This is a genomic window from Nitrosomonas sp. Nm166, assembly GCF_900112825.1.
Lineage (GTDB): Bacteria > Pseudomonadota > Gammaproteobacteria > Burkholderiales > Nitrosomonadaceae > Nitrosomonas.
The window spans coordinates 1-52,200 of record NZ_FONE01000020.1; the positions used below are offsets into that span (position 1 = coordinate 1).

Genomic DNA, 52,200 nt, shown 5'->3' on the forward strand with positions numbered 1-52,200 from the left:
GATGTCATTTCCGGCAAGCCTGATGTCCAGAACACCCTCAAAACCCTGCGCTACAAGCTCTTTGCCAAAGCAGGTTACATCACTCATGAAGGCCGAAAAAAAATTATTAACCTGGCTGTTGCCATGCAACAACGTGAATGGATGGATGGTCTTTGGGACAAATCCAAAACGTTTGATCTTCCCCGTTAAATTTAGCCCAATATTCACACCCTGATCGGTTCTAATGGAAAATCTGGGTTTTTTAGCCCAATATTCACACCCTGATCGGTTCTAATGGAAAATCTGGGTTTAAAGGAATATTATGAAATTCTCAATTTTGAAACATTCAGTGGTCACAGTTTTCAGTGCGCTGATGATGAGTCAGGCGGGGGTTGCTTCAGCAGATAATCAGGGAGGCAGTTTCACTACTGGTCTGGCCGCTGCTGTGGATTTTTATCAAGTTACCTGCTTTGATGATGGCAACGGAGCACCTTCGTATCTCGAAGAGCAGGTTAAAGATATGTCGGCTAATACGCCTAAGACCAGCATTTTAATATATAAAGGAACCAGTTGTACTACCAACAAATGTGCGCAACCGAGTACAGATACTACGGATAACAATACGACATACAGTCCTCTGGTTAGAGTCACCCAGGGAGCCGGCAGTTACGATGTGTTAGTCCATTGCAAGGCTTCTGGTAATGTACATACCGGTACGAGTATTACGTCCAGATAACAACAATAACTCATACTATTGAATTCCCTCTTCGCTTTTGAAAGAAGGTGCGGGGTTTTTCAGCTTATAAGCCGCATAAATAATAGGTGCGACAATTTGCCGCATTGATATTTTTATAACGCGACCAGATAATCCAATGCAAGTAGATTAATAAAAAGTATTTAATCTATGGTTAAGGATTCTGATAGAAACTTGAATCATTATTGTTGGTACTTTGCATCAAGTGTTTTTTGCTGAGATCTCCTGAACCTATCCACTGAATTCATGAGGTGCAAGTTGGGAACCAAAAGAAATTCTATATAGAAACTCATAAATTGACGGGAAAAAAGAGTGTAAAGATGAATACAGGTTACAAATTAAAATTTATCACGGCTTCTATGATTGCAGCGGCGACAACAGTGGTTGGACATAGTGCATTTGCCCATACCCGACTGGAAGTGCCAATCATTAATGAAGCCACCAGAGCGAGTAATAATGTGGTTGTTGGCCATGGTTGCGGAAGTGAGAATGGAGAATCGCGTAATGTAATAGGTACTAGTGTGGTGTTCCCTGATGGTGTGGATTCAACTATTCTTGTTGACGGTCAACCACATGCAGGTGCTCTGACTGATTTTGTGCAAAATTGGGGTAATCAGAATCAGAAGGTTTATAGCAAGGCTGTTTTCACCTTTCAAGGTGAGAAACTGGATGCCAATGGAAACGTCGTAGGTTTCTGGGCTGGTGGTGGAGATACTTTACCGCATGATTTGGCGGGTTATATTCCATTTAGAACCGGTGCAGTGATCATTGAGCCAACATCTTGTGCAGCCACTGTGAAATTTTACGTATCGATTGCAGATATTTGCGAAATTACACCTACTTCTGGTTTTAATGAAAACACAGTCAATTTTTGGACGCATAATAATTTAGGTACACCGTATGACCGTGTCAGCACGACAGATGATGGTCCAGCTTCATTGACAATTACTCGCACGAGTGCTCTGCCAGAATCGTGCGGCGGAACCGGACTGGCCGTTGAGGTGAAGCCATCAGCCGCGCAAATCAATCGTGATATGCCGATTAAGATTGATGGTGCCCAAATCTGGCCACAGTAACGACCGAATACTTAAGCAGGTTGGTGTCATGGGAACCTTGCTCTTTCCCCTCCTTCGGAGCAAGGTTTTCCTAAAAGCAGAAAGAAGTGTTTACATTAATATAAATAAAATAGCGATGGAGGTTATAAAATGTGGAACGTGAAAATACAAAGGTTTTTGCAAGTGATTTTTATTATGATTACAACTAGTTATGCTGGATTAAGTAGTGCGCATAGTGCCGGAGCAGTAATGGATCCCAATGGTACTGTTGCAAGTTTTACCGGCTATGCGCTGATTACTTGTACCAGCGATGAAAGTGGTACTATCCCAACTGATTATTTGGAAGCTAGCATTAAAGATACTTCTGCACCGGTAGAAAATTTATTAACTAATTTACAGTTGATTAAAGGAGATCGTGCAATCAGTATTTCGGACCCAATTGCTGGGGATGCAAATCCAAGTCCTATTGTTATTCTGCAAGGTGGCAATGGGGTTTACTTGATACTAGTAAATAAAACTGGGGCTGGGGTAAGGTCATTTGAAGTTGATTATCACTGCAAAGCTGCAAATGGCGTTCATACTGGAACGGATATTAGAGTTAATCAATTTCAGTAATTATTGATGACTTACATTACACAAGACAATCTGGTTTGATTTTTCTATGATTAAACTAAAAAAGCGATAATATCAATCGGTAAGAGAATCAAGTAGTAAGAAAATTGAGGTATTAGTGCAATGATAAAGAAAATGAAATTATTATCTTTGATGATGTTAAGTTTGTTTGCGGCATCATCATTCGCCGAGCATCTGGATCAAATGTCACCTTCCTGTGCATTGACGACATTGGATGGTAAGCCTGCACATGATTTGCAGGAATTGAAAGGAAAAGTTGTTTACGTGGATTTCTGGGCGTCCTGGTGCCCGCCTTGTGTCAAATCTTTCCCGTTTTTAAACGAACTCAATCATGATTTAAAAGATAAAGGGCTGCAGGTAATCGGGGTCAATTTGGATGAGAAATTAAGTGATGCGCAGGAATTTATTGCTAAACATCCCGTGGATTTTTCGATTGTTGCGGATGCAAGTAAGCAATGTGCCAAGGGTTTTGAGGTGATGGCAATGCCTACTTCTTATTTAATTGACCGGAAAGGAAATATTCGCCATATTCATCAGGGGTTCCGTCCTGGTGAATCTGAAGAATTACGCGCTTTAGTTACCCAACTGGTGATGGAGCATCCTTAAAGAGTAAACAATGCTGGCGCTTATTACCCCGCTCATCAAAAAAAATCGGTATGCCTTTATCAAACTGATACTCGCACTCAGTATGGTACTATCCGGCTGCGTAAATATAGCGCCATGGGAACGGGGTAATCTGGCGAAACCTCAGATGGAATTAGATCCGCACCCGCTGCAAAGCGAATTACAATCTCATAATTACAGCAGTCGTGAAGCGGCTCCAAGTCATAAATCATCGTCGGGCGGTGGTGGTTGTGGCTGTTATTAGTCTATTTTCATTTAGGTGCTTTTTAAGGTAAATGAAATTTGCAGCAAAGTAGTACATCCCAGTGCCAGAATAACCGTCATGAGTTGGATAATCTTGAAGCGCCGTCCTCTGTAAAAGCAAGGAGCGCGCTCCAGGCACTGACATCCGCCGCTCTGGTATTGCCTGGTTTACTAATGTCCTCAGGGCATGCGGCAGGTACCGATCGAATCAATTTTCAATATAGCCGTTATCAGGAAGGGGAGCGTAACCTGTTTGGCGTGCCCCAAAGTTTAAAGCCTATCACTGCCGATGTCTTATATGGCAGCGGTAATTTTTCCCTGACAGATCGTACTAAATTTTCTTTTGGTTATACGCAGGATACCTGGTCGGGGGCAACACCCATTGCGATTTCTCCGTTGGTTGCCAATGGTAATCGTCCTATTCTAAGCAATACCGAATCGGGAGTAGTGATAGTAGGTGCTTCTCCTATTATCAATAGCCAAATATTGCTAGATCGCGAGTTAAATCCGATCAGACGAGATCCGCAAAGTGGTCAATTGTCAGGAACAGATAGCCGATCAGTGATGGTCATGTCTTCGGCATCGCCAGAAACCCGCCGTCAGGCCAATTTTGGCTTGAGTCATGAGTGGAATGAAGCGGCTATTAATATAGGCGGTGGATTTTCAAGAGAAAGAGACTACAAGTCAAGCTATGGCAATATTGGTGGTCGGCTGGATTTTAATCAGAAGTTAACAACTGTTAAATTTGGTGGCGGCTATACGCATAGTGATATCGGCGCCATTCTGGACCATGATGCATCCCCTTATATCACCAAGACTGCATTTTCCCAGCAAATCATAAGCCGTGGGGGTTCTGAGATATTGCAAGGTAACCGGCAAGACTGGGCAGCCAATGTCGGTCTGACCCAGGTTCTGACCAAGAGTGCATTGATTGATGCCAATATTGGTTATACCCATAGCAGCGGCTTTATGGAAAACCCTTATAAAGTGGTGTCAGTGATTTTTATTGATCCGACTGCTTTAAACACTAACCAAACGACACCGATTGCCGGCGATTTGCGTGCGCTTATTGAACAGCGACCGGATATCCGCAATCAAGTAGCGATCAATACAAAATACATTCAGCATATCAGTGCATTTGATGCAGCATTGCATCTAGGTTACCGATTATCGGTGGATGACTGGGGTATCAATACTCACACATTTGATGCCAGCTGGGTGCAACCGCTGGGCAATGACTGGACTGTTACTCCCCGCATCCGCTATTACTCTCAGGATGCTGCCAGTTTTTATCGGCCTTATTTGTTTTCCCAACAAACTTACCGGAGGAATGAATTTGACAGCTTGGGGCGCCAAATCTGGGTCGATGTAAACAATCCAAATATTCAATACTTCCGCGATTCCAACTTTAATTTGTTTGACCAGAGTGGCAATTTGGTGAACGAAGCTTTTTTGAACATACAACCCAAAATCACTTCATTTGATGCCGGAAAATTACCTGATAATTTTTCCAGTGACCATCGTTTAGCAGGATTTGGGGCACTGAGTGGTGGAGTAGTGTTGAGTAAGATACTTGGAAAAGGTGTCGCTCTAGAAGCAGGTTTTGAATACTACACACGAGCCAGTTCCATGCAACTGGGCAGCGGTGGCGGCAATAGTTTTGCTGATTTTGATTATTATGTTGCGAATGCAGCGCTGAAACTTGACATGGAATCAACCAATCCATCTCTCCCTACCGGTAATTCTTCTCATACTCACCAGGATTCAATCAGGCACTATCAACACCAATTTCCACCAGCTGGGGTGATGTTTGGCCATATGCTCAATAAACCGGGTGATTTCATGGTGGGTTATCGGTTTATGTTGGGTCGATCGGACGGAAGCATGATGCACGGTGCCCATAAAGTAAGTGATCAAACGGTAGTGGATCAAGGCTGCAGCGAGGCAATACCCTGCCGGTTCACGCCAGCCTATATGAATATGCGTATGCATATGCTGGACATTATGTATGCACCTACCAAGTGGCTCAATGTCATGTTGATGCCAACATTCATGGATATGGACATGAATTTGCGCAGACTGGCCGGAGCCCCGCCTGCCGCACCGGGCGTGCACGAGCATCGAGGAATTGCTGGACATGAAACAGGCGCGGTCAGCGATACTTATATTTCATCATTAATTAAGCTGATTGATATTCCAGGTCATCGCGTGCATATGAATCTGGGACTCAGCGCTCCGACCGGAAAGGTGGATATAGAATTGCGTCGCATAGCTCAGGTTGATGGCGGATTGATTCATTTTGGAATGCAATTGGGAAGCGGTACCTGGGACTTTTTGCCGAGTTTGACTTATCTGGGTGGAAGGAGTCGCTGGTCATGGGGTGCACAACTGAGCGGTGTCAAACGCATGGAAGAGAAAAATAAATCCGGCTATCGTCTGGGTGATATTTTTCAGGCGACAACTTGGGGCGGTTTTGATCTGACGCGGTGGCTAGCAGCATCGGTGCGCGGTGCCTATACTATACAAGGAGCCATACACCGGGATTTCGATTCATTTAATGCACATATCGGTCCGATGGATTTTCCTGCTAATTATGGCGGACAATTTTGGGATATTGGATTGGGATTAAATGCTGTCATTCCGAGCGGGCGGTTTGCCGGTAATCGTTTCGGTTTTGAATGGATACAACCGCTCAGGAATGACTTTAATGGATTCCAGCTTGACCGTAAGGGTGCATTATCAGCAACCTGGAGTTATCAGTTTTAACAAGAAGCACACTTATTTTTAAAATATTTAAGATAAGTTGCAATGAATTTTCAATAGTCCTTCGCTTGCGAAATATCGTGGCCAGCTTAAATTATTATCACTATGATTTCAAGGCAATGGGTTCGCCTTGCTCGATCCAGCTTTACGCCAGCAATTCGAAGACAGGCAAACAGGTAGCCAGGATTGCCATGGATGATGTTTACCGGCTGGAAGCACGCTACTCCCGCTATCGCGCAGATAGTTTTTTATCCGAGATAAATCGTACTGCTGCACAGGGAGGGCATATCACTGTGGATGATGAAACGGCTGGATTGCTGGATTATGCAGCCACTTGTTACCAGCAAAGCGATGGCTTATTTGATATTACTTCTGGCATTTTACGGCGGGTCTGGGATTTTAAATCTGGCATTATACCTACTCATGAAGCGATTCAGTCTGTGCTCGAAATGATTGGCTGGCATCAATTAAGTTGGCAGCGGCCCATACTGACATTTACTGTTCCTGGGATGGAAATCGATTTTGGCGGTGTCGTTAAAGAATATGCCGTTGATCGTGCTGCCTCGCTCTGTTGGAATGCAGGAATTCGACATGGCATCATTAATCTCGGGGGGGACATTAAAATCATTGGCCCGCATAATGATGGTAGCCCCTGGCGGATAGCGATACGTCATCCACGTCAGCCTGGGGGTATAGTAACCACATTATTGCTTTATTCCGGGGCACTTGCGAGTAGCGGAGATTATGAGCGTTGCATCATACTGAATGGTGTGCGTTATGGGCATGTGCTTAACCCTAAAACCGGCTGGCCGGTCAGTTATATGGCGGCGGTGAGTGTGATTGGTGAGTTTTGTGTAGTGGCAGGCAGTGCATCCACCATCGGCCTGCTTAAGGAAGAACAAGGATCTGACTGGTTGAATGAACTTGGCCTGCCCCATTTATGGATGAATGTGTATGGAGAGGTGGGGGGATCTCTTGGAATTGGGTAATTTTTTTTTATGAATAAATAAATAGGCAATAAATAGAGATTTCTGTATGGATCTGCTGAATTTTTAAATTCCCTACTTTATTTTTTAATGCTATCCTTAATACGAATGAGTGCTTTCGCTTATTCTTAATTACTTCAAAGATCAAATGTTGTAATTGATAGGTGTTATGTGAAGTTGCTTAAGTTTCAACAATAATGTTTGATATTTATTATTAATAAGGAGATTATTAATGAAGTATTCACTTTTTGCTGTTGTACTTATAACTCTGATATTAACCGCATGTGGAGGTGAAGGAAAACCAGGCCAATATCCTCCAAGTCTCTATAAAGAGCGAGAAGGTCAATTGACCGATAGCGAACTTGAAAAAACCAAAAGGGAGGGCGCAGAACAGCAAAGTAACTAAAGTACTCTTGCTGTTGGTTCCTCAACATCATGGTGAGGACCAGATAGTCAAGTTCTAACAAGAGCTAATAAAAAAACAAGCACTTGATATTCCTTTCTCCAATATGAAATTTATATGGGTAATGAGATGTAGAGCTTGTTTTTTTAAGCGACCCTGGTGTAAATACTAGGGTCGTAATCCCAAATCCAGCATTTAAGGATATAATCCTCTCAGCCATAACTAATTAGCATTAGCTGTAGGTAATTTCTTTAATAATTGCTGAATCCAGTCAACTTCTTCCGATTTTCAATCAGAGCATATCGCTCATCAGAGCGGTCTTTCACCGGTAAGTCGGCATTATTCGATATCCAAATTGGAGTATTTTGTCATCTACTGGTATACTCTGAGCACTGAGCACTTTCGACTGTGCTAGTTTTTTAAGTGATAGTTTTAATCTTAAATTGAGTGAACTTTGTGATCAACGAGTTTGTTTGCCAATGAGCAGTTACATCGCATCGAAGTTTAGCAGGGTTTAGATAGATTTATAAGTTTTATGGCGGGCCTCCCCGCATTGCAAGGTAGTGAACCTGGTCAGGTCCGGAAGGAAGCAGCCACAGCTATTTATTGCGAGTGCCGGGGGTCTGGCTCGCCACCCAACATGATAGCATGCGATAATATGAAGTAAGATCTGTATTTTAGATTTTGCATCAGTTTAATAGTATCCAATTCAAAAACGTGTCTCAAACACAAGTCCTTGCGCGTAAATGGCGCCCAAGAAATTTTTCAGAATTAACCGGGCAAGAGCATGTAGTCAGAGCGCTGACGAATGCGATTGAACAAAATAGACTGCATCATGCCTATTTATTAACTGGAACGCGCGGTGTAGGTAAAACCACCATTGCTCGTATCCTGGCCAAATCACTCAACTGTGAAACAGGAATAACCGCAACACCATGTGGTGCTTGTTCAGCATGCCTGCAAGTTGATACCGGAAGCTTTATTGATCTCATTGAATTAGATGCGGCTTCAAATACGCAAGTCGATCACATGCGTGATCTGCTGGAAAATACGCTTTATGCTCCTACCAGTGCGCGCTACAAGATTTATATCATTGATGAAGTCCACATGCTTTCCAAGTCAGCCTTCAACGCGATGCTGAAGACTTTGGAAGAACCGCCGGCGCATGTCAAATTTGTACTAGCTACAACAGATCCACAGAAAATTCCAGTTACAGTACTATCACGCTGTTTGCAATTTAATCTGAAACAAATTCCACAAGCTCAGATTGCCGAGCATCTCAAAAGGATATTGTCGCAAGAAAAGATTTTATATGATACGTCATCGGTACAGCTAATTACCCGTGCTGCGCAAGGTAGTATGCGCGATGCCTTGAGCCTGCTGGATCAGGCTATTGCTTTCGGAGAGGGCAAGATTGAGGAAGCAGCTGTACGGGATATGTTGGGTATCATTGACCAGAGCTATCTCTTTGATCTACTGGAGACCATGGCACAGAAAAACGGTGCCAGATTATTATCGTTAGCGGATGAAATGGAAGCGCAATGCTTCTCATTTGATTCCGCTTTGCAGGAGCTGGCGGTTTTATTGCACCGTATCGCGCTGGCACAAACCGTTCCGCAGGTGATCAGCGCGGATACGCCCGAATATGCACGTATTTTCACCTTAGCAAAAGTATTTACGCCTGATGACATTCAGTTGTTCTATCAAATTTCTTTGCACGGACGCAGTGATCTGAATCTAGCACCCGATGAATATGCTGGCTTTACCATGACACTGATGCGTATGCTGACGTTCATGCCGGATGATTTATCGGCGAATAATCATTTGCTGCAGGCTCCATCAGCTCATAACAAACAGCCTACGGCAACAAATATTATACAGTCTGCGATATCCGAGCAACCTCTACAGCATATATCGCCTGTATCAGAAGGTGTGGGTGCTGATTCATCCAGTTTTGATTGGCCGCAATTGATCCCGCAACTCAAGCTAACAGGAATGGCCAAAATGCTAGCGCAACATAGTGAAGCCAGGGTTCTCTCAGCTGAAAAAATCGAACTGTGTATACCGGATGTGCATAAGCACCTGCTGGAAAAAAAATATCAAGATAAAATCCAGGCAGCGCTGGACACTTTTTTCGGCAAACCTGTTGTACTTAATTTTTCTATAGGCAGTATTACTGGATTAATACCTGTTGTATTACAGCAGCGTGCAGAAGCAGAAAAGCAAGCAGAGGCTATTGCAGCAATTGAAAAAGATCCGATTGTGCAAGAAGTGATTGAGCAGTTTGATGCAAAATTAATCGTTTCTTCCATTAAACCATTTCAAGAAGATAAAGGAGGTAATACAAATGAGAGGTAACCTAGGCAATATGATGAAACAAGCCCAGATGGTGCAGGAAAACATGCGGCAAATGCAAGAAAAACTGGCAGCTATCGAAGTAGAAGGTCAATCAGGAGCAGGTATGGTTAAGGTAATAATGACTTGTCGGCATGATGTCAAAAGGGTCATTATTGATGACAGTCTTGTAGGCGATGACAAGGAGATGCTGGAGGATCTTGTGGCAGCGGCTTTCAATGACGCTGTGCGTCATGTGGAATCTACTACTCAGGCAAAAATGGCGGAACTTACTAGTGGTTTAGGCTTGCCAGCAGGATTTAAATTGCCTTTCTAGAAAGATATTTCAAAATCAAATAGTTATAGAAATGGATATTATTTCACATAGAAAATTGTACCCAGCAGATCTAACTAAACCTCAATGGGAGCGGCTTCGGATGCTGTTGCGATAAGCTAATAACCTGCTAGGCTTCTATATAGTTTTGTTTGTGTAACGCTAATGCTATTGTTTATTCTAGAAATATTTAATTTAAGGTAACGAAATCAAATGGGTATTTAGATGGTAGCATGGAACGCGTACGTCATCTGAAGGCTGAAAGTAGGTATTTGAAGACCTGAAACAACGTGGTCTCAAGCAAGTTGGACTGGTACTCTGCGATGAGTTTTCCGGCGTCGAATTTTAGAGGAGGGGATTCGCAAGAATGGTTGCCATCCATTTAGTGCCTGTAAGTGATGTGTTAGCGATCAGCAGCTCGAACAGTAACTGAATAGAACTTCGATAAGAGGCCCAGAATGGGCGGCCAGAAATATTTGTTTCAAGGCTCGTGGTCGTGTAAAAGCGCAGTCTCGCGGATAGGATTAACAGAATCTGCAATCACAAAACAGCAACGATCCCCCTTTTTGACAATGCATTCTTTATGTTCAATATCAGTTTTTAAAAGGGAAGCCAAGAAACTCAAATCTAGCGCACAAAAGCCTTGGTACTCTTCAGCAAGTTTATAAAAAATACAGTTATGAGCAGTAATCTCAGCGCGATGTGCTGAGATTTGTTGCATACTTGCATCGTAGCCAAGCTCACACATGATAGCCGTCACTTCGCGAAGCTTATCAATAGGAGAAAGCTGTTTTATCATACGATTCTCAAATTCTCCGGCCATTTGCTCTCCAAGGGTTTGCAAGCAGACCTTTAAATCCTCTTCACCTAAATTTTTACCAACCCAGGCAAGAAGAAGCTTCGCGATAAATGAGTAGCGCCTTTGAAAAAGTTCTAAACCACGCGGTGACAATGCGTAAATTTTGCTTGGTCGGCCTCCGGTACTCTCTAGCATTGAGCTCTGGATAAAACCGTTGTTTCCCAAGCTGGAAAGATGTTGATTCACAGCATTGCGCGAAATAGACAATAATCGTGATAATTCATCCACTGTCAGCCCTTTACGGTGACGGAGCAAAGCTGTGACTAATAATTGCTGACTCTGACCTAAAAATGAGAGAGCAGACATTCTGAATTAGAAGACGGAATTAATTTCAACAGTTTTGACATATTTATATTGCAAAAGTTCTAGAATATGCAGTATAGTAAAATTCTTTAAATCAAAAAAGAGGAGGAAGCAATGCTTACATATACACTCATAGTTTTAGCAATCGCTGCTGTTGGTGGGGTAGTATTAGCCATGAAGATATTCTCTGGACAGTTGGCGCCATGGTCTATATCCCTTGTTCACGCTTTGCTGGGTGCAACGGGTTTGGTCATGCTGATCATGTTAGTTCTGGAAGGTTCTGGAGATGCGCGTTTAACTGCCGCACTTGGTTTGCTTGTTGTTGCTGCATTAGGTGGATTCTATCTTGCTTCGATACATATGAAAAATAATGTTGCTCCCAGAAATATAGTGATCCTACATGCTGGTCTGGCGGTAGCAGGTTTCCTTACACTATTGAGTTTGTTATTCTAGAAAGAGAAATAAATTACATGAAACACCCTATACACCCCATATTGGTTCATTTTCCAATAGCAACCTGGTTTCTTGCAACAATAGCGGATGTCACTAGCTTATTCACAAATGAACAAGTAGGCTGGGTAGCTGGGGTGTTGCTTGTCATCGGAATAACTACTGCATTGCTTGCAATGGTGACTGGTTTAATAGAACTCGGGAAAATTGATCAGCAGAGTCCGGCAATAAAAATAGCAAACCAACATATGATACTTATAATGGTTAGCTGGTCTTTTTATGCGGTGAGCCTATTTATGCGCCTGGATGGTACGCGTCTTGAACAACCAGATCTAATAGCCATCGCATTATCGATTGTAGGGCTTATTTTTCTTTGCATAGCAGGATGGATGGGAGGAAAGTTAGTATATGAATATGGCATTGGTGTACATTCCGATAAGTCATAAGCCAAGTGAAGTTAAGGTAACATGCCGTCTACGTATTCCTGCTTCTTTACTGATCGGAATATGATTGAGGTACAGTCTATCATCAGAATCTCTCTTTCTCTTTCAGAGACTTTCTAAATTTCACGAAATAAAGATCCTTTTAGCTGATCATCATATTTTATTAAAACCAGATAAATCTCAAGGGTCTCTCGTCGATCAGTGCAAGGATAATATGTAATCCGAAATGCTGAACCTTATAACTTACACGTGAAATGCTCAAAGAAATTTTCTAGACTTCGAGACGAGGCATTAGCAGTAGCTCAAGAGTAACTCAAATAAATTCTTAGGCTAAACTGTGTTTTTAGAGTTTTTCTGTGCATGTATGGCTTATAAAATCAATCACTTAAAAATACTAAATTGCCCAGAAAGCCAGTTATGTAGAGGTCTCGATAGTTTTCTATGCGTGGATCGTACAAGACCTGTTGCCCAGATTTTTCCAGTTTCATCATTGTGATGGATGATGCTACGCATCACAGGCGACAAAATATGCAAGATATTATTGTCAAGGCTAGGCACACGCTTGGATATCTGTCCACTTACTTCCAAACCTCAGCCCCATCAAACATAAATAAGCACAATCAAAAGCCCTACGCAGAAAATTTCAGTGCTCCATAGAGAGCTTCTTTAATACTCTTTGAATCATTCTTAACTGGCTGGACCTTAGCCGGAATGAATTGTGCGAGTTTCTGGCGCAGCTCAAACCGGGCAAAGTCATGTCTACTACCAATTGATTCACAAATACGTCGATCGTTACCGAAAACAAAAACATGCGCAGTGTTCAGCGATTATAGGCATTTACGATATTCACGATGACCCGATAATGGCGCCATTGAGCCGATTTATTTCGGGAACCGCTTAGCCAAGCTGAACATCAATCCGACCGAGATCGAGCAATTAACCAGTCTTCATTGATGACGAATAGATATTTTCAATTGCATAGGTTTTCTGGCAACCGGTCACCGTAACTCTATTCCTCAAACGCATTCTTGATCCATTCAATTCCCATTTTGTTACCGGATAGTAGCACCGCATCAAAGCGGCATGGTGGTTCGGTATGTAATTGGGATAAATAATGCCGTGCAGTACGCAGCAGTTTGATTTGTTTGGACGAAGTAATGCTGGCTGCAGCACCACCAAAATGTTCGTTTGCACGCATGCGGACTTCGATAAAAACCAGTGTGGTTCCATCACGCATGATCAGATCGATTTCGCCAAAGCGGCAGCGGTAGTTTTGAGCCACCAGAACAAGGTGCTGACGTTGTAAATAGGATACGGCTAATTGCTCGGCATCACTGCCTTTCATGGATTGGGCCTTCGGGTAGATTGATGAGTTGCGCTTTGCCGTTTACAAACTGGGCTGCAATGGGCTCACGTATAAATTGATTGGGTGGTGCAAAACGAATATAGCCGGTGACACCGTCAAAAGAAATTTCTCTCACGGATCGTGATTGCAATAAATGGGTCATCAAGCGAAAGGCATCGATGCCTAATGCATAGAGTCGTTTCATGTCGGCACTTCCCGCTTTATCAGTGCGACGATAAGCCGTGACAGCGGGATGATCGGGTTGTAATAGCCAAGGCATGTCCACGAATCGGATGCCATTTAAGTCGTTGTTGAACAAGAAATTATCATTATCGATGAAGATTTGTGAAGTGGCATACACAGGAACATCAGGATCAAGGTATGAGCGGAGCGCGCGCGATCTGGTGGCATCCAGGGCAAGAAAAATTAAATGATCAGCACCTGCTGCCAGATTGCGAAATTGCTGCAATTTGACCGGATCTTCGGTATAGCGTAATAGTTCAGCGGTTTTGCCATTTTCATTTTGCCATCGCTCTGTAAAAGCAGTTTGTAAGCGTCTGGATAGGGAGCTGTCATCACCGATGATGATTGCATGGTTCTTACCACTGGTCAGGGCCAATTTTGCGGTTTGACTGGCTTCGGTTTCCATCTGCAGACCGAATAAATAGAGCTTAGATGGCAAGCTTATCTGATTTTCCACGGTACTTAATGTTAAAGTAGGTACTGCTAGAATTTTACTGGAGGCAATGGCCGAAACCCCATCTCTGGTAAGCGGTCCGACGACAAATACAGCACCAGCATCTAATGCTTGATGATAAGCCACAAAGATATCTAGCGGGTCATCTGTCGTAGAGTATAGTCGGATAATAAATGGCAAGGGTCGGTCACGCGTCGTAGCGGTAACAAAACCTTCTTTTACGGTATTTGCGGCTGCGCCGAATGAAGGCGATTCTAGAGGCAACAGTAATGCAATATGCGGCACACCGCTCGGTTTAAATGCATTCTCCGGCTCGAAGTACTCTTCTGGATGAGTGGCTATCGCCAGTGAACTGCCGTATAGGGTAAAAATAATTACTAGCGCGAGTGAGAGAAAACATTGCATAGCAAGGATTATGCTGAAAAAAAATGCATTATATGTGGTTGCTACCCCAATAGGAAATTTAACCGATATTAGCTTACGCGCATTAGACATATTGGCAAAAGTTGATGTGGTTGCGGCTGAGCATATACAAAACTCCAGACATTTATTAGCGGCACATGCCATTGCAGCAAAGTTGATCAGTTTGCATCAGCACAATGAAACGACTGTTACGAATAAAGTATTAGCCTTGTTGGATGCTGGGAAAAGCGTTGCAGTGGTAACGGATGCAGGCACACCCGGTATTTCCGATCCTGGTGCGATTCTGGCTAAACGCGTGCGGGAGCAAGGCTTTCCGGTTATTCCGATTCCCGGTGCAAATGCAGCCATCTGCGCCATGTCCGCAGCCGGCATCATGGATCCTCATTTCTTCTTTTATGGTTTCTTGCCTACTAAAACCGGTCTGCGCAAACGCGAGTTGACGGCATTACGATCGCAGCAGTGCACTTTGATATTTTACGAAGCACCCCATCGTATTCTGGAATGTATAGCTGATATGCTGGAGATCTTCGGTCCAAAGCGCCAGTTAACCATCGCCCGGGAACTCACCAAATTATTTGAAACCATCCATGTGGGGACGCTGGAAGAGTCGTTGCTCTGGCTACAGGCGGATGCCAATCAGCAAAAAGGCGAGTTTGTATTATTGCTGTCCGGCTCAGAAACCCTGGATAAATCTGAACTCAGTGAGCAGGCCCGGCATACATTAATCTGTTTATTGGCAGAATTACCACTAAAGCAGGCAGTTAAGCTGACTGCAGCGATTACCGGTGAAAACAAAAACACACTCTATCAACTGGCGCTTGATTTGAAGGTGGCAGGATAACCCGATAGCAGAATGCTTGCGCTATAATGCAGTCCGTTTACACCATTTAAGACGACCTTGACCAGCATAACCATTACCCGTCCCGATGACTGGCATTTGCATCTGCGTGATAGCGAGCAATTGCGTGCCGTATTGCCTTATACGGCGCGACAATTTGCCCGCGCCATCATTATGCCCAACCTCAAACCGCCGGTGGTGACAACCGATATGGCATTGGCGTATCGCGCACGCATACTGGCGGTTTTGCCAACAGCCCTGCAATCCAACTTTGAGCCATTGATGACGCTTTACCTGACGGATAATACGCCACCCGCAGAAATTGTCCGCGCCAAAGAAAGCGGCGTGATCCATGGGGTGAAATTGTACCCGGCAGGGGCTACAACGAATTCGGATGCCGGTGTGACCGATATGGCCAAATGCTATGCCACGCTGGAAGCCATGGAGCAGAATAATTTACCGTTGCTAGTGCATGGCGAAGTAACGGATTCCGATGTGGATGTGTTTGATAAAGAGAAAGTTTTTATTGATCGGATACTTATGCCACTGACGCAACGTTTTCCAAGTTTACGTATCGTGTTTGAGCATGTTACTACCCGGGATGCAGTAGCATTTGTAGAACAAGCATCCAGTAATGTTGCGGCCACGATTACCGCGCACCATCTGCTGTTGAACCGTAATGCAATCTTTCAAGAGGGTATCCGTCCACACCACTTTTGCTTGCCTGTGTTAAAACGCGAGATTCATCGGCAGGCTTTGCTGGAAGCGGCAATCAGCGGTAATCCCAAATTTTTTCTGGGCACAGATAGCGCGCCCCACTCACAGGCAAATAAAGAGAATGCCTGTGGTTGTGCAGGGATTTTCACGGCGCATGCCGCCATTGAGTTATACGCAACCGCATTTGAACAGGCCGATGCGCTGGATAAATTGGAAGCTTTTGCCAGTTTTTATGGCGCAGACTTCTACCAATTACCGCACAACAAGGACTTTATAACGCTGAATAAAGAAAATTGGGTTGTTCCGGAGCAACTGGAATTTGCAGGCGAACGACTGATACCCCTGTATGCAAGGGAGAGCCTGGCCTGGAAAATGACGTAAGCACCTGAATGTTATTGTCAGAAATAACTGGTTGTCAGCAATAACTGATGCTCCCCGCCTTCATTACCAGTGCTTTAATGCGCGATTCCACAGATAAAGCAGGCGCGCAAAGGCGTTGTAGGCAGCACGTGCTAGTGGCCGAATGATAGGGCCTTGGAATAGTCTTGCTAACCAATGCTGATCGGGCGTTTGCTGCCAAAGGCGAATAAATGCATCAATACCAATATTAAGCTCGCCATCGTCATCTTTGACATATAATCGTTCGCGTACTTGCTCCAGCGAACCACCTACTTCTGATACTGCATCCGGGTTGTTATGCACATCCACCCACTCAATATCGTTAACGCCGCATTGCTCCATGTGCTGGCGTTGCTCTTTGATGCCTGCATTACAAACCGGGCAAGCACTGTTGTAGTAAACTTTAGTGGACATTGTGTGGTTTCTCAGCAAAGGAATAAATTTTTAATGAACGGCCTGATTTAATAAAATGATGGCATCGATACGCCCATCCATATCATGACCAGAATAATCATGGTAAAACCTATCCCAATGGTTCCAATAATCATGCCGATCAATATAGTTACGCCATCCCGGTTAAGAAGCGCCAACGCCATGATCAGAATGCCACAACCTGGTAGAAAATTGGTCAAGGGCAGGGGAAGGGCTATCGCTAAAGCAAAAACAAAGGAAAAAATACCGATAATTCTTTCCCAGGTATGGACACCAATATAAGTCATGCGTGGTTGCATGCGATGTTCAATTCTCTTGAGCCATGGAGCGGCTTTTGTAATTATTTTCTCGAGACTGGATCGTTTGACGCGCCTTTTTTCAATCCAGGCAGGCAGCCACGGTGCTTGCAGGCCAAGTACCATTTGTATTGAGAAAATGAATAGCGGGATGGAGAACAGCGTTGTATAGCCCGGTGGGACAGGGACCGGAAGGCAAATAGGTACGGCAGCAATAGCCATTAAGATGCCAAATCCACGTTCATGTAGCGCACCCTTGATTTCACCGATCGTCATTATTTCTTTTTTATTTTCTACGACGACAATAGCGAGGAAATCAGAAGTAGGACGCTCTTGGGCTGTCATGGGTTCTTTCTTTTCCATTTTGGGCATAATTACCTGTTCAACAAGATTCGGGCAGCTCAACAATAAGCGCTAGATAAGCCGTTATTCATAACGAAGTGCGTCAACAGGCTTTAGCGAGGCGGCTTTCTTGGCAGGATAAAAGCCAAAGAATATGCCAACCGCTGAAGCAAACAGAAAGGCCAGGCCAACCATACCAAGCGTAATCACAATGAGCATATCAGTGACTTGGCTCACTAACCAGGCGCCGCCAATACCCAACAATAAACCAATCAAGCCGCCCATAATGCAGATCATCATGGCTTCCAGCAGAAATTGCGTCAGAATGGCACGTTGATTGGCGCCAATCGCCATTCGAATACCGATTTCCCTTGTACGCTCGGTGACAGAAACCAACATAATATTCATAATGCCAATACCGCCAACCAATAAAGAAACCGAGGCAATAGCGCCCAATACAATGGACATTACCTTGGCGGCACCCGTCGCAACATCAGCTATGGCAGTCAAGTTGCGTACCGTAAAATCATTTTCCTTGCTTTTTGCAATGCGATGGCGTTGGCGTAATAGCTGGGTGATTTCTATTTCAGCGATATCCATGTCTTCTGCAGATTTTCCTTGTACCAGCATATAACGGATAGAGCCCGGAAACTGGTTACCGGTAATCTGCCGTTCACTGGTTGTGATGGGTATGAAAACGTTGTCATCCTGGTCACGTCCTGTCAGACTTTGTCCTTTGGCCATCAGCACACCCGTAACCAGGAACGGGCGATTTGTGATGCGTATGGTTTTCCCAACCGGATCTTCATCACCAAATAGATTCTTCGCTGTGACGGATCCCAAAACAACCACGCGGGCGGCCGAGCGCAGATCGGATTCTGTAAAGGTTGTACCTGATTCCATTTTCCAGTTACCCACTTCAAAATAATCCGGTGTGGTGCCTAGGATGAGGGTACTCCAATTCTTGGCAGCATAATTGAGTTGTACATTTCCCGTAGTGACAGGTGAAGCGGCACTGATTGACGGTAATTCTGCAATTGCGTAGGCATCGTTGATCGTTAAGGTTTTGACGGTGCCACTGCCAAAACTAAACCCACCGGAAGAAGTGGCGCCTGGCACTACAATAAAAAGGTTACTGCCCATAGCGGCAATGGTTTCATTGATTTTAGTTCGGGCGCCTTGACCGATGGATAACATCAGAACTACCGCGGCTACCCCAATAATCATACCTAGCATGGTTAATCCTGTACGCAGGCGGTTTTGATGCAGGGCGCGCAATGCTTCAGTGATGATTGCAAACAGGTTCATGGTGTCAGCACAAATTAATCATCGGTCAGAATAACAGAAATAAATTGGCAAGTTATGATTAGACCGGCTGGAATCATGCAATTTCGTCTGACACTACCCCAGCAGTGTTGTTTTCATCAACAATGATATGGCCATCTTTTAAGCGGATTAGCCGTTTTGCGTATGCGGCGATATCATTTTCGTGGGTTACCAGCACGATGGTAATTCCCTGCTCACAGTTGAGTTGTGCAAACAATAACATGATCTCTCGACTGGTTTGAGTATCCAGATTACCCGTGGGTTCATCAGCTAGAATCAGCGGTGGTCGGTTAACGAGTGCGCGACTGATGGCGACGCGCTGTTGTTGACCACCCGACAGCTGATTGGGTTGATGCATGGCAAAGTTCTCCAGTCCGGTACGACGAAGCAGTTCTAAGGCTTGCCTGCGGCTATTAGAGCGGCTGACACCGGCATATAGCAAGGGTGTCGCTACATTATCCAGCGCAGTCATGCGCTTGAGCAAATTAAATCCCTGAAATACAAAACCAATGCTTTGGTTACGGATATGCGCCAGCTCATCGTTTGAAAGTGCAGCAACATTTTTTTCGCCTAGCCAATATGATCCGCTCGTCGGCGTATCGAGACAACCCAATATATTCATCAGTGTGGATTTGCCTGACCCCGAATGACCCATTATGGCAACAAATTCGCCTTGATAGATGGTCAGGTTGAGATTAAAGAGAATTTGGTTCGTGATAGTCTTACCATTGGCGTCTTGCAGGCTATAGCTCTTACAAAGATTTTCTATTCTAATGAGGGGGCTAGCAGAATAATTTGTCATCAATGACATCGAAAAGCCCCTTATTAGAATATTCTTAACTTAAACTTACTTTCGGATTCTTTTTTATTGGTAGTTTCACTGATGATCACTTTATCGCCTGCTTGTACTGTACCGTCAACAATTTCCGTGAAATTCCCATCAGAAATGCCGGTAGTAACGCTGACAGGGACAGGCTGTTCTCCAGACAGACGGTACAGTACCGATTGATGTGCCGGTTTGGTTGTTTTGCTGCTCTCGCTTAATTCAGTCTCCTTGGGCTGGTAGCGTAAAGCTGCGTTGGGGACACGTAAGACATCATTTTTTTGCATGACAACAAAATGGATATTTGCAGTCATACCTGGCAATAGTGCACCGTCCTCATTATCGACCATTGCAACGACGTTATAAGTAACGACATTTTCCTGAATCGTCGGGTTGAGCCGAACCTGCCTGACGGTGCCGGTAAATTTGCGTTGCTGAAAAGCATCAACGGTAAAATTGATCAATTGACCAATATGAAGTTGACCGATATCAGCTTCGGCAACACTGATATTGATTTGCATTTGTCGGAGATCTTTAGCGATCTGGAACAGGATTGGGGTTTGGAAATTGGCAGCAACTGTTTGGCCAATGTCGACATCTCGTGCAATGACCACACCTGAGATAGGAGATCGAATGACACTATAATTGAGATTGGCCTGGTCGCGTTCAACTTGAGCCTTACTGATTGCGAGCTGCGCGCGCGCTGCTGCTGCTTCCTGTTCAGTAATCTCTAATGCTTCTGTTGAAATAAACCCTTTTTCCTTTAACAAGCGATGGCGTTCTAATTTGCTATCAGCAATTCTTAAGGTTGCCTGGGCACTGAAAAGATTTGCTTTAGATTGCTGTAATTGCGCGCGCAATAAGGCGGGATCCAGTTCGGCCAGAATCTGGCCAATTTCCACCGGATCGTTATAGTCTGCATGTAATTTAGCCACAGTACCAGAAACCTGAGTGCCGACGTTGACCAGTACAACAGGCATGAGGGTACCATTGGCAGAGATGGTTTGTATGATGTCTCCGCGTTCGATATTCCGGGTTTTATATTGACTTTCCTTGGATTCTTTCTTTTCACTGCTAAGCCAGTAGGCGGCTGTGACAGCAATCAAAATTAAAGCAATGGCAATTTGTCTTGTACTGACAGTAAACATTCGAATCACTTGATTAGATCCAATTTTGGATGAGCAGTCATCAAAAATTACTCCATTACGAAGAATGTCAACTTAATGCATGGATAAAATTTTTTCAGAATGCGCGAGTGTTTTATTTTTCTTCTTTCTCTTCTTCCGCCTTGAGTGCCTGTATCTGCTTTAAGCGTGCTTCAACACTGGATAACTGATAAAAATTTCCATTGCTGTTCTGCAGTGCAGTTTGCAATTGATCAATAGCACCTGCATAGTGTCCTTTTAACATATAAGATTCTGCCAGTGCACGATGCTCAAGCATTTTATCACCTAATAAGGCGTAGCATTGGGCCTGTAAGCTGTACAATTGTGGGTCATTTTGAATGAAGTGCAGTTGCTTGTTAATAAATTCGAGCGCTGTTTCAATCTGCCTGTTTTGTATCAGAGCATGTGCATAACCATGAATTAGAGCGCGGTGTTGGGGATAAATCTTTAAAGCAGTTTTAAAAGTATTGAACGCTTCAGTGATTTTTCCATTCGCAAGTTGCACGCTGGCTGCCAGTGTTTCAATCATGGCCCCGGCAATAATATTTTTATACTCAACCCGCACGGTTTTTCCTAATGGATGATTAGTCAGAACGGATGTGGAGGGATCAGCCTGTAGCAGTTGATACAAATGGGCTAGCTCGCTGCTTGCCTGTTTGGCCTTTTTATCTCGTAACAAGGCATGAATATAGCCATAGCGCTCCACAACTTCATTAACATAGCGTTTCTCATCCAGACGAGATTTGAATTGCACTACAGCATCATGCGGTTTTCCTTGCATAGCCCGTAATTTGGCGCGTACCAGTAAAAAATCGATACTGTCTGGAACCTGGCGGTAGGGCATTTCTCGGGTACGATTCTGGATATCTGCGATGCGTTCAAAAGTAATCGGGTGAGTGCGCAGATAAGAAGGGGCACCGTTCTCATGAAATCGTCCGGCTCTCTGCAGGCGTTCAAAAAAAGCTGGCATCCCCTGTGGATCAAATCCGGCGTCCAGCAAAATACTTAACCCAATCCGGTCGGCTTCTTTTTCATGCTTGCGGGTAAAATCCAGTTTTGATTGGATCAGACTGGCCTGGGAGGCAACAAGTACAGCTTGACCGGCTTGCGGGTTAGCACGTGCCGCAATAATCGCCATCGCCAATGCAGCTACGGATTTAACCAAGTCGAACTTTTGCCCGGCGATCATACGCGCCAGGTGTTTTTGTGTCACATGGGCAATTTCATGAGACATCACAGCAGCCAGTTCGGATTCACTTTGTGCAGCAATGATGAGACCGCTATTGAATCCCATGAATCCACCTGGTAGGGCGAACGCATTGATCGTTGGGTCTTGCACTGCAAAAAATTCAAATGATTGGCCTGCACTGGCCTCATCCGAGTTAGCAATTAATTTATGTCCCAAGTTGCTGAGATAACTGGCAATCTCAGGATCATCCAGATAGCTGGGATCTGCGCGTATCTGGCGCATGATTTGTAAACCAATTTGCCGTTCCTGATGCGGTGTAATGGTGGCTTGTGATATATCGCCCAGATCAGGCAATTCGTGAGCGTAAAGACTTAATGGAAACAGGATTAATAGCGCAATTATGAAGCAGGTTAATTTCATGACAATAGGATAGCCATTGTTTATTCAAGTTCCACCGAGCCATTCATTTGCGGAGGACAGACCAGGCTTTATAACTGGATGTAATGGGGTAATGCCATGCTGTGCCAAAATTACAAGGGGTAATACGAATGCCCGGGGGTGCCTGGCGACGTTTATATTCATTCATGTGAATCAGGCGAAGGATTTTTTTTACATCTGTTTCGTTGCAATTCAAAGCCAAGACCTCAGCCAATGAATAATTCTTTTCTATATAAGCTTCAATAATCGCATCTAAAATTTCATAGGGTGGTAAGGTATCCTGGTCAGTTTGGTTAGGGCGTAATTCTGCGGATGGAGGCCGCTGAATAATACGCTCGGGAATGACTCGGCTGATTCCATTACGGTATTCACAAAGCTGATAAACCATCGTTTTACTGACATCTTTGAGTACCGCAAAACCGCCTGCCATATCGCCATACAGTGTGCAATAGCCGACAGCCATCTCGGATTTGTTGCCCGTAGTCAGCACAATTGAACCGGAATGATTGGAGATCGCCATTAATAAGGTACCACGGATACGTGCTTGTAGATTCTCCAGCATGGTATTCGAACCAGCCGGATCAGGTACAATTTGAAAAGCTGCTTCAATCTCTGCCCGATATTGGTCAAATAATGACTGGATATTGCATTCATAATGCTTAACGCCTAACAGCGCAGCCATTTCATTGGCATCATCCAGGCTGATGCTGGCCGTGTGCTGGGAAGGCATCATTACGGTTTTGACCTTGTCTGCACCCAAGGCATCTACTGCAATAGCCAGGGTCAGCGCTGAATCCACACCTCCGGAAAGTCCTAATAGCGCACCAGGGAAATCATTTTTTTGGATGTAATCCTTAACTCCCAAACATAAAGCTTGATAGACGCTGGCAATAAGAGTTTGTGAAGCAGCCAGTTTGCCTTTGGCTGGCTGCTTACTGTAGAGATCAATTAATTCAATGGCTTCAATAAATTCGCCTAATTGATGGGTGAGTTCTCCTTGCCGGTTCATTGCGAAAGAAGCGCCATCAAAAATCAGCTCGTCTTGCCCACCTACCAGATTGGCGTGAATAACAGAAATGCCAGCATGCTTAATAAACTGGTGCGTGAGCTGATAGCGGGAAACCTGCTTGTTGATGTGGTAAGCCGAAGCGCTAAGTACCAATAAAATGTCGAGATCAGAGCAATTCTCTGCATTGGCCAAATGGCCTAGCCAGAAATCAGCACAAATAGCAATGCCGAATTTAATCCCACCTAACTCAAATACACAAGATTCAGAATCGGTATCAAAATAATAGGATTCATTAAAAAAATGCGATTGATGGAGAATTTTCTTGTGGTAAGTGTGGGCGATCTTGCCATTGCAAATTACTGAAGCAGCATTATAGAGCTTGCCTTCGTGGAAGTTCGGATGACCAACAATCAGTGTGATATCATCAATCGCTTTTACCAGCTCTATCAGCACATCATGGCAGGATTGACAGAAAGCTTCTCGTAATAATAAATCGGCGGGAGGATAGCCAGATAAAGCCAGCTCGGGTGTTATTACTAACTTAGCGCCGGCCTGTTTTGCCTGCCTTACAGCATCCAGTATCTTTGCAGCATTCCCTGCAATATCGCCTACGGTACAATTAATCTGAGCAATGGCAATGCGCATGATGTGCCGGAGGCGATATTGTTAGCTAGAAAGGTAACTGAGCATCTGGTTTAGCTTGCAGAATATTATGGCGGAAATCTTCCTGGATACGTTTCAACGCTGATTCGTTATCGGCTTCAAAACGTAACACAATAACAGGCGTGGTGTTGGAGGCACGTGCCAGGCCAAACCCATCACTGTATTCAACTCGCAATCCATCAATGGTAATGATTTGTTGTGGATTGTCGAAAACGGCATTTTGTTGTAGCTGTGCAATCAGTGTGTGGTTTTCACCTTCTGCTGTGCGAACCTGTAATTCCGGTGTGTTAATACTGTCGGGAAGATTGTTGAGCGTGGCGTTGATATCCGCCTGATGACTGAGCAATTCCAATAGCCGTGCACCGGCATACAGGCCATCATCAAAACCGTACCAACGTTCTTTGAAAAACAAATGTCCGCTCATTTCACCAGCTAATAAGGCCTTCGATTCGATGAGCTTGGTTTTGATGAAAGAATGACCGGTTTTCCACATAACCGGCAAGCCACCATGCTGGCTGATCCAAGGGGCCAGATTACGTGTACATTTCACATCAAAGATGATTTTTCCACCAGGGTTGCGAGAGAGTACATCGGCTGAAAACAGCATCAACTGGCGATCAGGATTAATAATATTGCCGTTCTTGGTCACAATACCAAGACGGTCGCCATCACCATCAAAAGCAAGGCCAATTTCTGCATCGGTCGTTTTCAGCGCCTGGATAACATTGCGCAGATTGTCTGGCACAGATGGATCGGGGTGATGATTAGGGAAAGAGCCATCCACATCACAAAATAACTCAAGCACTTCACAGCCCAAGCCACGGTAGAGTGCCGGTGCAAATGCACCAGCTACACCATTACCGCAATCAACAGCGATTTTGATTGGACGAGCAAGCTTGACATCACCGATGATGCGTTCAAGATAGCTATTAACAATACTATGTTCGGAATAATTACCCGCCCCATGGGTAAGATCATTATTTTCTATGCGCAAACGCAGTGCCTGAATAGCGTCAGCAGCTAAGGTTTCGCCGCCCAGAACGATTTTAAAACCATTATATTCGGGTGGATTATGACTACCGGTCACCATAACGCCCGAGTATTGACATAATTCATGTGCTGCATAGTAGAGTATCGGTGTAGCCACCATGCCAACATCGATCACATGAATGCCGCTTTTCTGAATGCCACAAGCCAGTGCCTGAGATAGTTCAGATCCAGATAACCGACCATCACGACCGATGGCGATCGTTGTCAGATTCCTTGCACGCGCTTCCGAGCCAATGGCATGTCCAATTTTTTCAACATTACTGGCAGTGATTGTTTCACCAACAATGCCACGAATGTCATAAGCTTTAAAAATTCCAGGAGGGATTTCATGCATAATTAATTGATCATTAAGAGTGATTGTTGATAAAACACAAAAATATTTATTAATTTTTATGTGACTATATGATAGGCGCTGGAACGTATACTCCCAAAGACATTAGAGAGCTTAATGGTGTCCTGCGATAGCGCCCCCTTTGAGGGTGTAATGAGTACCACAATAAGGGCATAGTGCCTCTCCCGTAGCTTCTATGGGCAGAAAAACCCGTGGATGCGAATTCCATAACCTCATGGAGGGCATAGGGCAATGCAACGGTAAATCGTCAACTGTAATTTCAATTTCACGTGCTTTATTGTTAGTTTGTTGATTCATACGATAACTCCAATGTAACTTATATTAAACAAAGGTCAACCAGTCAGCGTGGTTTTTAGCTTTGCCTTTGACGCAATCAAAGAACATGGTTTGTATTTGAGCGGTGATGGGTCCGCGCTTGCCGGGTCCAATGATGCGATTATCCAGTTCGCGTATGGGTGTCACTTCAGCGGCAGTACCGGTAAAAAATGCCTCATCAGCACAATAAATTTCATCACGTGTAATACGTTTCTCGATGACTGGAATACCTATTTCTGCTGCTAGCTCAAGTACTGATGCGCGGGTAATTCCTTCCAGGCATGAAGTTAAGTCAGGCGTATAAATCTTGCCCTGCTTAACGATAAAAATATTTTCCCCAGACCCTTCCGCGACATAGCCTTCGGCATCCAATAGCAGCGCTTCGTCATATCCATTCAGTGCAACTTCCTGATTGGCTAAGATCGAGTTAGCATAAGTAGTGACCGACTTGGCGCGGCACATATTAATATTGACATGATGCCTGGTGAAAGATGAAGTTTTAACGCGAATGCCGTTCTCAAGGCTTTCTGGGCCCAGATAGGTACCCCATGGCCAAGCAGCGATAGCTACATGCACTGAAAGTGTTTTGGCCGAAAGGCCCATGGCTTCGGCACCGTAAAAAGCAATTGGACGAATATAACCGGAAGATAATTTATTTTGTTTTACTACCTCGCACTGTGCTTGCATTAAAGTAGCCTTGTCATATGGCATTTTCATCAGGAAAATATGCGCGGAATTAAATAAGCGGTCAGTATGTTCCTGTAAACGGAATATCGCCGCTCCTTGTGCCGTTTCATAGGCCCGTAACCCTTCAAAAACGCCTAATCCATAGTGCAGAGTATGTGTTAAAACATGCGTATTGGCATCCCGCCAAGGAACCATTTTCCCGTTATACCAGATTACACCGTCACGGTCAGCCATTGACATTCAAGAACTCCAGATAAAAATTCTAAAACGCATATTCTAACTTATTTTTAGAACAACGTTGAAAGACGGCGGCATAATTGGATTTTAAGTTGTCTTTATATAAAGATATTCACGACAATCATAGAATTTTAATTGAGAAAACGGTCATTTTACGTATCAAGTAACCGATGCTGACTGATTATTTCTAAGTTGTGCGAGAATGTTCTATCGGAAAATATCATTAATTTCTTTGGTTAATCGTATCCTCATCTAAAGAATAATGTAAGTTTTGCAACTGGATAGAATCTGGGAAATTAATAGCTTGCTAAAGCATTAATGTATCGTTCTGCCTTTATTATCTGATAAAACAGGGGTTGTATTTTTTTCTTGCCATGGATTATCGATATCCCAAGCTTGAACTTGCTTGAGAATTTCACCCATCAATTTATGAAGCTGTGCAGAGTTGAGTACAAAGATGATTTGAATTGTTTTGTTTGAATTTAAAAATTCAAGCTTGATTTTATGATCACCGTCATTGAAATCTCCTTTGGTAAAATTGATAGTCTTAATAAGAAAAGTTTCAAGCTGATGATTAGGTTTTATTTTTTCATAGGTAACAGCCACTTTTTGCTGTGATACCTGATGCTGAATATGACTGATTTCCCATTGCTGATCGGCTGTTAGAGGCATGGAATCAGTACGTTGCAGCGTGAGCCAATAAGAAAGCTGAGCTAATAAGCTTTTAAAAAGCTGGCGTGTCATCAATCCTAATAACTGTCTTTCACCCTTGTTACTGAAGATTAAGCTAAGTCTATCTTGCTCTTTTTCATAGAAAGTTGTAATGGATTCTGCAATAAATGTCATAAGTTCTTTGATGGATGCAATGTCTTATTTTTAATCTAAGAATGAAGATGACGCAATTATTCATGGTTTAACGCTCATTTTTATAAACCAAGAAATGATTTATCGATAAAATTTAATATCCAAATAATCAAGGTCTTGTGACGTGACAAGCAGTATTTTTCAGAAGCCTCTAGTTGATACATGCAGAATAGGCTCTGGGGCAAGTCCCATCTAACCCGCCGGCTTCGCCTGCCCGGCCAAGTTCATTCAACATCTCTAATACCTTAGGGAAATAACCTGGAGCCCGTGTCCAGAAAATATAATTGGCTCTTAACCTATCACGTGCGAATGAATACAGTTCGGCGATGGCCGGTGTTCTACCTTTTTTATCGTGGCGGGTATTTTCGTAATTGGTTTGCATTACTGAAGGCGTTAAAGGTACCCATCCAGAAAGTTCAGGATAATGGTGATAAACACCTTTCGCAGAATTTGGCTTTGCCCCCTTGGCGTTTAGTCCTGGGTCATCCATAAAAATATCCGGGCCACCTAATCCGGTTCCCATTTCTTTTAGCTTACCTACGAATGATCTGAGCATAGGGCGTGGATAATTTGTGAATTGGTACGTCATTGTATTGGGGAAAGATTTACGCAGCTGCTGATTGATACTAAGCAGATTATTGTAATAGTTATCCTGCTGGTTTCTGGATATTTCTACCAATGGCTCCCCAAAAGCTGTTTCTGTCAAACCGATACCTTCAAAATAGGGATGGGAATTGAAGCGTTCTCCCAATGCACGGACGAGTGCGACCAAGCGATCATGGACCAGCGGGCTCCACAACTTGAGGTTGTAGCCTTTAATATTTCTTTTTCCAAAAGCACTAAAAGGAAATATGCCATCCTCATATTTTTTTTCTTTCAGGTAGTCTGGTACGAATGGCAATGAAGGATTGAATGACTTCATTTGCAGCAAAATGATAAGCCGTTTTTTTTGTTCAGTCAGTTGAGCGAGATGCTGTTCAATGGATGTAAAGTTATATACATCTTCTTCGGGTTCCAGCTCTGCCCAATCATAGCGAATTTGTAGGCCGCGCAATGCGGGGGTCTTCTTGAGCTCTCGGTAGACTTGCGCCATATATTGGGGATTATTCTTACCCTGGCCCATCAGTGTATAGTAATGCCCCGGGTGCCATTTGACTGCCGTAGTGACAGGTGAAGTAACATTGGTCGCGGCATATGTTGTTCCCCATGTCCAAATCGTGCCTAAGACGAACAGTAGGGCGATCAAGAGGCGGTCTTGCATTTGGCTGTTTGAAGTGAAGAGACGGGGGCTAATTCTCGTTCCGAGGGTAGTATTAATTCTCATATCAAAGATCCCCTTTTAAGCTAAGTGGTGCATTTTTTGCTTTGTTGAAATAATCAATATGCCAATTCTGAAGAAATTCATCTTTTCTATCTCCTGAAAGAATTCCGATCAGAAAATTTAATACGGTGTAAATTATCAGCTATCTATTTGAGAAGAACAAATATGATAATTGGTGGAATAGACATAAACAGAAGGTAAAAAAATACGAGTCTAGTTCAATGAAATAAGTTCCAATTTTCCGTTATATATGGAATACGCGGTTTAATTTCTTTCGAGCTTAATTTTTCACTCTTGGGACTGAATTATTTTAGTAGACTTCAGTTACCTATGATAACCATTTTCTTTGAACCATTTGACCGCATCCTTGAGCGCTTCTATTGCAGGGCGATATTGATAGCCTAATTCACGACTGGCCTTTGCACTAGAGAAAAACATTAGCTTCTTGGCCATACGAATACTATCCAGTGTGGCACGTGGCTCAATGTCGGTGAAGGATGCAATTTTCTCCATACACCATGCCATCGGGAACATTAAATTGATGGGCATTTTAATGCGATTAGTCTGTGTTTCATTAATTTCATCAATGGCTTGAAGTATCTGCAATAACATCATGTTATCACCGCCCAGTATATACCGCTCTCCTGGTTTTCCATGCTGGTAAGCTAATAAATGTCCATGCGCAATATCATCCACATGAGCAATATTCAAGCCGGTATTGACATAAGCAGGCATTCGTCCCCTTAAGGTATCGATTACGATACGACCTGTTGGCGTAGGACGTACGTCTCCAGGACCAATGGGCGTTGAGGGATTGACAATGGTCAATGGCAAGTGGTGATCATCCGTTAATTTTTTTACTACTTGCTCGGCCTGATATTTAGAGCGCTTGTAGCATCCGGTAATGGCTGTGAAACTGGAAGGTGTCTCTTCGTTAGCGGGTGATCCATCTTGATTTAAACCTAAGGTTGCTACACTGCTAGTATAAATAATACGTTTTACGCCTGCCTCTGCAGCAGCCATAATAAGCGCTTGGGTGCCATTCACATTGATTTCATACATTGTTTCCGGATTGGGGACCCAGAGACGATAATCGGCAGCCACATGAAATAGATTATCGCAGCTGCTAACTGCATGTTTTAATGATTTATGGTCAAGTAAATCACCCTCAGTAATTTCAACAGGAAAATTTTCGAGGTTTTTTCGATTACTATCAGGTCTTGCCAATACCCGAACTTCATGGCCTGCTGATAGCAAGCATCGCATAACAGCGGAACCTAGAAATCCTGTTGCACCTGTAACCAATGATTTCATAATGAATAATATTCTGTTGTTGGACTATTAAAATTACCTTAAAAATAAAAATTCAAAGCATAATAAGTAAGCTATCGATTTTTCATTTGATCGCTGAGGAAAAGCTCCTGATGCACTTCAACATTAGGAAGATTCCTGGATGTCAATTTAAAGAGTAAATCTAATGCCCAATCGTAACTAGCCAATAAATTAGTCGTTACGATGGTTGCCTTAACGCTGCGCCGGCTAATTTTAACCTGCGTTCCTTCGGAGAAATCGCGGTGTCGATTAATTTTATTAAGCGTCAAGATGGCCATACCAATTGCCCATAAACAGAAACGACGAATACCTTTTTCTTCGGGAGGGATGAAACTGGTATAGAGCAGTGCATTCTGTAAGTGACTCTTGGCGATTCCCAGGAGCTCTGCTAAACCAGCTTGGAAGTTCGTATTGATCATGCCTGGCTGCAAGTAACTAAGATTGAATCCGTTTTTAAAGAAAATATCTTGAGGCAGCCAGCAAGCGCCGCGTTTGCGGTCATCCCAAATATCTTTGAGGATATTCGTCATTTGCAATCCCTGCCCGAAGGAGACAGAGAGTTTCATCAGTGTTGGCTTGTGAGTGCTGATTTCCTGTGAATAATCACAAAATAATTCCGTTAACATTTCACCGACAACACCTGCCACGTAATAACAATACTGATTCATTGCGGACAAATCTTTCAGCCCTTCCAGGGATTCTGCTTCCTGATAATCAGCCATACCCTGTCCCATAATTCGAACGCAGCGCTCTAGAGCATTCCGTTGCCTGGGATTGAAGCTATGTGTGATGCGAATAACTGCGGGTGTATTTTTTATCAAATCATGTTCAGCTGGAATAGTATGATTAGAAAGGAGGGGATATAGTTTTTGTGCAAATTCTTCCGCCGCCGCATTGCCGCATACCACTTCAGAAAACATTTGCGAGAGCTGCCTGGTCTGTTCAGAAGTTAACGCATTATCGTCTTCAATCGTATCAGTGATTCGGCATAGTAAGTAGGCATTGCCAATGACACGGCGTAAAGCTTCGGGCAATTGCGGAATAGTCAGTGCAAAAGTGCGCGATACACCTTGCAAGATATGGTCCTGATATTGCTCATCATCGATACGAGAAAGGCTTTTCATTGCAGATTCGTCATAAGGCGATATGGCATGTTACTACAATTGTGTGCATCTCAAATTATACGTGTCATTAAGATAAAATATGTTCAGTAGCAATGAGCTGGTCAATGTTTTCACGCTGCCGGATGATGTGGGCAGCACTTTTATCCACCATGACTTCGGCAGCGCGTGGTCGGGTGTTGTAGTTTGAACTCATACTCATGCCGTAAGCACCAGCTGACATGATAGCTAATAAGTCTCCATCAGCCAGACCAATTCTGCGGTCATGACCCAGAAAGTCACCTGTTTCACAAACGGGGCCTACGATTTGATAATTTCTGATTGCTTCGTTATTTCTGATCACCGGGAGAATCTCATGATAGGCATTATAAAGTGAGGGGCGCATCAGATCGTTCATCGCTGCGTCGACAATGGCAAAATTACGCGCTGGAGTATGCTTAAGGTACTCAATGCGAGTGAGCAGAATGCCTGAATTACCTACCAATGAGCGTCCCGGTTCAATGAGGAGTCGCTGCTTAACTTGGTGCGTGCTGGCGCATAGCGTGAAAACATAGTCCTTGATAGATGGCGGCGTTTCATTAGCATAACGAATTCCTAATCCACCGCCTAAATCCAGGTGCTCAATCTCCAGACCCTGTAATTGCAGTTTATCAAGCAAGCTGAGCATTTTGTTACTGGCCTGCATAAACGGTTCAAGCTCTGTCAGCTGAGAGCCAATGTGACAATCCAACCCAGTAAAACGGATATGAGAATACAGATGTGCAGATTTGTAAATTCTTTCAGCTTCATCGGCCGGAATACCAAATTTATTTTCCTTAAGACCGGTCGATATGTAGGGATGAGTTTTGGCATCCACATCCGGATTAACGCGTAAGCTGACGGGTGCAATTTTGCCCATATCCTTTGCGATCTGATTTAAAGTGATTAATTCTGCCTCAGACTCCACATTAAAACATAGAATATTGGCATCCAGCGCCATGCGCATTTCATTTTTACTTTTACCAACACCAGAAAAAACCGTTTTTTGCGGATCTCCACCTGCCTTAATGACCCGAAGCAGTTCGCCCCCCGATACGATATCGAAACCGCTGCCAAGCTGCGCTAATAAATTAAGTATGGCAATGTTAGAGTTGGCTTTTACCGCATAACAAATTAAGTGATCCCGTTTTGCGAAAGAAGAATCGAATTCCCGATAAGCCTTGGCTAATGCAGATCGTGAATAGACATAGCAGGGTGTACCGAATCGATCAGCAATCTCTGTTAAAGAGACTGATTCTACAAAGAGTTCATTGTTCTGATAGGTAAATTCTCGAAAACCGCTCATTTCTTTTCAGCTTCATTGGATGATGCGCGGTTTGCTTCATCAGCTTGTGGCAGATAAAGCGGTCCTTTAAGCCCACAAGCGCTGAGCAGATGCGTTAAAAGAAGAGTAGTAAAAAATAAACGCACAAGAGGATCTCCTGAACAATAATTCTCGGGATACTAACACAAGAAAATGATAAATTAATCCACTTTTGATTAATCTTGATTGTAATTGATGATGCTAATTGGGAGGCAATTTAAGAGTTATCCATTCAATCAATTCGCTAATTAATTGATTACTCGCAATGCCTAGAGCAGCTACTGCACCTGCTGCATCAGCAGTGGATGCTTGTTCTTTAATCCTAAAATCTTTTTGAACTAATAAATGGCGTGAGTTACGCTCGATCAAGCTGGCACGCAGGCCAATGGCAACGTAACTATTTTTTAGTGAGTCAAATAGCTGAATAAATTCCTCTAATTCAATATGCAAAATATAGTCAGCTTTTGCTGTGCTACTGTTCTTGATGACTTGTGTATCGGTACGGGTGGCGACACGGTCTCGTATTTGCTGGGTAAATATGGCAGCAGGCGGCGCGATCCAACGGCTATTGGCGTAAGTATATAACTGAGATGGGTTGTGATAAAGCAATCGGTAATGAATTGCATGGTTATCTAACCAGGATGGCGCTGTAGCATCGGCTATCAAAATACTCTTGCTATGCTTAGAGGGTTGCATATTTTGATGTTGTGGCGTGCCAAAATCATACACAGAAACTGAAGAGGGTGATTTATGTAAAGCCAAGCAACCCGAGAGCAAGTAAGGAATTAAAATCAGAAATAAAGTTTTTATCATTGAATATTTTTTGCGGGTGGTATGAAGCCTGTTTCTCCAGGACCAGGTAATGAAGGAGGACGGCCGAAGAATAAACTTTGCGGATTTTCTTCTAGTTGATGCAGTACACGGTCTAGATTGCTTGAATTACGTGCAATACTGTTACTTACCCTATGCAATTCAGGAATAGTCGCTGCCAGTTCTTGCGTACTTTGTGTCAAGCTATCAAAAATGCCTTCTTTTTGGTTAGCTTTTGCCACTGTATGTTTAATTTCACCCAAAATCTCGTCAAGCCGCTTTACTAGCGTAGCAGACTCGATCGTCAGTTCAGTGAAAGACTCTAATACCGGCTGTAAGTGCCCGGCAATACCATCAAAGTTTCGAGTCGCCTTTTCTATATTTTGCAGAATATGTGAAATACGGGCCTGGTTCTGATCGTCCATCAGGTGGTGCATTTTCAATACCAGTTGATTGACATTGGTGAGTAAATCCTGACCAGATCCAGTAACCTCATCAAGTAACGATCGTCGCATTGGAATTCGTGCATTATTAGGTAAGGGCTCTTTTCCGGTGCCCTCATCGTTTAATTGAATATAAGCTAAGCCAGTAATGCCTTGATAACCTAATTTTGCATAAACAGTGTCGCTTAATATGACATTTTGATCAATTAAGATACGAATTAAAATTTGTTGTAGATTATCAGGGTCAAATTCAATACTTTCGACCTTGCCAATGTTAACGCCTCGATAGCGGACGGAAGATTGAGGATTAAGTCCACTAACAGACTCTTTGGTAACCACGACATATGAATTGCGTTGCATAGTATCACCACTGAAGCGCATTGCAACAAAAGCTATTGTGGTACTTAGGAAAATGACAAATAGGCCCGCTACGAGGGCATGGGCGCGGTTTTCCATGTTTGCTCCGAATAATTTTTGGGTTCGAATTTATGGCGTATGTTCTTAAAGAAGCTGGTTATAAATGAGTGCTGAAATTGACATACTTCACCCAAAGTGCCTGTGATAACAATTTGCTTATCGGCTAATACAGCAATACGATCGGATAATGCAACGAGTGTGTCTAGATCATGGGTTACCATTACAATCGTTAAATCCATTTCGCTGCGCAATGTCAGAACCAGTTCTATAAAACTTTCGCTTAGTTCAGGGTCTAGTCCCGCCGTGGGTTCGTCGAGAAATAATAGCTCTGGATCGAGTGCCAGAGCACGCGCTAAAGCTACGCGTTTGATCATTCCACCGGATAGAGTGGCGGGCATTTTATCCGCGTGTTCCGGTCCAATGGCCACCATATCCAGTTTCATCATCACTAAATTACGAATCATGCTTTCACTGAGCATATGCAGCTCACGTAATGGCAATGCAACATTATCAAATACTGTCAATGCACTGAATAATGCGCCTTGCTGAAAAAGCACTCCTGAGCGATTATGGATGTTCTTCTTCTTCAGATTAAAGGTAGCATCATCATAAGCGCCGCCAAAAATCCTGACGCTGCCTTTCGTAGGCTCTTCCAGGCCCAGCATTTGGCGCAGTAATGTCGTCTTTCCACTGCCTGAGCCACCGATCAGTGTCAATATTTCGCCATGATAAACGCATAAATTAATATCCCGATGGACGACTTGATCTCCAAATTGAGTGGATAGCGCTTCAATTTCAATAATGCATTCAGGCTGTGTCATTGGCTCAGGCAAGGCCTACATTGGAAAATAGCACGGCGAAAATCGCATCAATAATAATCACCATCGTGATGGAAGTGACTACAGAAGAAGTGGTACCTTCGCCCAAGCTTTCAGTGTTAGGTTTGACCCTTAGGCCGAAATGGCAGGCAACAAGCGCTATCACCATGCCGCACACAACCCCTTTTCCTAATCCCAACCATAAGTTAGCTATGGGCACCGTATCGGGTAATTTTGTCATAAAAAATTGATAATTCAATCCTAAATGTAATTCTGCTGCAACCATCCCACCGAATAACGCCATTGCACTGGTCCACATCACTAATAGCGGCATGGCAATTCCGAGACCTACGATCTTGGGTAATACTAATCGTTGACTATGGGAAATGCCCATCACAGTCAAAGCATCCAGTTCCTGGGTTACGCGCATAACCCCCAATTGGGCGGTCATGGATGATCCAGAGCGTCCGGCGACTAATATGGCAGCCAACATTGGACCAAGTTCGCGGATGATACTCATCCCCAGTATGTTAACGATAAAAATATCTGCACCAAATAATTGTAACTGTCGTGATGAAAGATAGCTGAGTACAATGCCAATCAAGAATCCAACCAAGGCTGTGATTCCGAGTGCTTGCGCACCAGTACGAAATAAATTGGCGGAGATTTCGCGCCAGGGAATATAAACAGGGTGTCGGATCAAATAAGCGACATCAAGCAGCAACTGTCCGATCAGCGTAACAAGACCTGCGGTATGTTGCCATAAAAGCCATATCAGTTCTCCTAAGCGCCTAATGGGCCAAAGGAAATCTCTATGCTGAGTTTCAAGCTGAAAGGGGGGGAAATGCTCCAATCGCTCGAACATTTTTTCATGTTCCGGACGTAAGCGGAGTTGTCTGGGGCGTTTCGATTTCCAGACATGCCATAACAGCGTTACCCCCGTTGTATCCATCTGTTGAATACCGGTTAAATCCCAATGTAAGTTGGGATCTGTGGCTTGCTGGGCAAGTTCTTTTGCTAAGGTTTTTAACACACGGTCTAACGCTGCCATGGTATAACTCCCCACCAGGGCTATGCGCTTGGTGCCTTGGTCGTTACTCAGTTGATACCATTGCGATAATGTTTTATGCGTATGCATGCATCATTTGTACTCGGTAAACATTTCTGAATACCCATATTTATTTTTAACCTAAAGGGATTAATTTTAACTCTACACTACTAGAATATTTGAGATCTGGCGTTAGGAATTTATACGAGTTACTTTGCACAGATAAAAGCTATTGTAGCTCTTTTATCAAAACTGCTGCATTTATTATTTTTCACGAAGATCGATAATTAGATAATTATTTTGCTTGAGCCATTTCAGCACGGGTTAATGCCGGATTGTTGGCAAAGTAATTTCTGATACCTAAAAAGACAGCATCGGCCATTTTGTTTTGATAATGACTGCTGCGTAATTTTTCTTCTTCTTTCGGATTGCTGAGGAAAGCTGTTTCAACCAGAATGGAAGGAATATCTGGTGATTTAAGGACTGCAAAACCGGCTTGCTCAACATTTCTTTTGTGTAAATGGTTGATATCACCTAATTGTTTCAGAACATATTCAGCCAGTTTGACACTATCATTGATCGTTGCATTCAACGAAAGATCCAACAGTATTTCTTTGATATCTTTAGATTTCGATGTGATGTCGATACCTCCCATCAAATCATTATCAACACTGTTTTCCTTATTGGCAAGCCAGCTGGCTGTCGTTGAAGTTGCACCGTGCTCGGAAAGTGTAAATACCGAGGAACCCTGTGCATGAGATTTTGGATTGGCGTCCGCATGAATTGACACAAATAGGTCAGCATTGGCGCGGCGGGCATTCATGCGACGCTGAGGAAGTGAAATGTAATAATCACCATCACGAGTCAAAACAGCCCGCATATGGGGTTCCTTGTCAATTCTTTCTTTAAGTTTTCTGGCAATTGCTAAAGTAATGTCTTTTTCGTGGGTGCCTTGGGAACCGATTGCACCAGGATCTTTGCCGCCATGGCCGGGGTCAATGGCAACAATGATCTTTCTTGGAATCGCCGTAGGTTTGCGGTTTTGGGCTGTCGGTGGACTATGGGATTGCTTAGCTTGGTAGGCCTGTGGCTTCGGGGGAGGGCGGTTTAGTTGAGCGGGAAATGCTTTTGGATGGCTGCTATCCTGTATCAATGTAGCAACTAATTCATCCAGAATATCTGTCTCAAAATTAGCACTCTTGTCGGCATCCGTCGTGGTATTCAAGTCAGCTTTGGCTGCTTTGTCCGGATGATAAATATCAAGGATTAATCGATGCCCCACATTATCTTTGGGAGCCGCTACAAATGTGCGGGGCACTACATTTGCCTTCAGATCGAATACCAATCGGATAACGTCGGGCTTGAATTGTCCGATGCGAATTTTCTGTACAAAAGGATCGATCGCGTCAACTTTTTGGGGAAGTGCCATAAGTACTGGAGAAAGTTTGATATTGTTCAAATCTACAATAACCCGGTATGGGTTACTGAGCATACTCAACTCATGTTGAAGCGGCTGATTGGACTCCAATGTGATGCGGGTATAATCAGGGGTTAACCCGACATGGACGGATTTGATTGCAGTGGCTGCAGCCAAGGCGGATTGATTGAAGGATATAGCAGAAAATAAAAAAATCAGGATAAGAGATGCGAGCAAGGCGTATTTGATAGATGCAATGCCATTATTAATATTCATAATTACAAGATACTTTGATTTTTCAAATATTTTAAGCATTGCTTTCCTATTTCTGTGCCAGCGCGGATTTCGATACTTCGACCTGTATCAAGAATTTTAAAAAAAAACTGTAAATCAGCCGCCGGTAATAAATCACCAGCTTTTTCAGGCCACTCCACTATACAGATTGAGCCTGAGTCAAAATATTCGCGAAAACCTGCTTCTTCCCACTCAATGTAATCATTGAATCGATAAAAATCAAAGTGATACAAGTATAACTTAGAAATTTTATAGATTTCAACTAAATTATATGTAGGACTTTTGACTACATGCTGATACCCCAGACCATGTAGAATACCTCGTGTTAAAGTTGTTTTACCAGACCCCAAATTACCATACAGATAAATAGTGAATCCGGTATGTAAAGAAGTGGCTATTTTGCTACCCAGGTCTAGCATCGCTGTTTCATCAGCGAGATAAAAAGAAAGATTCTGGGTTAAATCCGAATCTGTAGAATGCGTATCATGCAAGAGAATACCTCAACAAATAAATTACCTGAACCTGATTATGCCGCCTTAGCAACTGCCATAAAAGTATGGGGAAAAGAGCTGGGTTTCCAAGATGTTCGGATTGCAGATGCGTATGCAGATATGTCAGCGGTCGAAGCAGGGTTATTCAAATGGCTGGAGCAAGGATATCATGGTGACATGGATTATATGGCAAAACATGGCACCAAGCGTACGCGTCCTGCCGAGCTTGAGCCTGGAACGCAACGAATTATCTCAGTATGCATGAACTATGCGCCATCTTCTACCAAAAATAGCTGGGACGTAATCAATGCGGGGGATCGGGCATTTATTTCGCGTTATGCATTAGGACGCGATTACCATAAGGTCTTGCGTGCGCGTCTGCAAAAATTAGCCGACAAAATTACCACCGAAGTCGGACCATTTAATTATCGGGTTTTTTCTGACAGCGCACCCGTTATGGAAGTGGCGTGGGCGCAGAAAGCCGGTTTGGGCTGGCGTGGCAAACATACCTTGCTACTGTCACGTCAGGCGGGTTCGATGTTTTTTTTGGGAGAAATGTATACCGATCTGCCGTTGCCTATTGATAATGAGACTGGCAATTACTGCGGTAGTTGTTCTCGATGTATTGATATCTGTCCTACGCAAGCGATTATTGCACCGTATCAGGTAGATGCGCGACGTTGTATTTCCTATCTGACGATCGAATTAAAGGGTAGTATTCCCGAATCGCTGCGACCCTTGATTGGCAATCGCATCTATGGATGCGATGATTGCCAGTTAGTATGCCCATGGAACAAGTTTGCCAAAATCACCAATGAAAATGACTTTCATGTGCGCAACGGTCTGGACGATGTATCGCTGATTGAGTTATTCAGTTGGGACCAGCAAACATTTGAAACCAAACTGGCCGGCAGCGCGATCCGTCGTATCGGTCATCAGCAATGGTTGCGCAATATCGCCGTGGGTTTGGGCAATGCGCCTTATTCGGATGAAATCATCAGGGCATTGCAAGCCCGGCTGGATGATCATTCGGCACTGGTGCGCGAGCACGTGCAATGGGCACTAGAACAACAAAACAGAAAAAGAACAGTCACTTCGAAATAACATATATGAATAAACGATCCGTTATCGGTACACCGCTGAGTCCTTCTGCAACAAAAGTCATGCTGCTGGGCAGCGGCGAGTTAGGCAAGGAAGTCATTATCGCGTTGCAACGGCTGGGCGTAGAAACCATTGCAGTAGATCGCTATGCCAATGCACCGGGGCATCAGGTGGCGCATCGCGCGCATGTGATCAATATGACGGACGGTCAAGCGCTGCGCGCGCTGATTGAACAGGAGCGGCCCGACATTGTCGTGCCGGAAATTGAAGCCATTGCTACCGAGATGCTGGTTGAAATTGAGCAAATGGACATGGCTAAGGTGATTCCGACAGCACGCGCTGCCCGGTTGACGATGAACCGCGAGGGCATTCGCTGCCTGGCAGCAGAAACGTTGAGTTTGCCGACATCGCCTTATGCATTTGCCAACAGCCTGGACGAATTACGCACAGCGATCGATGGCGGGATCGGCTATCCCTGTATTGTCAAACCGGTAATGTCTTCATCGGGTAAAGGGCAATCACGCATTGATCATGCCGGCGAGGTTGAGGCAGCATGGAACTACGCCGCAAGCGGTAGCCGGGTAAATCAGGGACGGGTGATTATCGAAGGCGTGATTCATTTTGATTACGAGATCACGCAATTGACGGTGCGTGCACTGGATACCAGAGGCGACATTAACACGTATTTCTGTGAGCCGATCGGGCATGTGCAAGTTCATGGCGACTATGTCGAAAGTTGGCAGCCCCAAGCGATGTCGCCTGTGGCACTGGAAAGTGCACGCGAAATCGCCAAGAAAATAACCGATAATCTGGGGGGCTTAGGTATTTTTGGCGTAGAGTTATTTATCAAAGGCGAGAAAGTCTGGTTCAGTGAAGTCAGCCCACGGCCGCATGATACTGGCATGGTGACGATGTGCAGTCAGAAACAAAGCGAATTTGATTTGCATGCGCGCGCCATATTGGGATTGCCGGTCGATACTTCCCTGCAGGCACCCGGTGCCAGTGCGGTGATTTATGGTCAACTGGAGGCACAGAGCATTGCATTTTCCGGCGTGGTTGAAGCACTTAGCGTGCCGCAAAGCGATTTACGGTTGTTTGGCAAACCCGTATCATTCATGCGCCGACGCATGGGAGTGGCGCTGGCTAATGGTGCGGATACGGAGGAAGCTCGCAGTCGTGCTAAACTTGCAGCGAACTGTGTAAAGCCCATCAAGCCATGACACTGATACTCCAAAAATAATCAACCATCAACAGGTAAGCTTATGAATATTGAGCAACTCAATACCAATTACAATATTGCGGGTCAACTTGAATTTATAGCGGGCAAAGGCGGATTACCGATGATTCAGGTGAATAGTTCCAAAGCCAAGGCGCTGATATCTTTGCATGCCGGGCAGGTGTTATCGTTTAAACCTGCTAACGAACCGGAAGATATTATGTTTTTGAGTGAGAAAGCTTATTATCAAAATGGAAAAGCCATTAAAGGCGGTGCGCCGATATGCTGGCCATGGTTTGGCCCCGATCCGGAAGGCAAGGGCCGTCCAGGACATGGTTTTGTGCGCAATCGTCTCTGGAACGTCATTACAACTGAAGCTACTGCAAATAGCGACATTAAGGTCATACTGGGTTTGGTTGATACTTCCGAAACGCAGGCCACCTGGCCTTACTCCTTCAGCTTGGTGCAGGAAATTTTAATCAGCGATACTTTGAATCTGTCTCTGATTACGCGCAATACCGGCAACAAAAATTTTTCTATCACACAGGCGTTTCATACTTACTTCAAGATCGGCAATATTGCACAAGTGAAAGTACTGGGTTTAGAAGGATGTAATTATATTGATAAAGTCGAAAACAGCACGCAAAAACAGCAAATGGACGCTGTAACGATCAACTCGGAAGTTGATCGCATTTATCTGGATGTGAGCAAGCCATTGACAATTGATGACAGCGCCTTGAACCGCCGTATTCAGATCACCTCACAAGGCAGCAAAACGGCTGTAGTGTGGAATCCATGGGAGAAGATTTCCAGGGAAATGGCCGATCTGGAAGATACCGATTATCAACGTTTACTATGTGTCGAAACCACCAATGCAGCCAATAATGTAATAGAAGTTGCCCCAGGCAGTGAATGCCGATTAACTGCAAATTATCGGGTGATTCGCAGTTAACACGAATTGCCTCGGATGCATGATGAGGTATGCTGATTTTCATGGAGTCCTAAGTTTCATGAAATGGAGGATGAAGATGGAATTACCCCGCACACAATATAGTCAGGAATTTCGGAAGGAATCAGTTAAGTTTTTCAAAGAAAGTGGATTGACTCTGGTTGAAGCAGCAAAACGGCTGTCGTTACCCAAGGGGGACACTAGAAAACTGGGTTTATGCTGACAAACGAGGAGAACTCGCTGCAGTAGGCAAGCATCAGAAGCTGCTGACTGAACTTGAGTTAGAGCTATCCAGAGTTAAACGGGAATTAGCAGAAGTGAAGATGGAGCGTGACTTTATAAAAAAGTGTGCGACGTATTTCGCGAAGGGGTCGCGGTGCGACCTATGTTGGATCAGAGGAAAAAATTGTAGGTATACATGGGATAGGTTTTGGGGATGGATTAAATATTTCAGGGTCTTGCTGTGACCTTAAAGTTGGAAGCAACGAAAAAGATTTCGATAATACTGCAGCTTATCCATCCAACCTCTGCAGAAGAATTTGTGATCATGAGGTGAATTGAATTTTTTCAGAGAGAAGACAACAGAACAATTTTATTGTCTCATATTTTGATCGATTGATACCTCAGCAATAAGCCAATCACGGAATGCTAACTTTAGGCATAGTCGAACATTCAGCTCTATACACAATAAAATAGGCTAATGGAGAAGGGCACTTAATCTCGGGAAAAAGTCGAACTAGCCGCCCTGCATTGAGATCATCTTGAGCCATTACATTACGAGCAAGCGCGATCCCGTGCCCATCAACAGCTGATTGCAATACTGCTGCAGAATTATTAATTTTTAGTCCCCGTATCGTTTCTTTTTTTAGAACACAAATTTTCTCAAACCAAGCATCCCACGACACAAAGCCTGCATGAATATCCATTGACAAATCATGAATGAGGGTATGTTTGAGAAGCTCACAAGGCTCCTTAATATCTTGATGTTGGTTTAAGAACGAAGGGAACAAACTGGAAAAACTTCCTCTTCCATTAGTTTTTCTGCAACTAATCCAGCCCAAACGCCAGCACCATAGCGAACACCAATATCTATTCCCTAGGTTACAAAATCAATCAGTTTAAGGTTTGTGTCAAGCCTAACATCAATGTCTGGCCAGAGAGTCTGGAAACGATCAATTCGTTGTAGTAACCACTTAGCAGCGAATGCGGGACTAACAGTAACTGTTAATACGCCATTTGTGGAACCTTCTTGCAGCAAAGAAAGCCCTAAACTCAATTTATCAAATCCAGCACGTATTTCTGGTAAAGCACGTTGAGCTACTTCAGTAGGAATGAGTCTGGCTCTGCCACTAGTATTACGATGAAATAATGGTATTCCTAGCCAATCTTCAAGACTACGCACAAGTTGCCCCACAGCTGCAGGCGTAACATTCAATTCATTTGCTGCTCCAGAAAAACTTTGATGTCTGGCACTCGCTTCGAAAGCACGCATTGCATTCAAATAAATTGGCAATTTCATGAGAAAGTTTTTCTTTCAGTTATTTATAGATTATCTCATTTGTTAGTACACGAATCCAGAGCTAGTATTCATAGTCAGTAGCGTTCGTATAGCAATACCTATATCAATGTTATTACTTCTCACTAAATTTTTTAATGAGTACAGCCATGAATAGTTTTTCTTCTAAAGTTGCAATTATTACGGGTGGTGGTTCAGGTATAGGAAAAGAGGTTGCTATTCGACTAGTGAAAGCAGGAGCCTCTGTTGTCATCGGCGGGCGCGATGAGACCAAACTTAAGCGAGCAGCTGCAGAAATTGACCCAATCGGAGCAAATGTTCGCATTTCCGCAGTAGACATCGCTTCTCCCTCAACTGCCAAATCTCTGGTTGATGTTACAACCCAGACTTTCGGTGGCGTTGATATTTTGATTAACAATGCAGGGGTATTCCTACCCAAACCATTTATTGACCTTTCCGAGTCAGAATATGACTGGTTTCTAGACACAATTCTTAAGGGCAAGTTCTTTATGGCCCAGGCTGCAGCAAAAGCGATGAAACTGCGAGGAGGAGGCTCTATTGTTCAGACTGGCTCTCTATGGGCTTTGCAGGCTATCGGAGCAACTCCTTCTTCAGCCTATTCAGCAGCCAATGCTGGAGTGCATGCATTAACACGCAACCTCGCCATTGAGTTGGCACAGAGTGGCAACAAAGCGAAGGCGAAGCGTTATTTCGAATGCCTGATGAAGATTGCAGGCCAGAGCACCGCACGACCGGAGCTGGCTCAGGCACGTGCATTTCTGGCCGCGAACCCGTAACATCGCTTCATGCTGGGACATCGGCACTTCGTAAGCCAAGCAAGCCGCGCGCCAGTGGAGTGAGCAGAATGCTGCGAATATCCGGCATTCCTTAAATCGTGTACTGCCAGGATTTATTGCTCGGTGGAGTAGATATGCCCCGTGGCCCACTGCCGGGCGATAGTTATATACCGCGCATCCAGTTATCCAATTTTGGCGCTTCACAGCGTTTTGTTGTTGCACTAGGCGAGGAAGAGCAAGGCTATTTCTCGATGCCTGGAGGACAAAGCGGCCACCCGTTTTCACTCTACTACGGCAGTGGTCATGCTGACTGGGTAGCTAACAAGGCAACGACGTTTTGCCTGGGCCGCCTAAGAACCTGTTCAAGATCTATTAAGAATATATGATATTGTAATAATTTCATTGTATTTTTTTGAGATCTAATGGTGTCTGAAGATAATAGAATTTATCCGAGTGATCTGACCCGAGAACAATTTGAAACAGTACGGCCATTGCTTGAAGCGGCTAGAAAGAAGACAAAACCGCGCAAAATTGATCTTTTTCACGTGTTTAATGCAGTTTTGTATTTATTGAAGACAGGCTGTCAGTGGCGAATGTTGCCCAAAGAGTATCCCAAATGGCGTACAGTTCATGAATACTTTACGATTTGGCGCACACCGCAGCAAGGACAAGAACATTGCCTGTTAGAACAGGTTTTAAAAAAAATTGGTTGGAAAGGCCCGTTGTCAACAGGGACGGAAAGAGGAAACCAGCTTTTTAATCGTTGATGCACAAAGTGTAAGTAATACGAATTGTGCAGAACAAAAAGGGTATGATGCGGGCAAGAAAGTTTCAGGTATAAAGCGGCACATTGCTGTAGATATAGAAGGCCTGCCCCATGCAATCGGCATCACAACGGCGAATGTTACTGATCGAACTGGAGCAATTGACATTTTATCAAGCTATCGAGATTCGCTGGGTACTGTAGAGATGGTTTTAGTTGATGGAGGTTACACCGGCCAACCTTTTGCCCAGGGTGTAAAAGAATTGATTGGGGCGAGTGTCCAGGTAGCCAAACGTAACGAACTGAACAAGTTTGAAGTGATACCGAAGCGTTGGGTAGTGGAACGTTCTTTTTCATGGCTGGAAAAATGCCGGAGATTATGGAAAAACTGCGAACGTTTCTTACAGTCATCTCTGGCAATGGTTGCACTTGCATTTATCGCTTTAATCTTAAGAAGATTTTGAACAGGTTCTAAACATATACTCTCTTTACAATCACTCAAAACCGACCAATACTTCATTATTCATATTAATTATTAAGCTTTAAGGAGATCCCAATGAAAAAGATTTATGCGCTTGTATTATGCTTGAGTGTGACTACAGTCATGGCTAAAGATATTGATCAACGCAAAGTACTCCCACTCAATGAAATGCAACGCAATCACATTCTGACCGAGATGCGTGGCTTGCTGCTTGGCACGCAGCAGATACTCCAAGCACTTTCGGAAGAGGATATGATGGCAGTCGCTCGCCATGCCCGTATGCTGGGCATGGAGATGACACATAAGGGAGAGAATCATTTACGTTCCATTTTACCGAAGGATTTCATGCAGCTTGGCATGTCAGTTCATCAAAGTTTTGACCAGATTGCAACCGATGCAGAAACTTTGAAAAATCCCAAACATACTCTGACTCAATTAAGCACTACCATGCAGTACTGTGTTACCTGCCATGCTGCCTATCAGATCGGAACGACCGAGCTACCCGTAGAAACTGAAGCTCACTCCGATCATCATAAGCATCATTAATTGAAAATTAGCACCATGAGTCTGCTTCTGAAAAAATATGTGGCTTACCCAGATCAGCTTGCGTGAAGCATGGTTGTTCTGGTTTAAACCAGGCTGGATCAGTTTCGGCGGACCGGTAGGACAGATTGCCATCATGTACACGGAATTGGTTACGGCGACACTGGATCATTGAAAGGTCAGTAATAAAAAATGCATACAATTGTTTTATTGCTTGCATTTTTGTTATCACTTAACATGTTTATAAACATGATGTGGTATTTACCCATTTGCTATAGCCTAGGCTCTCACTCTCGTCCATCTTCTCCTTTTATCGTGTACTGGCGGCTTACGATCTGAGTTTCTCTGATGGACTCCCGTATATTTCAAACTGCTACTGTAACCCCGGCATAGGCGGGGATTTCCCATTATGGGTTAACAACATCATTCACTATTTGTACTCATAAGCATTAAGAAGAGAAATCAGATAATTATTCATAATTAATGGCATATTATGAATGTGGGTGATGGCTTTTAATCAAGAACACGGAAATCTGCCAAGTTAATATTGTGTTTTTTTAATTTAGCGTAAATTGCACGTGATGTAATTCCCATATTTTCAGAGACTCTCTTTATATTTCCGTGATGTTGTTTCAAAGCTGTTTCTAGAAATGATTTTTCAATTTTGGTAAGAGCATGTTCTTTTTCGTCTTTCCATTCACCAATACCTTTTGTTTTAGTTGGAAGGTCCAAATCCAGTTCAGTCATTTCTTTGCCACTAACAAACAAGATGCTGCGTTCAAGGATGTTTTCCAACTCACGAACATTGCCTGGCCAATGATAAGCTCGTATTTTTTGCATAACTTTACGGCTAACTGATTCAACCTGCTTGTTATATCGCTTGTTCAATCGCTGAATGATCAATTGCACAAGATAAGGTAAGTCTTCTGGTCGTTCGACCAAAGGAGGAATACTTAAACGCACTACATTGATGCGGTAGTATAGGTCATTGCGGAACAGATCCTGCTTAACGAGACTTTCCAGATTCTGATTTGTTGCTGAGATGATTCTTACATCGACCGCCAATGTTTGTTTACCACCAACTCTCTCCAATTCTCCTTCCTGGATTACACGAAGCAATCTGGTTTGTGCTGCTGGTGACAACGAATCGATTTCATCCAAAAACAAAGTGCCGCCTTCGGCTCGTTCAAAATAACCTTGGTGTACTTCGATAGCTCCTGTAAAAGCGCCTTTTTCATGTCCGAACAAGCTGCTTTCAATCAGGCTTTCTGGAATCGCACCGCAATTAATGGCGATGAATGGTTTCTGGGAGCGGTTGCTCATCGCATGGATGGCACGTGCTATCAGTTCTTTACCTACACCTGTTTGACCTTGAATCAGAACCGTTGCCATTGTAGGTGCAATAACCTCGATTGATTGCAGTATTTTCTGCATCATTGGTGATTTTGCGATGATTGCAGGAGGCTGATGTTTTTCTGATACTTGCCTATTTTGTTTCTGCCAAAGCCTCTGCATACTAGTTTCAATTCGGCACTGCAATTCATTCGTATCATTAATTTCCTTGACTGGTGTTGTATCGGTATATTCCATTCCAGTATGCCCTTTTGCTGCATGTGGATTGGTGTAAATGCATACATCACACTTGCCATCCTTGCGGGCTATACTTTTTTTGATTTCAACTTTGGCATAGCCAAAGTTTCTGGCTGCGATACCACCAAATACACTGGAAGTCATCCTACATAATTCAGGAAAGTTGGTAACTTGTTCGCCGAAAGGACAACGGGAATTGGTAACCGTAATACAGTCCTGATTACTGGAAACCAGTGAAAATTTTCCACCGATATTGTTTTTGATGCCGAGTATCAGTTCAGTATAGCTTTCATTATCGAGCTGTTCGCTTTTATGAGTATTTTCTCGATAAGTTTCTTCAAAAAAGCATCCTGCAGTTTTGGCTATATGCTCAATCAACTCTTCACAATGCTTTTGTCCCTGCTGTTCGCTGGCATGCATCAGTTCAAGAATGAAGGTTTGCAAAAAAAAGATCAGTGTTAACTCAGAAAGAGGATTGTTGTTCATGGATTATGAGTGATGTGTGAAGTTAAATTTCACTCATTGAAGCATAGCTTCACTAATATAACAACAAATAAAATTTAATTTATTGTAATCAATAATAAATACTATTTTTATCTTAGTGGCATGGTATTTGCCTGTAATTTTATAGCATCTAAAACTGACAAGATGCGCGGGTTAAATATCCGTTATGAAACCCTTTAGGTTCTACTAAGAAAGTAGATCGTTTTAGGGAAATTAAAATTGCAACTTATTAAAGAGGAGACTCAAAATTGAAAACTCTCAAAGAGGAACTGGATACACGCATCGCCGCGTATGATCACTGGGCACAACGTCGCCGTCATGGACCGGGCGGGCATAATAACCGGAAATTGTGGGTACTGGCTTGTATGGACGAACGCCTACCGATAGATGAAGCGCTCGGTATCCATGTCGATACCCCGGCAGGCCATGGAGATGCACACTGCTTCCGTAATGCCGGAGGAATTGTCACTGACGATGCAATTCGCTCGGCTATGCTGACTTGTAATTTTTTTGGCACCAAGGAAATTGTCATCGTGCAACACACGCAATGCGGCATGTTGTCTGCAAATGCGACTGACCTTGAAAAGGTTTTCCGCGACAAAGGGATCGATACGGATAATATCGTGTTGGATCCGACGCTGCCGGAGCAGAAGCTGGAGAAGGGAGCTTTTGCCAAGTGGATCGGAATGATGGATGACGTGGATGAAACCTGCATGAAGACCATCGAAGCATTTAAAAATCACCCTCTCATTCCCAAGGATGTAGTCATCAGCGGTTGGGTTTGGGAAGTTGAGACACGTCGGTTGAGAGCCCCGACACGAGATGCCGAAAAACGGGCCAGGACTGATGTTACCTCAGCGCAATTCGGTGTCAAAGGCGAGCAGCCATCTCGTTGGAGCTAAGTTCAAGAGAATAAACTTAACAGCGTGACCACTTGTTATGCCAAGTGGTCACATCTTAGCGTTTCTGAGAAATCCCATAATGTAATAAATGAGGATGCCAAATGCCAACTTATGACTACTTGTGTATACAGTGCAAATTCCAATTTGAAGCACGCCATTCAATTAATGCACCCAACCCGGGTTGTTCGGCATGCGGGAGCACGGCAGAAAAAGTGATTCTTTCTGCCCCTGCGATGCATGGCAGCATGACGCGTGGCCGTGATCTGGCCGTGCGCTCGCTACAACCGAAAAATGATCAGGTAAATCACGTACACGCACCCGGGTGCGGATGTAAGCATCATTAGTATTGGATGTGGGTATATCTTCAATGGCTGTTTCATTTCGTATTGGAAATTTAATAACTATTTGATATGTGAATTATTAATGTTTTAAGCCCTTGGCATCGCCTTCTAAAATGTTAATGAACAATGTTCGGTGCTAATACAACTTAAAACCATCCTTATGCAAGGAGAGACAAATGAGCATTGTTACGACAAAAATGGATGAGAAGCTGTCTGTTACCGGTCAGATCAGTGTTGTTGATTTGGCAGAAATAGCAGCAGCGGGGTATAAATCCATTATCTGCAACCGCCCTGATCATGAAGAAGGGGAAACTCAGCCTACCAGTCTGGAATTAGAAAAAGCATCACACATACTTGGAATCAATTTTATTTATTTGCCCATTGAGATTGGTCCAATCTCCCTTAAAAAAATTGAGTCATTCAACAAGCTACTTACTGAATTACCTGGACCAATCCTTGCATTTTGTAGTACTGGCAATCGAACTAGAGCACTATATGAACTGAAAAAACAAGAGAAAACATCCGAAAATAGGGAAGAATCTGTCACGGCAGCAGCTTGTAACTGGGGTAAATCATTTGATATTGTCGTGATAGGGGGTGGCGCAGCAGGAATTGGAGTGACGGCTAGTCTTCTGCACCGCAGACCTGCGCTTCGCATCGCCATCATCGAGTCCAGTGATAAGCATTATTACCAACCTGCCTGGACACTGGTCGGCGGCGGCGCTTTTGACATAGCGCAAACGGTGCGGAACATGGCAGATGTGATTCCTCCGAAGGCAAAATGGATACAAACAGCGGCAACTGGATTTGATCCAGACAACAATTTAGTTAATCTGGCAGATGGTCGGTCAATCGGCTACAGACAACTAATCGTATGTCCTGGTATCCGTTTGGCCTGGGAAAAAATAGAGGGTTTACAGGAAACACTCGGCAAGAACGGCGTCACATCTAACTATCATTTTGATTTGGCGCCTTATACCTGGCAGCTCACAAAAAATCTCAAAAGCGGCAAAGCCTTATTTACGCAACCTATCATGCCGATCAAGTGTGCCGGTGGTCCTCAAAAGGCTATGTATCTTTCATCAGACTACTGGTTGCGCCATCACATACTGGACAATATTGAAGTCGAATTCAATATAGCTGATGCCGTATTGTTCGGTATAGCTAATTTTGTCCCGCCACTGATGGAGTATGTGAAACGTTATCACGCAAAACTAGCATTCAATTCCAATCTGGTAAAGGTTGATGGCACCAACAAAATAGCCATCTTCGACATCAAGGATAACGAGGGAAATGTTACGCGTGTAGAAAAACCTTTTGATATGCTGCACGTGGTACCGCCTCAGGTAGCACCAGATTTCATTAGTAAAAGCCCATTAGCCGATGCTGCCGGATTCTGTGAAGTCAATCCGAAAACATTGCAGCACCCACGTTACTCCAACATCTTCTCTTTGGGAGATGTCTGCTCTTCACCTAATGCCAAAACAGCCGCCGCAGCCAGAAAGCAAATCGTCATAGTGGCGGAGAATCTCCTGGCGGCCAAAGAAGGAGGGGAATTGCTTAATATTTATGATGGTTATGGCGCTTGTCCTCTTACGGTAGAGAATGGCAAGGTGATATTGGCCGAATTTGGTTTTGGCGGTAAGTTATTGCCTACTTTCCCTCTTGATCCGACCGTGCCCAGTCGATTTGCTTGGTTTCTCAAAGTCCACTTATTTCCCTGGTTATACTGGAACGGTATGCTGAAAGGTCGTGAATGGCTCACACGTTCAACAGGCGGAGCTTAATAAAATGGAACCAAACCTAATCAGCATCCTGCTTGGCTCATTCACAGGCGTCGTTCTTGCACTAACAGGGGCTGGCGGTGCCATTATTGCGGTGCCGCTGCTCATGTTCAGCTTGCATCTTACGGTTGCAGAAGCTGCTCCCATTGGTTTACTTGCGGTCGGCTTGTCAGCTGCAATTGGAGCATTGTTGGCATTCAGGCAAAAAATTGTCAGGTACCGGGCAGCTATGCTGATCGCAGCGACAGGTGTGCTGACTGCCCCCATAGGCATATGGGCTGCACAACAGTTGCCAAACGCACCGCTGACCTTGTTGTTTGCCTGTATGTTAATTTATGTTGCTATTCGCATGTTTCACCAGAGCCTGCACGAAAATGACAAAGACGTAAGAATAATGGCTGATCCACCTTGCCGGCTGGATGAAATCGGTGAGCGTTTGGTTTGGAACATCCCTTGCTTTAGAGCATTAGCATTTTCAGGCACGATGGCAGGTTTTCTTTCTGGCTTACTAGGTGTAGGTGGTGGATTTGTAATCGTTCCTACACTCAAGAAAGTCACTAATCTGAACATACAATCCATATCCGCCACATCACTCGCCATTATTGCATTGATTTCTCTGACTGGTGTTGTTTCAGCAATACTGATTGGTGCACTGAAATGGTCGATTGCTTTTCCCTTTTGTGGTGGAACTATCGCAGGAATGTTGGTTGGCAGATTATTCGCTGATCGTTTAGCAGGATATAGATTGCAGCAAAATTTTGCCATTTTAGCAATTTGCGTTGCGACTGGCTTGATTGTCAAAGTGATTTGGAATGCATTTTTTAGTTAGTATTTTCATTTGTCCTTCCCTTTCTGCAGCGATCTCAGCTCTTATAAAAATTCGTTAAATGACAGGAAAACAAAAAATGACGCCCCACATTAAAGCTTTTTTTGATTCAGCAACGTGGACGATAAGTTAGGCTATGTAACAATTAATTATTGAATTGATTGTCCATATTCATTGAGATATAGAAATAGAGGTGTGCCCAATGAAATCAACGGAATTCAAAGCATGGATGAAATCCATTGAACGCATGAGTCGTAATCAG

56 protein-coding genes and 1 other RNA gene are annotated in these 52,200 nt (G+C 43.8%); 29 read left to right on the top strand and 28 right to left on the bottom strand.

The genetic code is table 11. The features are described from left to right. The 12 genes from BM021_RS15485 to BM021_RS07215 form a co-directional block, all read left to right on the top strand. Positions 1-189 (top strand): hypothetical protein (locus BM021_RS15485; RefSeq protein WP_218147830.1); only part of this gene is annotated, 189 nt, incomplete at its 5' end. Between the two features lie 112 nt (positions 190-301). Continuing rightward, positions 302-715, top strand: coding sequence for a hypothetical protein (locus tag BM021_RS07170; protein ID WP_090720354.1), 414 nt, complete (start codon positions 302-304; stop codon positions 713-715). 338 nt (positions 716-1,053) lie between these two features. Further along, positions 1,054-1,809, top strand: coding sequence for a hypothetical protein (locus BM021_RS07175; RefSeq protein ID WP_090720356.1), 756 nt, complete (start codon positions 1,054-1,056; stop codon positions 1,807-1,809). Between the two features lie 129 nt (positions 1,810-1,938). After that, positions 1,939-2,403, top strand: coding sequence for a hypothetical protein (locus tag BM021_RS07180; RefSeq protein ID WP_090720358.1), 465 nt, complete (start codon positions 1,939-1,941; stop codon positions 2,401-2,403). 132 nt (positions 2,404-2,535) lie between these two features. Beyond that, the gene (locus BM021_RS07185; protein WP_256207826.1) at positions 2,536-3,027 is read left to right on the top strand and encodes a TlpA disulfide reductase family protein; all 492 of its coding nucleotides are present in this window, start codon (positions 2,536-2,538) and stop codon (positions 3,025-3,027) included. Positions 3,028-3,037: 10 nt separating this feature from the next. After that, positions 3,038-3,289 (top strand): DUF4266 domain-containing protein, encoded by a 252-nt coding sequence (locus BM021_RS07190; protein ID WP_090720362.1) that lies wholly within the window; start codon positions 3,038-3,040, stop codon positions 3,287-3,289. Between the two features lie 38 nt (positions 3,290-3,327). Next, on the top strand, positions 3,328-6,054 hold the full coding sequence (locus tag BM021_RS07195; RefSeq protein ID WP_256207827.1) for a DUF3570 domain-containing protein: 2,727 nt from the start codon (positions 3,328-3,330) through the stop codon (positions 6,052-6,054). A 77-nt stretch (positions 6,055-6,131) separates the two neighbouring features. After that, the gene (locus tag BM021_RS07200; RefSeq protein WP_218147831.1) at positions 6,132-7,040 is read left to right on the top strand and encodes an FAD:protein FMN transferase; all 909 of its coding nucleotides are present in this window, start codon (positions 6,132-6,134) and stop codon (positions 7,038-7,040) included. A 229-nt stretch (positions 7,041-7,269) separates the two neighbouring features. Further along, a complete protein-coding gene (locus tag BM021_RS15490; RefSeq protein ID WP_177186323.1) occupies positions 7,270-7,443 on the top strand; it encodes a hypothetical protein in 174 nt (57 codons plus the stop codon). Positions 7,444-7,977: 534 nt separating this feature from the next. Then, positions 7,978-8,076: signal recognition particle sRNA small type (gene ffs, locus BM021_RS07205), an RNA gene on the top strand. Positions 8,077-8,157: 81 nt separating this feature from the next. After that, positions 8,158-9,798: a DNA polymerase III subunit gamma/tau gene (gene dnaX / locus BM021_RS07210; RefSeq protein WP_090720409.1), complete on the top strand. Its 1,641-nt coding sequence runs from the start codon at positions 8,158-8,160 to the stop codon at positions 9,796-9,798. Continuing rightward, positions 9,788-10,111 carry a YbaB/EbfC family nucleoid-associated protein gene (locus BM021_RS07215; protein WP_090720364.1) on the top strand — a complete coding sequence of 108 codons (324 nt, stop codon included), beginning with the start codon at positions 9,788-9,790 and terminating at the stop codon, positions 10,109-10,111. The genes dnaX and BM021_RS07215 overlap by 11 nt, the downstream gene beginning before the upstream one ends. Positions 10,112-10,589: 478 nt before the next feature. Here the strand turns inward: BM021_RS07215 and BM021_RS07220 are convergent, their stop codons facing one another. Further along, positions 10,590-11,273, bottom strand: a complete 684-nt coding sequence (locus tag BM021_RS07220; RefSeq protein WP_090720365.1) for a helix-turn-helix transcriptional regulator — start codon at positions 11,271-11,273, stop codon at positions 10,590-10,592. Between the two features lie 111 nt (positions 11,274-11,384). Between BM021_RS07220 and BM021_RS07225 the strand changes: the two genes are divergently transcribed. Then, entirely contained in the window at positions 11,385-11,723 is a 339-nt protein-coding gene (locus BM021_RS07225) for a hypothetical protein (RefSeq protein WP_090720367.1), read from the top strand. Between the two features lie 17 nt (positions 11,724-11,740). Further along, positions 11,741-12,166 (top strand): DUF2231 domain-containing protein, encoded by a 426-nt coding sequence (locus BM021_RS07230; protein WP_090720369.1) that lies wholly within the window; start codon positions 11,741-11,743, stop codon positions 12,164-12,166. A gap of 1,006 nt (positions 12,167-13,172) precedes the next feature. Here BM021_RS07230 and BM021_RS07235 read toward each other — a convergent pair. Together BM021_RS07235 and BM021_RS07240 are read right to left on the bottom strand one after the other, a co-directional pair. Beyond that, positions 13,173-13,508 (bottom strand): YraN family protein, encoded by a 336-nt coding sequence (locus BM021_RS07235; RefSeq protein WP_090720371.1) that lies wholly within the window; start codon positions 13,506-13,508, stop codon positions 13,173-13,175. Next, on the bottom strand, positions 13,495-14,610 hold the full coding sequence (locus tag BM021_RS07240; protein WP_090720372.1) for a penicillin-binding protein activator: 1,116 nt from the start codon (positions 14,608-14,610) through the stop codon (positions 13,495-13,497). The genes BM021_RS07235 and BM021_RS07240 overlap by 14 nt, the downstream gene beginning before the upstream one ends. A 10-nt stretch (positions 14,611-14,620) precedes the next feature. On the opposite strand from BM021_RS07240, the gene rsmI reads away from it, so the two are divergent. After that, the gene (gene rsmI / locus BM021_RS07245) at positions 14,621-15,469 is read left to right on the top strand and encodes a 16S rRNA (cytidine(1402)-2'-O)-methyltransferase (RefSeq protein ID WP_090720373.1); all 849 of its coding nucleotides are present in this window, start codon (positions 14,621-14,623) and stop codon (positions 15,467-15,469) included. A gap of 57 nt (positions 15,470-15,526) precedes the next feature. Next, positions 15,527-16,564, top strand: a complete 1,038-nt coding sequence (pyrC, locus tag BM021_RS07250; RefSeq protein WP_090720374.1) for a dihydroorotase — start codon at positions 15,527-15,529, stop codon at positions 16,562-16,564. Positions 16,565-16,627: 63 nt separating this feature from the next. Here pyrC and BM021_RS07255 read toward each other — a convergent pair whose 3' ends face one another. The 22 genes from BM021_RS07255 to tsaE form a co-directional block, all read right to left on the bottom strand. Next, entirely contained in the window at positions 16,628-16,996 is a 369-nt protein-coding gene (locus BM021_RS07255; RefSeq protein WP_090720375.1) for a thiol-disulfide oxidoreductase DCC family protein, read from the bottom strand. Between the two features lie 47 nt (positions 16,997-17,043). Further along, on the bottom strand, positions 17,044-17,682 hold the full coding sequence (locus BM021_RS07260) for an exopolysaccharide biosynthesis protein (protein ID WP_256207828.1): 639 nt from the start codon (positions 17,680-17,682) through the stop codon (positions 17,044-17,046). 54 nt (positions 17,683-17,736) lie between these two features. Beyond that, entirely contained in the window at positions 17,737-18,960 is a 1,224-nt protein-coding gene (locus BM021_RS07265) for an ABC transporter permease (RefSeq protein WP_090720376.1), read from the bottom strand. 73 nt (positions 18,961-19,033) lie between these two features. Next, on the bottom strand, positions 19,034-19,780 hold the full coding sequence (locus BM021_RS07270) for an ABC transporter ATP-binding protein (protein ID WP_090720411.1): 747 nt from the start codon (positions 19,778-19,780) through the stop codon (positions 19,034-19,036). A 23-nt stretch (positions 19,781-19,803) separates the two neighbouring features. Next, on the bottom strand, positions 19,804-20,949 hold the full coding sequence (locus BM021_RS07275; protein ID WP_090720377.1) for an efflux RND transporter periplasmic adaptor subunit: 1,146 nt from the start codon (positions 20,947-20,949) through the stop codon (positions 19,804-19,806). Positions 20,950-21,061: 112 nt separating this feature from the next. Beyond that, a complete protein-coding gene (locus tag BM021_RS07280; protein WP_090720378.1) occupies positions 21,062-22,576 on the bottom strand; it encodes a M48 family metalloprotease in 1,515 nt (504 codons plus the stop codon). 43 nt (positions 22,577-22,619) lie between these two features. Continuing rightward, positions 22,620-24,248 (bottom strand): NAD+ synthase, encoded by a 1,629-nt coding sequence (locus tag BM021_RS07285; protein WP_090720379.1) that lies wholly within the window; start codon positions 24,246-24,248, stop codon positions 22,620-22,622. Between the two features lie 25 nt (positions 24,249-24,273). After that, entirely contained in the window at positions 24,274-25,650 is a 1,377-nt protein-coding gene (locus BM021_RS07290) for a phosphomannomutase/phosphoglucomutase (RefSeq protein ID WP_090720380.1), read from the bottom strand. A gap of 111 nt (positions 25,651-25,761) precedes the next feature. After that, complete coding sequence (locus BM021_RS07295; RefSeq protein ID WP_090720381.1) at positions 25,762-25,965, bottom strand: zinc-finger domain-containing protein; 204 nt, start codon at positions 25,963-25,965, stop codon at positions 25,762-25,764. 24 nt (positions 25,966-25,989) lie between these two features. Further along, on the bottom strand, positions 25,990-26,910 hold the full coding sequence (locus tag BM021_RS07300) for a branched-chain amino acid transaminase (protein ID WP_090720382.1): 921 nt from the start codon (positions 26,908-26,910) through the stop codon (positions 25,990-25,992). A 312-nt stretch (positions 26,911-27,222) separates the two neighbouring features. Further along, the gene (locus tag BM021_RS07305; RefSeq protein WP_090720383.1) at positions 27,223-27,753 is read right to left on the bottom strand and encodes a hypothetical protein; all 531 of its coding nucleotides are present in this window, start codon (positions 27,751-27,753) and stop codon (positions 27,223-27,225) included. 169 nt (positions 27,754-27,922) lie between these two features. Next, positions 27,923-29,032 carry a glycoside hydrolase gene (locus BM021_RS07310; RefSeq protein WP_256207829.1) on the bottom strand — a complete coding sequence of 370 codons (1,110 nt, stop codon included), beginning with the start codon at positions 29,030-29,032 and terminating at the stop codon, positions 27,923-27,925. 384 nt (positions 29,033-29,416) lie between these two features. Further along, positions 29,417-30,406, bottom strand: coding sequence for a hopanoid-associated sugar epimerase (gene hpnA / locus BM021_RS07315; protein ID WP_090720385.1), 990 nt, complete (start codon positions 30,404-30,406; stop codon positions 29,417-29,419). A 71-nt stretch (positions 30,407-30,477) separates the two neighbouring features. After that, positions 30,478-31,548, bottom strand: a complete 1,071-nt coding sequence (locus BM021_RS07320) for a phytoene/squalene synthase family protein (protein WP_090720386.1) — start codon at positions 31,546-31,548, stop codon at positions 30,478-30,480. Between the two features lie 67 nt (positions 31,549-31,615). Then, the gene (gene lysA / locus BM021_RS07325; RefSeq protein ID WP_090720387.1) at positions 31,616-32,869 is read right to left on the bottom strand and encodes a diaminopimelate decarboxylase; all 1,254 of its coding nucleotides are present in this window, start codon (positions 32,867-32,869) and stop codon (positions 31,616-31,618) included. Continuing rightward, entirely contained in the window at positions 32,866-32,994 is a 129-nt protein-coding gene (locus BM021_RS15495; RefSeq protein ID WP_177186324.1) for an LPS translocon maturation chaperone LptM, read from the bottom strand. The genes lysA and BM021_RS15495 overlap by 4 nt, the downstream gene beginning before the upstream one ends. Positions 32,995-33,088: 94 nt before the next feature. Further along, on the bottom strand, positions 33,089-33,700 hold the full coding sequence (locus tag BM021_RS07330; RefSeq protein WP_090720388.1) for an ABC-type transport auxiliary lipoprotein family protein: 612 nt from the start codon (positions 33,698-33,700) through the stop codon (positions 33,089-33,091). After that, positions 33,697-34,596, bottom strand: coding sequence for an MlaD family protein (locus BM021_RS07335; protein ID WP_090720389.1), 900 nt, complete (start codon positions 34,594-34,596; stop codon positions 33,697-33,699). Before BM021_RS07335 ends, BM021_RS07330 begins: the two co-directional genes overlap by 4 nt. Further along, positions 34,569-35,378 carry an ABC transporter ATP-binding protein gene (locus BM021_RS07340; protein WP_090720390.1) on the bottom strand — a complete coding sequence of 270 codons (810 nt, stop codon included), beginning with the start codon at positions 35,376-35,378 and terminating at the stop codon, positions 34,569-34,571. The genes BM021_RS07335 and BM021_RS07340 overlap by 28 nt, the downstream gene beginning before the upstream one ends. Positions 35,379-35,382: 4 nt before the next feature. Next, positions 35,383-36,513, bottom strand: coding sequence for an ABC transporter permease (locus BM021_RS07345; RefSeq protein WP_090720391.1), 1,131 nt, complete (start codon positions 36,511-36,513; stop codon positions 35,383-35,385). Positions 36,514-36,718: 205 nt separating this feature from the next. Next, on the bottom strand, positions 36,719-38,155 hold the full coding sequence (locus BM021_RS07350) for an N-acetylmuramoyl-L-alanine amidase (RefSeq protein WP_090720392.1): 1,437 nt from the start codon (positions 38,153-38,155) through the stop codon (positions 36,719-36,721). Further along, on the bottom strand, positions 38,119-38,625 hold the full coding sequence (gene tsaE, locus BM021_RS07355) for a tRNA (adenosine(37)-N6)-threonylcarbamoyltransferase complex ATPase subunit type 1 TsaE (RefSeq protein ID WP_090720393.1): 507 nt from the start codon (positions 38,623-38,625) through the stop codon (positions 38,119-38,121). Before tsaE ends, BM021_RS07350 begins: the two co-directional genes overlap by 37 nt. On the opposite strand from tsaE, the gene queG reads away from it, so the two are divergent. The 4 genes from queG (at position 38,620) to BM021_RS15500 (ending at position 42,114) form a co-directional block, all read left to right on the top strand. After that, positions 38,620-39,729: a tRNA epoxyqueuosine(34) reductase QueG gene (gene queG, locus BM021_RS07360; protein WP_090720394.1), complete on the top strand. Its 1,110-nt coding sequence runs from the start codon at positions 38,620-38,622 to the stop codon at positions 39,727-39,729. The genes tsaE and queG overlap by 6 nt on opposite strands. A gap of 5 nt (positions 39,730-39,734) precedes the next feature. Beyond that, a complete protein-coding gene (purT, locus tag BM021_RS07365; protein WP_090720395.1) occupies positions 39,735-40,946 on the top strand; it encodes a formate-dependent phosphoribosylglycinamide formyltransferase in 1,212 nt (403 codons plus the stop codon). A gap of 42 nt (positions 40,947-40,988) precedes the next feature. Continuing rightward, positions 40,989-41,894: a D-hexose-6-phosphate mutarotase gene (locus BM021_RS07370; protein WP_090720396.1), complete on the top strand. Its 906-nt coding sequence runs from the start codon at positions 40,989-40,991 to the stop codon at positions 41,892-41,894. Between the two features lie 76 nt (positions 41,895-41,970). Then, a complete protein-coding gene (locus tag BM021_RS15500) occupies positions 41,971-42,114 on the top strand; it encodes a hypothetical protein (protein ID WP_177186325.1) in 144 nt (47 codons plus the stop codon). A 415-nt stretch (positions 42,115-42,529) separates the two neighbouring features. Here the strand turns inward: BM021_RS15500 and BM021_RS16055 are convergent, their stop codons facing one another. Further along, a complete protein-coding gene (locus BM021_RS16055) occupies positions 42,530-42,817 on the bottom strand; it encodes a LysR substrate-binding domain-containing protein (protein ID WP_256207830.1) in 288 nt (95 codons plus the stop codon). A gap of 170 nt (positions 42,818-42,987) precedes the next feature. Further along, positions 42,988-43,410 carry a LysR family transcriptional regulator gene (locus BM021_RS16060; protein ID WP_256207831.1) on the bottom strand — a complete coding sequence of 141 codons (423 nt, stop codon included), beginning with the start codon at positions 43,408-43,410 and terminating at the stop codon, positions 42,988-42,990. Between the two features lie 134 nt (positions 43,411-43,544). On the opposite strand from BM021_RS16060, the gene BM021_RS07385 reads away from it, so the two are divergent. The 5 genes from BM021_RS07385 (at position 43,545) to BM021_RS16065 (ending at position 46,166) form a co-directional block, all read left to right on the top strand. Beyond that, positions 43,545-44,204 carry an SDR family NAD(P)-dependent oxidoreductase gene (locus BM021_RS07385; RefSeq protein ID WP_218147832.1) on the top strand — a complete coding sequence of 220 codons (660 nt, stop codon included), beginning with the start codon at positions 43,545-43,547 and terminating at the stop codon, positions 44,202-44,204. Between the two features lie 134 nt (positions 44,205-44,338). Next, positions 44,339-44,590, top strand: coding sequence for a penicillin acylase family protein (locus BM021_RS07390; protein ID WP_090720399.1), 252 nt, complete (start codon positions 44,339-44,341; stop codon positions 44,588-44,590). A 36-nt stretch (positions 44,591-44,626) separates the two neighbouring features. Then, a protein-coding gene (locus BM021_RS07395; protein ID WP_371116242.1) for an IS5 family transposase occupies positions 44,627-45,431 on the top strand; the annotation gives its coding sequence in 2 pieces (ribosomal slippage) (positions 44,627-44,902 and positions 44,904-45,431; 804 coding nt in all). A 92-nt stretch (positions 45,432-45,523) separates the two neighbouring features. Next, a complete protein-coding gene (locus tag BM021_RS07400; protein ID WP_090720401.1) occupies positions 45,524-45,994 on the top strand; it encodes a hypothetical protein in 471 nt (156 codons plus the stop codon). Between the two features lie 37 nt (positions 45,995-46,031). After that, a complete protein-coding gene (locus BM021_RS16065; RefSeq protein ID WP_256207832.1) occupies positions 46,032-46,166 on the top strand; it encodes a hypothetical protein in 135 nt (44 codons plus the stop codon). Between the two features lie 338 nt (positions 46,167-46,504). Here the strand turns inward: BM021_RS16065 and BM021_RS07405 are convergent, their stop codons facing one another. Next, on the bottom strand, positions 46,505-48,067 hold the full coding sequence (locus BM021_RS07405; RefSeq protein ID WP_090720402.1) for a sigma 54-interacting transcriptional regulator: 1,563 nt from the start codon (positions 48,065-48,067) through the stop codon (positions 46,505-46,507). A 266-nt stretch (positions 48,068-48,333) separates the two neighbouring features. On the opposite strand from BM021_RS07405, the gene BM021_RS07410 reads away from it, so the two are divergent. The 4 genes from BM021_RS07410 to BM021_RS07425 all read left to right on the top strand — a co-directional run bounded on the left by BM021_RS07410 (position 48,334) and on the right by BM021_RS07425 (position 51,941). Next, complete coding sequence (locus BM021_RS07410; RefSeq protein ID WP_090720403.1) at positions 48,334-48,987, top strand: beta-class carbonic anhydrase; 654 nt, start codon at positions 48,334-48,336, stop codon at positions 48,985-48,987. Between the two features lie 101 nt (positions 48,988-49,088). Next, positions 49,089-49,331, top strand: a complete 243-nt coding sequence (locus BM021_RS07415) for an FmdB family zinc ribbon protein (protein ID WP_090720404.1) — start codon at positions 49,089-49,091, stop codon at positions 49,329-49,331. Positions 49,332-49,504: 173 nt separating this feature from the next. Beyond that, positions 49,505-51,115, top strand: a complete 1,611-nt coding sequence (locus BM021_RS07420) for a bifunctional protein tyrosine phosphatase family protein/NAD(P)/FAD-dependent oxidoreductase (RefSeq protein ID WP_090720405.1) — start codon at positions 49,505-49,507, stop codon at positions 51,113-51,115. A 4-nt stretch (positions 51,116-51,119) separates the two neighbouring features. Then, positions 51,120-51,941, top strand: a complete 822-nt coding sequence (locus BM021_RS07425) for a sulfite exporter TauE/SafE family protein (RefSeq protein WP_090720406.1) — start codon at positions 51,120-51,122, stop codon at positions 51,939-51,941. The last annotated feature ends 259 nt before the right edge of the window (positions 51,942-52,200 follow it).

What these genes read in the sequence shown, in the direction of transcription:
- rsmI (WP_090720373.1), top strand. Translation starts at nt 14,621, where the DNA reads ATGCTGAAAAAAAATGCATTATATGTGGTTGCTACCCCAATAGGAAAT.
- BM021_RS07270 (WP_090720411.1), bottom strand. Translation starts at nt 19,780, where the DNA reads ATGACAAATTATTCTGCTAGCCCCCTCATTAGAATAGAAAATCTTTGT.
- BM021_RS07285 (WP_090720379.1), bottom strand. Translation starts at nt 24,248, where the DNA reads ATGCGCATTGCCATTGCTCAGATTAATTGTACCGTAGGCGATATTGCA.
- BM021_RS07235 (WP_090720371.1), bottom strand. Translation starts at nt 13,508, where the DNA reads ATGAAAGGCAGTGATGCCGAGCAATTAGCCGTATCCTATTTACAACGT.
- BM021_RS07415 (WP_090720404.1), top strand. Translation starts at nt 49,089, where the DNA reads ATGCCAACTTATGACTACTTGTGTATACAGTGCAAATTCCAATTTGAA.
- BM021_RS16055 (WP_256207830.1), bottom strand. Translation starts at nt 42,817, where the DNA reads ATGGATATTCATGCAGGCTTTGTGTCGTGGGATGCTTGGTTTGAGAAA.
- BM021_RS07240 (WP_090720372.1), bottom strand. Translation starts at nt 14,610, where the DNA reads ATGCAATGTTTTCTCTCACTCGCGCTAGTAATTATTTTTACCCTATAC.
- BM021_RS07275 (WP_090720377.1), bottom strand. Translation starts at nt 20,949, where the DNA reads ATGTTTACTGTCAGTACAAGACAAATTGCCATTGCTTTAATTTTGATT.
- BM021_RS07405 (WP_090720402.1), bottom strand. Translation starts at nt 48,067, where the DNA reads ATGAACAACAATCCTCTTTCTGAGTTAACACTGATCTTTTTTTTGCAA.
- BM021_RS07265 (WP_090720376.1), bottom strand. Translation starts at nt 18,960, where the DNA reads ATGAACCTGTTTGCAATCATCACTGAAGCATTGCGCGCCCTGCATCAA.
- BM021_RS07320 (WP_090720386.1), bottom strand. Translation starts at nt 31,548, where the DNA reads ATGAAAAGCCTTTCTCGTATCGATGATGAGCAATATCAGGACCATATC.
- lysA (WP_090720387.1), bottom strand. Translation starts at nt 32,869, where the DNA reads ATGAGCGGTTTTCGAGAATTTACCTATCAGAACAATGAACTCTTTGTA.
- BM021_RS07425 (WP_090720406.1), top strand. Translation starts at nt 51,120, where the DNA reads ATGGAACCAAACCTAATCAGCATCCTGCTTGGCTCATTCACAGGCGTC.
- BM021_RS07385 (WP_218147832.1), top strand. Translation starts at nt 43,545, where the DNA reads ATGAGTACAGCCATGAATAGTTTTTCTTCTAAAGTTGCAATTATTACG.
- BM021_RS07370 (WP_090720396.1), top strand. Translation starts at nt 40,989, where the DNA reads ATGAATATTGAGCAACTCAATACCAATTACAATATTGCGGGTCAACTT.
- queG (WP_090720394.1), top strand. Translation starts at nt 38,620, where the DNA reads ATGCAAGAGAATACCTCAACAAATAAATTACCTGAACCTGATTATGCC.
- hpnA (WP_090720385.1), bottom strand. Translation starts at nt 30,406, where the DNA reads ATGAAATCATTGGTTACAGGTGCAACAGGATTTCTAGGTTCCGCTGTT.
- BM021_RS07230 (WP_090720369.1), top strand. Translation starts at nt 11,741, where the DNA reads ATGAAACACCCTATACACCCCATATTGGTTCATTTTCCAATAGCAACC.
- BM021_RS07310 (WP_256207829.1), bottom strand. Translation starts at nt 29,032, where the DNA reads ATGCAAGACCGCCTCTTGATCGCCCTACTGTTCGTCTTAGGCACGATT.
- BM021_RS07305 (WP_090720383.1), bottom strand. Translation starts at nt 27,753, where the DNA reads ATGACATTTATTGCAGAATCCATTACAACTTTCTATGAAAAAGAGCAA.
- BM021_RS07180 (WP_090720358.1), top strand. Translation starts at nt 1,939, where the DNA reads ATGTGGAACGTGAAAATACAAAGGTTTTTGCAAGTGATTTTTATTATG.
- BM021_RS07220 (WP_090720365.1), bottom strand. Translation starts at nt 11,273, where the DNA reads ATGTCTGCTCTCTCATTTTTAGGTCAGAGTCAGCAATTATTAGTCACA.
- BM021_RS07225 (WP_090720367.1), top strand. Translation starts at nt 11,385, where the DNA reads ATGCTTACATATACACTCATAGTTTTAGCAATCGCTGCTGTTGGTGGG.
- BM021_RS07390 (WP_090720399.1), top strand. Translation starts at nt 44,339, where the DNA reads ATGCCCCGTGGCCCACTGCCGGGCGATAGTTATATACCGCGCATCCAG.
- BM021_RS07255 (WP_090720375.1), bottom strand. Translation starts at nt 16,996, where the DNA reads ATGTCCACTAAAGTTTACTACAACAGTGCTTGCCCGGTTTGTAATGCA.
- BM021_RS07175 (WP_090720356.1), top strand. Translation starts at nt 1,054, where the DNA reads ATGAATACAGGTTACAAATTAAAATTTATCACGGCTTCTATGATTGCA.
- BM021_RS07420 (WP_090720405.1), top strand. Translation starts at nt 49,505, where the DNA reads ATGAGCATTGTTACGACAAAAATGGATGAGAAGCTGTCTGTTACCGGT.
- BM021_RS07295 (WP_090720381.1), bottom strand. Translation starts at nt 25,965, where the DNA reads ATGAATCAACAAACTAACAATAAAGCACGTGAAATTGAAATTACAGTT.
- BM021_RS07185 (WP_256207826.1), top strand. Translation starts at nt 2,536, where the DNA reads ATGAAATTATTATCTTTGATGATGTTAAGTTTGTTTGCGGCATCATCA.
- BM021_RS07330 (WP_090720388.1), bottom strand. Translation starts at nt 33,700, where the DNA reads ATGATAAAAACTTTATTTCTGATTTTAATTCCTTACTTGCTCTCGGGT.
- BM021_RS07345 (WP_090720391.1), bottom strand. Translation starts at nt 36,513, where the DNA reads ATGCATACGCATAAAACATTATCGCAATGGTATCAACTGAGTAACGAC.
- BM021_RS16065 (WP_256207832.1), top strand. Translation starts at nt 46,032, where the DNA reads ATGTGGCTTACCCAGATCAGCTTGCGTGAAGCATGGTTGTTCTGGTTT.
- purT (WP_090720395.1), top strand. Translation starts at nt 39,735, where the DNA reads ATGAATAAACGATCCGTTATCGGTACACCGCTGAGTCCTTCTGCAACA.
- BM021_RS07350 (WP_090720392.1), bottom strand. Translation starts at nt 38,155, where the DNA reads ATGCTTAAAATATTTGAAAAATCAAAGTATCTTGTAATTATGAATATT.
- BM021_RS07335 (WP_090720389.1), bottom strand. Translation starts at nt 34,596, where the DNA reads ATGGAAAACCGCGCCCATGCCCTCGTAGCGGGCCTATTTGTCATTTTC.
- BM021_RS07300 (WP_090720382.1), bottom strand. Translation starts at nt 26,910, where the DNA reads ATGTCAATGGCTGACCGTGACGGTGTAATCTGGTATAACGGGAAAATG.
- BM021_RS07170 (WP_090720354.1), top strand. Translation starts at nt 302, where the DNA reads ATGAAATTCTCAATTTTGAAACATTCAGTGGTCACAGTTTTCAGTGCG.
- BM021_RS15500 (WP_177186325.1), top strand. Translation starts at nt 41,971, where the DNA reads ATGGAATTACCCCGCACACAATATAGTCAGGAATTTCGGAAGGAATCA.
- BM021_RS07190 (WP_090720362.1), top strand. Translation starts at nt 3,038, where the DNA reads ATGCTGGCGCTTATTACCCCGCTCATCAAAAAAAATCGGTATGCCTTT.
- BM021_RS07280 (WP_090720378.1), bottom strand. Translation starts at nt 22,576, where the DNA reads ATGAAATTAACCTGCTTCATAATTGCGCTATTAATCCTGTTTCCATTA.
- BM021_RS15490 (WP_177186323.1), top strand. Translation starts at nt 7,270, where the DNA reads ATGAAGTATTCACTTTTTGCTGTTGTACTTATAACTCTGATATTAACC.
- BM021_RS07260 (WP_256207828.1), bottom strand. Translation starts at nt 17,682, where the DNA reads ATGCCCAAAATGGAAAAGAAAGAACCCATGACAGCCCAAGAGCGTCCT.
- BM021_RS07215 (WP_090720364.1), top strand. Translation starts at nt 9,788, where the DNA reads ATGAGAGGTAACCTAGGCAATATGATGAAACAAGCCCAGATGGTGCAG.
- BM021_RS07290 (WP_090720380.1), bottom strand. Translation starts at nt 25,650, where the DNA reads ATGCATGAAATCCCTCCTGGAATTTTTAAAGCTTATGACATTCGTGGC.
- BM021_RS07400 (WP_090720401.1), top strand. Translation starts at nt 45,524, where the DNA reads ATGAAAAAGATTTATGCGCTTGTATTATGCTTGAGTGTGACTACAGTC.
- BM021_RS07340 (WP_090720390.1), bottom strand. Translation starts at nt 35,378, where the DNA reads ATGACACAGCCTGAATGCATTATTGAAATTGAAGCGCTATCCACTCAA.
- BM021_RS16060 (WP_256207831.1), bottom strand. Translation starts at nt 43,410, where the DNA reads ATGAAATTGCCAATTTATTTGAATGCAATGCGTGCTTTCGAAGCGAGT.